The organism is Priestia sp. Y58 (assembly GCF_029522095.1).
GTDB classification, from domain to species: domain Bacteria; phylum Bacillota; class Bacilli; order Bacillales; family Bacillaceae_H; genus Priestia; species Priestia megaterium_E.
Window position 1 is genome coordinate 1 of the sequence record NZ_JAKWFL010000002.1, and the last position, 57,671, is coordinate 57,671.

At 35.8% G+C, this 57,671-nt stretch carries 42 protein-coding genes and 1 pseudogene (1 of these 43 running past the window's edge); 12 read left to right on the forward strand and 31 right to left on the reverse strand.

All coding sequences use genetic code 11. The annotated features are described in order from the left end of the window. A partial coding sequence (locus MMB68_RS05790; protein WP_251399788.1) for an IS3 family transposase occupies positions 1 to 95 on the forward strand: 95 nt, incomplete at its 5' end. A 76-nt stretch (positions 96 to 171) separates the two neighbouring features. On the opposite strand, the gene MMB68_RS05795 is transcribed toward MMB68_RS05790, so the two are convergent. Continuing rightward, positions 172 to 1,521 carry an FAD-binding oxidoreductase gene (locus MMB68_RS05795; protein ID WP_221813262.1) on the reverse strand — a complete coding sequence of 450 codons (1,350 nt, stop codon included), beginning with the start codon at positions 1,519 to 1,521 and terminating at the stop codon, positions 172 to 174. Between the two features lie 242 nt (positions 1,522 to 1,763). Between MMB68_RS05795 and MMB68_RS05800 the strand changes: the two genes are divergently transcribed. Next, on the forward strand, positions 1,764 to 2,723 hold the full coding sequence (locus tag MMB68_RS05800) for a patatin-like phospholipase family protein (RefSeq protein ID WP_221813260.1): 960 nt from the start codon (positions 1,764 to 1,766) through the stop codon (positions 2,721 to 2,723). Between the two features lie 246 nt (positions 2,724 to 2,969). Here the strand turns inward: MMB68_RS05800 and MMB68_RS05805 are convergent, their stop codons facing one another. The 3 genes from MMB68_RS05805 to MMB68_RS05815 form a co-directional block, all read right to left on the reverse strand. Further along, positions 2,970 to 3,851, reverse strand: a complete 882-nt coding sequence (locus tag MMB68_RS05805; RefSeq protein ID WP_221813259.1) for a phosphorothioated DNA-binding restriction endonuclease — start codon at positions 3,849 to 3,851, stop codon at positions 2,970 to 2,972. Between the two features lie 315 nt (positions 3,852 to 4,166). Continuing rightward, complete coding sequence (locus MMB68_RS05810; protein ID WP_221813256.1) at positions 4,167 to 5,879, reverse strand: DUF262 domain-containing protein; 1,713 nt, start codon at positions 5,877 to 5,879, stop codon at positions 4,167 to 4,169. A 111-nt stretch (positions 5,880 to 5,990) separates the two neighbouring features. Beyond that, positions 5,991 to 6,236 carry a hypothetical protein gene (locus MMB68_RS05815; RefSeq protein WP_221813254.1) on the reverse strand — a complete coding sequence of 82 codons (246 nt, stop codon included), beginning with the start codon at positions 6,234 to 6,236 and terminating at the stop codon, positions 5,991 to 5,993. Positions 6,237 to 7,064: 828 nt separating this feature from the next. Here MMB68_RS05815 and MMB68_RS05820 point away from each other — a divergent pair. Both MMB68_RS05820 and MMB68_RS05825 read left to right on the forward strand, forming a co-directional pair. Beyond that, positions 7,065 to 8,198, forward strand: a complete 1,134-nt coding sequence (locus tag MMB68_RS05820) for a DUF262 domain-containing protein (RefSeq protein ID WP_277548404.1) — start codon at positions 7,065 to 7,067, stop codon at positions 8,196 to 8,198. A 96-nt stretch (positions 8,199 to 8,294) separates the two neighbouring features. Further along, the gene (locus tag MMB68_RS05825) at positions 8,295 to 8,870 is read left to right on the forward strand and encodes a hypothetical protein (protein ID WP_277548408.1); all 576 of its coding nucleotides are present in this window, start codon (positions 8,295 to 8,297) and stop codon (positions 8,868 to 8,870) included. A gap of 818 nt (positions 8,871 to 9,688) precedes the next feature. On the opposite strand, the gene MMB68_RS05830 is transcribed toward MMB68_RS05825, so the two are convergent. Next, complete coding sequence (locus MMB68_RS05830; protein ID WP_277548410.1) at positions 9,689 to 10,873, reverse strand: site-specific integrase; 1,185 nt, start codon at positions 10,871 to 10,873, stop codon at positions 9,689 to 9,691. Beyond that, positions 10,874 to 11,824: a hypothetical protein gene (locus MMB68_RS05835; RefSeq protein ID WP_277548413.1), complete on the reverse strand. Its 951-nt coding sequence runs from the start codon at positions 11,822 to 11,824 to the stop codon at positions 10,874 to 10,876. Between the two features lie 132 nt (positions 11,825 to 11,956). Here MMB68_RS05835 and MMB68_RS05840 point away from each other — a divergent pair, with 132 nt between their 5' ends. The 4 genes from MMB68_RS05840 (at position 11,957) to MMB68_RS05855 (ending at position 13,800) form a co-directional block, all read left to right on the forward strand. Continuing rightward, a complete protein-coding gene (locus MMB68_RS05840; RefSeq protein ID WP_277548414.1) occupies positions 11,957 to 12,148 on the forward strand; it encodes a hypothetical protein in 192 nt (63 codons plus the stop codon). Positions 12,149 to 12,221: 73 nt separating this feature from the next. Continuing rightward, positions 12,222 to 12,422, forward strand: coding sequence for a helix-turn-helix domain-containing protein (locus MMB68_RS05845; protein ID WP_277447703.1), 201 nt, complete (start codon positions 12,222 to 12,224; stop codon positions 12,420 to 12,422). A 57-nt stretch (positions 12,423 to 12,479) separates the two neighbouring features. After that, entirely contained in the window at positions 12,480 to 12,980 is a 501-nt protein-coding gene (locus MMB68_RS05850) for a hypothetical protein (protein WP_277548416.1), read from the forward strand. Further along, positions 12,931 to 13,800, forward strand: coding sequence for an ATP-binding protein (locus MMB68_RS05855; protein ID WP_277548417.1), 870 nt, complete (start codon positions 12,931 to 12,933; stop codon positions 13,798 to 13,800). Before MMB68_RS05850 ends, MMB68_RS05855 begins: the two co-directional genes overlap by 50 nt. Positions 13,801 to 14,261: 461 nt before the next feature. On the opposite strand, the gene MMB68_RS05860 is transcribed toward MMB68_RS05855, so the two are convergent. Continuing rightward, entirely contained in the window at positions 14,262 to 15,017 is a 756-nt protein-coding gene (locus tag MMB68_RS05860; protein ID WP_277548419.1) for a hypothetical protein, read from the reverse strand. A gap of 464 nt (positions 15,018 to 15,481) precedes the next feature. Between MMB68_RS05860 and MMB68_RS05865 the strand changes: the two genes are divergently transcribed. Continuing rightward, a complete protein-coding gene (locus MMB68_RS05865) occupies positions 15,482 to 16,360 on the forward strand; it encodes a hypothetical protein (RefSeq protein ID WP_209366697.1) in 879 nt (292 codons plus the stop codon). A 451-nt stretch (positions 16,361 to 16,811) separates the two neighbouring features. Here the strand turns inward: MMB68_RS05865 and MMB68_RS05870 are convergent, their stop codons facing one another. From MMB68_RS05870 to MMB68_RS05935, 14 genes are all read right to left on the reverse strand, one after another. Further along, positions 16,812 to 21,281, reverse strand: a complete 4,470-nt coding sequence (locus MMB68_RS05870; protein WP_277548421.1) for a PGAP1-like alpha/beta domain-containing protein — start codon at positions 21,279 to 21,281, stop codon at positions 16,812 to 16,814. Between the two features lie 622 nt (positions 21,282 to 21,903). Then, positions 21,904 to 24,288 (reverse strand): zinc-ribbon domain-containing protein, encoded by a 2,385-nt coding sequence (locus tag MMB68_RS05875; RefSeq protein WP_277548422.1) that lies wholly within the window; start codon positions 24,286 to 24,288, stop codon positions 21,904 to 21,906. 107 nt (positions 24,289 to 24,395) lie between these two features. Then, positions 24,396 to 24,737, reverse strand: a complete 342-nt coding sequence (locus tag MMB68_RS05880; protein ID WP_277548424.1) for a zinc-ribbon domain-containing protein — start codon at positions 24,735 to 24,737, stop codon at positions 24,396 to 24,398. 584 nt (positions 24,738 to 25,321) lie between these two features. Further along, positions 25,322 to 25,888, reverse strand: a complete 567-nt coding sequence (locus tag MMB68_RS05885) for a hypothetical protein (RefSeq protein ID WP_277548426.1) — start codon at positions 25,886 to 25,888, stop codon at positions 25,322 to 25,324. Next, the gene (locus tag MMB68_RS05890) at positions 25,889 to 26,122 is read right to left on the reverse strand and encodes a hypothetical protein (protein ID WP_277548427.1); all 234 of its coding nucleotides are present in this window, start codon (positions 26,120 to 26,122) and stop codon (positions 25,889 to 25,891) included. It abuts the gene before it with no gap. 893 nt (positions 26,123 to 27,015) lie between these two features. Continuing rightward, on the reverse strand, positions 27,016 to 27,966 hold the full coding sequence (locus MMB68_RS05895; protein WP_277548429.1) for a sugar phosphate isomerase/epimerase family protein: 951 nt from the start codon (positions 27,964 to 27,966) through the stop codon (positions 27,016 to 27,018). Between the two features lie 311 nt (positions 27,967 to 28,277). Then, a complete protein-coding gene (locus tag MMB68_RS05900) occupies positions 28,278 to 29,255 on the reverse strand; it encodes a hypothetical protein (protein ID WP_277548431.1) in 978 nt (325 codons plus the stop codon). Between the two features lie 25 nt (positions 29,256 to 29,280). Beyond that, complete coding sequence (locus tag MMB68_RS05905; protein WP_277548433.1) at positions 29,281 to 33,300, reverse strand: hypothetical protein; 4,020 nt, start codon at positions 33,298 to 33,300, stop codon at positions 29,281 to 29,283. Beyond that, on the reverse strand, positions 33,301 to 35,553 hold the full coding sequence (locus tag MMB68_RS05910; RefSeq protein ID WP_277548434.1) for a hypothetical protein: 2,253 nt from the start codon (positions 35,551 to 35,553) through the stop codon (positions 33,301 to 33,303). 8 nt (positions 35,554 to 35,561) lie between these two features. After that, a complete protein-coding gene (locus MMB68_RS05915; protein ID WP_277548435.1) occupies positions 35,562 to 39,155 on the reverse strand; it encodes a DUF6603 domain-containing protein in 3,594 nt (1,197 codons plus the stop codon). Positions 39,156 to 40,061: 906 nt separating this feature from the next. After that, the gene (locus tag MMB68_RS05920; protein ID WP_221813236.1) at positions 40,062 to 41,774 is read right to left on the reverse strand and encodes a TcaA NTF2-like domain-containing protein; all 1,713 of its coding nucleotides are present in this window, start codon (positions 41,772 to 41,774) and stop codon (positions 40,062 to 40,064) included. 79 nt (positions 41,775 to 41,853) lie between these two features. After that, complete coding sequence (locus tag MMB68_RS05925) at positions 41,854 to 42,762, reverse strand: phosphotransferase (RefSeq protein WP_221813234.1); 909 nt, start codon at positions 42,760 to 42,762, stop codon at positions 41,854 to 41,856. A 180-nt stretch (positions 42,763 to 42,942) separates the two neighbouring features. Further along, a complete protein-coding gene (locus MMB68_RS05930; protein WP_221813298.1) occupies positions 42,943 to 43,449 on the reverse strand; it encodes a hypothetical protein in 507 nt (168 codons plus the stop codon). A 51-nt stretch (positions 43,450 to 43,500) separates the two neighbouring features. Continuing rightward, positions 43,501 to 44,430 (reverse strand): ADP-ribosylglycohydrolase family protein, encoded by a 930-nt coding sequence (locus MMB68_RS05935; protein ID WP_481861939.1) that lies wholly within the window; start codon positions 44,428 to 44,430, stop codon positions 43,501 to 43,503. Positions 44,431 to 44,631: 201 nt separating this feature from the next. Here MMB68_RS05935 and MMB68_RS05940 point away from each other — a divergent pair, with 201 nt between their 5' ends. Beyond that, on the forward strand, positions 44,632 to 45,120 hold the full coding sequence (locus tag MMB68_RS05940; protein WP_277548440.1) for a DinB family protein: 489 nt from the start codon (positions 44,632 to 44,634) through the stop codon (positions 45,118 to 45,120). A gap of 46 nt (positions 45,121 to 45,166) precedes the next feature. Further along, a complete protein-coding gene (locus MMB68_RS05945) occupies positions 45,167 to 45,706 on the forward strand; it encodes a DUF6434 domain-containing protein (protein ID WP_277548441.1) in 540 nt (179 codons plus the stop codon). A gap of 143 nt (positions 45,707 to 45,849) precedes the next feature. Here the strand turns inward: MMB68_RS05945 and MMB68_RS05950 are convergent, their stop codons facing one another. The 9 genes and pseudogenes from MMB68_RS05950 to MMB68_RS05990 all read right to left on the reverse strand — a co-directional run bounded on the left by MMB68_RS05950 (position 45,850) and on the right by MMB68_RS05990 (position 54,855). Next, positions 45,850 to 47,352, reverse strand: coding sequence for a malate:quinone oxidoreductase (locus MMB68_RS05950; protein WP_013083523.1), 1,503 nt, complete (start codon positions 47,350 to 47,352; stop codon positions 45,850 to 45,852). A 745-nt stretch (positions 47,353 to 48,097) separates the two neighbouring features. Next, entirely contained in the window at positions 48,098 to 48,694 is a 597-nt protein-coding gene (locus tag MMB68_RS05955) for a DUF4352 domain-containing protein (protein WP_277548443.1), read from the reverse strand. 231 nt (positions 48,695 to 48,925) lie between these two features. Then, positions 48,926 to 49,181: pseudogene (locus MMB68_RS05960) on the reverse strand (Imm3 family immunity protein); the annotation flags it as partial. Between the two features lie 508 nt (positions 49,182 to 49,689). Then, positions 49,690 to 50,079, reverse strand: coding sequence for a hypothetical protein (locus MMB68_RS05965; RefSeq protein ID WP_277447680.1), 390 nt, complete (start codon positions 50,077 to 50,079; stop codon positions 49,690 to 49,692). 31 nt (positions 50,080 to 50,110) lie between these two features. Next, positions 50,111 to 51,025 (reverse strand): EndoU domain-containing protein, encoded by a 915-nt coding sequence (locus MMB68_RS05970; RefSeq protein ID WP_346780474.1) that lies wholly within the window; start codon positions 51,023 to 51,025, stop codon positions 50,111 to 50,113. Positions 51,026 to 51,263: 238 nt separating this feature from the next. Then, a complete protein-coding gene (locus MMB68_RS05975) occupies positions 51,264 to 51,707 on the reverse strand; it encodes an SMI1/KNR4 family protein (protein WP_063247811.1) in 444 nt (147 codons plus the stop codon). Continuing rightward, positions 51,704 to 54,022, reverse strand: a complete 2,319-nt coding sequence (locus MMB68_RS05980) for a T7SS effector LXG polymorphic toxin (RefSeq protein ID WP_277548445.1) — start codon at positions 54,020 to 54,022, stop codon at positions 51,704 to 51,706. The genes MMB68_RS05975 and MMB68_RS05980 overlap by 4 nt, the downstream gene beginning before the upstream one ends. 200 nt (positions 54,023 to 54,222) lie before the next feature. Beyond that, positions 54,223 to 54,495 carry a DUF5344 family protein gene (locus MMB68_RS05985; protein ID WP_045292218.1) on the reverse strand — a complete coding sequence of 91 codons (273 nt, stop codon included), beginning with the start codon at positions 54,493 to 54,495 and terminating at the stop codon, positions 54,223 to 54,225. 6 nt (positions 54,496 to 54,501) lie between these two features. Then, positions 54,502 to 54,855, reverse strand: coding sequence for a YwqH-like family protein (locus MMB68_RS05990; RefSeq protein ID WP_277548446.1), 354 nt, complete (start codon positions 54,853 to 54,855; stop codon positions 54,502 to 54,504). 382 nt (positions 54,856 to 55,237) lie between these two features. On the opposite strand from MMB68_RS05990, the gene MMB68_RS05995 reads away from it, so the two are divergent. Further along, positions 55,238 to 57,370: a GDYXXLXY domain-containing protein gene (locus tag MMB68_RS05995; protein WP_277548447.1), complete on the forward strand. Its 2,133-nt coding sequence runs from the start codon at positions 55,238 to 55,240 to the stop codon at positions 57,368 to 57,370. A gap of 220 nt (positions 57,371 to 57,590) precedes the next feature. Here the strand turns inward: MMB68_RS05995 and abc-f are convergent, their stop codons facing one another. Then, positions 57,591 to 57,671, reverse strand: partial view of a ribosomal protection-like ABC-F family protein gene (gene abc-f / locus MMB68_RS06000; protein WP_221813227.1) — the 3' portion only. Its footprint extends 1,548 nt past the window's final position; 81 of the gene's 1,629 nt are visible here — the last part of the coding sequence; its start codon lies off the right edge, out of view — the gene reads right to left on this strand; the stop codon is at positions 57,591 to 57,593.

The window sequence follows — 57,671 nt, forward strand, 5'->3', positions numbered from 1 at the left end:
CCTATATCCTCTATTACAACCATCTGCGAATAAAAGAAAAATTAAAAGGATTGACCCCTGTAGAATACAGAATTCAATCCTCATTAGCTGCCTAAATAACGTGTCTAACTTTTTGGGTTCAGTTCAATTTAAGGTGGGTATTATTTGGCTCTCCGACTTGAAAGACGCTCTTTAAAACCAGTTAATAAACGGCGGGATGCTCTGAGGGAAATGAAATAGATTGCACGGATCATATGCCCGTTTCACTTCTCGAAGCTTTTTAAAATTTTCTCCATAATACGCCGTTGGCCAATCTCTGATGAGCCGGTCCGGCCAGTTCACATAATCTCCAGTTGTATATCTCGATAAAGCATTCCTTAAGTCTTCAATCCATCGAATGTTTGCTCGCTCTTCTGAAGGATGGCTCCATGTAGCAAGGTACTCCTGTGCGACAATAGCATCTCTATAATAAAAGGCCGTTTCATTTGAGGCAACTTCCTCTACTGCTCCCCCGAGAGATTGGTGCCAAATACTAGATTTTTCATTTGGAGCATTTTCTAAAAAATGCTTCATTGTTGAAATAGCGTCTTTTGGAAAAGGTTTATTAAGAAAAGAACCTGACCTTTTCCGAGGGGCGGGTTGGTTTCCGCTCGGATCGTCAAAAAATTGCACAGCTTCAATATATGAAACTTCCTTTATTACTACTTTTTTAGGACAACCAACATCTATTAAAGGCTGCAGAAGTTCCTTCAACTTGAATGATGAACCAACAAACTCACCTTGAGCGATAATCTGATTTGCTTCTTTCGATTTCAACTCAATCTCCGAAGTTAAGCGCTTATCGGTATTTGTGGCCCAGTGCTGCCATGCATCAAAAGCAGCTTCAAAATCTTCCCATTCCCATGTAATAGAGAAGATTGACACCTTTGAAATAGGCTGCACCTTGAATGTAAGAGACGTAACAATACCAAAGTTTCCGCCCCCGCCGCCACAACAAGCCCAAAAGAGATCACTGTTGTGATTTTTATTTGCCTTAATGAGTTCAACTGCTCTCTGTTCATTTACTATTGCCATTTCAACTTCAAGCAAATTATCACAGGTAAGCCCAAACAACCTTGATAACATCCCAATTCCTCCGCCAAGCACAAGGCCTACCAGACCAACACTGCTTTCCGTTCCTGCAGGGATAGTCGTTCCCTTTTTCCATAATTCATTATATACTTTCCCTAGATTAGCTCCTGCTTCTATTTTCGCTGTCATGTCTTTAGAGTTGAACGTGATTCTATCCATTTCACTGACATCAATCACTAATCCACCGTTTACTAGTGAAAAATTTTCATAGCTATGCCTGCCGCTCCTTATTCGAAACGGGACATGATTTTCCTTTACCCACTTCAATGCATTTACTACATCGTTTGTATTCTGACAAAATACAATTATTCTCGGGAATTTAGGCACACCTAAATTATTATTTGTTCTAGCCTGTTCATATTCCGCATCATCAGGTGTAACGATTCGTCCAGTAAGCTTTGTTTCCTCCACGATATAACCCCTTTCTTAATACAGATAAGATGCTATATCCTATGAATTTTCTTCAAAAAAGACACACAGTTTAAAGGGAGGAAACAGAGAATAGAAAACTTACTGGAGGGGTTCCTCGTATGCTTATCTGGATAACTTGAATCCTGAAGAATCCGCAAAAGAGATAATCATACCTCTACAACACATAAAATAAACATATACGGAATAATACTTGTGATCAGATTCGAAAGGAGAAATCACCTTTGACAAAATATCGGATTATGACCTTTGATGGTGGCGGTACTTTAGGTGCTTTAAGTTTACAGCTTTTGAATAGATTGGCTCATCAAAATCCAAAGTTAATTAGTGAAACCAATGTTTTTTCAGGAAATTCCATTGGTTCATTCACTGCTCTTGCAATAGCAAGCGGAAGATCACCAGAAGAGACGTTTCAGTTTTTCAAAGATCACATCTTACCGGCGTTCAGCGTTTCCCGACCGGGCGGACCTGTTTTTAACCAACAACTACCCTATTCTGGTTTTATTAAAGCCATACGAACGTTTTTCCCCCGAGACCTTCGCCTTAGAGACTTAAAGAAACGAATTGTTGTGCCTGCCTTTCACTTATTTGCACCGGAGCTGAACCGTTGGAATCCTGTGTTATTTCATAATTTCCCTGGCTCTCCCTATCTTAATGAAAAAGCAAGTGACGTAATACTTAGAAGCAGCGCTGCACCCGCAACGCAAAGAGCTTATCAAAACTATGTAGATGGATATACAGTAGCAACTAACACCAGTACAGCTAGTATCGCGTTTGCAGTTGGGAAAGCAAAGCAGCCGTTGGATCAAATTGCCGTATTATCCATCGGAACAGGTGAGCAGCCAACTCAATTAAGAAGAGATACAAAGGGATGGGGAATGGTAAGTGCCGATAACATACGTCCTGAAGATATGGAGGACCTGCCGCCAAATTGGGGAGTGCTTTTAGACCGATCCCCTAATGAGCCGTTACTGCCGTTTCTTCAGATTATCTCCGGTGGATCGAGCTACTATGAATCAATGGTCAGCTCTGAGCTTTTAGGCGATCAGTTTTTTCGGTTAAATCCGCGAATTCCTAATTTCTCTAAAACAGATCCTTCGGTGGTGCCCGCTCTTATTTCGATTGCTAATAAAACGAATTTACGGCCTGCGTTTCATTTCATTGAAAAAAACTGGAAGTGCTAATGTTTTTTGAGAAGAGTATTGAAATAGGGAATTTGTTGTTTTATGAACACAAATTCCTCTTCCAGATAACTCCTTAACCCCTTATACTCCAGCTCGTTTATTGTAATTCGTAAGTATCCGTTTGGCACCACTTTTTTGTAACATCGTTCTTCCTCCGTTTATATGTTCTTTACTGTATTTTAAATGAAACCACCATATGTAAATTTATTCCTTTTTATAAAAATATCAAACTATCATTTACAAAAATCAGTTTATATCACTTGCTTGATACCTAGGAGGCCCTCTAAACACTTCTCTAACATGCCACCCAAGAAAATCTTCACTCGGCTGATACGCCGGATGAATAGGATCTCTAAGCTTTTGTCCGTGAAATTTCATAAGCCACTCTTCAAATCCGTTTGTGCCGTGCGCTTGAGTTGCCACTAACAGCTCATTATGATCTGAAAAAGTAAAAACTCCTCTATCAAATAATTTATGATGCATTGAACATAAAGCGATTCCGTTACTTTCAATATCTGGTCCTCCCGCTTGATGCCACTTAATATGAGCAGCCTCCACGCCAACTAAATTATGCCCAAGACGAACGTTAAACCCACAAACAGCGCAGCTATATCCGTAAGCTTGAAGAATTTTCTCTCGAAACTTTGGATCTCTTCTTCTCTTTAACTGTGTTTCAAAATCTAAGCCTACGGCTCTTAATATATCTTCATGGATCGTATCCGGAAAATGCTCATTTAATAAAAATTGCGCTGTATCTTGAAGCAGCGTAGGATCATTATCAAAAAGGTTATAAACGTCCTGTCTAAAACCGCCTACTATATTTATACTCAGCAAATATTTATCGGTAAAACTACGCTTATCAATATCTTCACTTAGCTCCCATATTCCATCTCCTGTCAAACGAACAAAAGGATGCTCTGGATGATAGGAACTGCGAGAAGGTCCAAACTCCATAAGTAGCTCTTTTAGAGGGATTTTCACCTCGCTATACGGCAGGTACATTCGTTGCTTGGCCTGTAGCTGACCTAGGGCATACAGTATTAATAATGGTTTGTGCGGAGCTCTTTGATCTCTTTTTTTCCAGATGTTTAAGTTCTTTATTTTTTGAAGTACTTCTTCTCTGTTCATGTTTATTTTTAGCTCCTAACTCTATCATTTGAATGAAACAACTCCATCCGACACTACTTTTTGTAACACGTTAAATAATGCTATATTGCTAACTTCAATATAATATATAAATTGAATATATTAAACTTTTTAGAAGACCAGATGCGGTTTCCTCATGAAAACTTGAAATACATCTACCCTGCACTCTCTACTTAGTTTTATTTGTAGTAAACTCGACAAAGTAAAAACTTAGAGTTCTTTTTTACCTACTAACCTTTCAGTCAACGGTAAAAAAGACTCACAATCGTGAGCCTTTTCCGTTAAACATTTAGCTATTTATACAAAATAGATTTTTAATAATCGATTAACCAGTACCTCATGACGGTTCTCACACTCAGAAATAGTCCATTCTCGGATAGGTTTCAGCTCTTTAGTTAGTTCAAAGTCGGTGATACCATTTGAAAAATATTTATCCAACTTAAATTGAAAATCTTTGTTATTAGCAGATGAATTTTTCTTCCTACTTAATAAGACTAAGTTACCCAATTTATGAGTCCAATTTTTTCGATCTTCTTGAGCGAAAGCACCTTCCCAAGCGCTTTCTTTGGGAGGATTTTGAGGCAAGATATGTTCAACGCTAATTACTCCGCTATAAGCCTTTTTAATTGTAGCATTTTCACTTAAGCTCATATCTAAGCGTAATAATAAATATTTAGCAAACTTTTTCCGATAAAAATCTTGTACATTAATATTATATGTAAAATCAGAAAGACTGTTTTCTGTGTTAAAAATATCAGATGTTATAACTCCCTCTACTGATTGAGCCGTATCAATTGATTGAATCATCTTAACTGTTTCCGTAACACGTGCAGTAGGTGATAATCCTTTAACCCAGCTAGTCACAAATTTCTTTTCTAACAATTGTAGAAATGGATATACTTGCTCATTATCATTAAATTTTTGAACAAAATGAATGAATACAGGAATCCAATCAGATCCAGGAATGAAGTCTCGCATTAACGTTAGCAAACCATAATACTTTGCTTTTACATCTGTATCTCTACTAGCCAGCTCTGCATTTAATACTTTTTCACGATAAATCTCAGCAAATTCTTTTACATATTCAATAAAATTCTTTCCTTTAAAATCAGAATTCTGTTTGAATACTTTTTCATTATACTCTTCTTGAATCGTTTTCTTAGCTTTTTCTTTTACGTAAATTAGTCGAATAAAACCAAGAAGTTTCTCCAATTCTTCACGACCTAGTTCTTCCTCCATTGTTTCCCAAACATTTTGGTAGTAATGGCGCTCTGTATCATTTACCGCCTCCAAGTTCATGCTTTTCAATAAATCGGCATTACTTAACGGCATACCCCGATCATTTAATACAGAAAACAAGCGAAAAGCAGATGTAAACGTACCAGTTTTTACGTAGACAAACATACAATTATTTAAAACAAAAACAACCATTTTGTTTAATAACTCTTCATCCACTAAACCTGTAGCTTCATCTTTAAATTTATCTTTGAACCGCTGAATAGCCTTGCTCATTCTTTCTTGTGACTCTGTGACAAATGAGGATCCCGGCTGCGATGTGCCGCCTTCTTCTAGAATATGTTTTTTAAAATACGCAAAATCCCGGTCTCTTACTTTTAAACGAAAGGTTTCAGGTTTATCTTCAAAAATATCAGCTTCTTGATAAATTTTTGATTGAAGTGTAGTTTTAGCTTTTGGAGATGTAATTAAATCTCGCATTACAGCTAATAAAATTGTTAAGGTTGTTAAGCGCTGCTGTCCATCTACAACGTCATAAAGGCCGCTATCATCACTTTTTTGAGAGATTACTTGTAAAATTACACTCCCTAGAAAGTAACTATTTTCTCCGTCTTCCATTGCTTCTCGAATATCATCAAACAGCTGATCAAGCTGGTCTTTTTCCCATGAATATTGACGTTGATACCCTGGAATTTGAAAAGCAAACTTAGAACCAAATAAATCCTTAAATAAAATTTCTTTTGCTTCAATTTTTGTGTCAATTACTGTTGTCATGTTATCCTCCAAAATATTAATTATATAGAATGTCAATATACCTAAAATTATTATAATACAAATAAATTTAATCTAAGGGAATATTGACCAGAAGTAATAGCTTATAATGCCTTAGACTTCTAAATCTTTATCTCTTTCTTCATCTATTGTTTCAATACTGTCCCATTTACCTGCACGTTCAAGTTCACTTTTTAAAATATCAAATAATGTACGGTGATATCGTACACTATCAGGGTTATCACTTACACTTGTTAACCTAGCATCGGTAGAACCAACTCTCATGGTGATTTGACCTACTTTATTTTTAAAAATACGTAGTGGTACTTCAATGGTTTTAGTGGTTTTGCCTTCTTGCATTTAAATTCCTGCCTTCTGTTATTATTTTTTATAATATTACTGGAATGTTTGAGTTCATATATTTAATATTATTTTGATTATTATTAAGTTGAATCAGATGTGTCTCATCAGACTTTTTAGTTAACTTCATATTTTTTAGATTTTGATCAATAGCTATAGTTACAGATTTAGAAAAATCATCTTTAGAGATTACCTTCAAGTCCTTCTTATTAAATGTAGAATTTGTATCCCTATCTATTATAACTACGGGTTCTAAATTAGTTAATTTAATTCTCTCCATATTTTTAAAAGTTAGGGTTTTAGTCTGAAAAATTAAGGCAGATTTTGATTTAGTAGACATGCTCTGAATATTTAAGCAACTAGAATCAGTATAATATACAATAAATTCCTTTTTTCAAGGAGACAAAACTATATATTAACGAACCTACTATAATAAATATTATACCTGCCAATAAAAGTCTTAGAAGTTTTATAACTTGCTCCTATTTCTTAATCTATCGTTATTGTTATAAATGAATTAATCCTTATCTTATACATTTGTTGTTATTAATCGTTTTTATTTATCATAAAACACAATCCACCCTTGTACTTAAAGTATAATTTTACTATATAAGAATGTTTCTTTACATATTTAAATTAATATATAGCCTTCTATGTTTAGATTATTTAAGTAAGGGTTATGAAAAAAAGATGGTTAGATTGTTAAAAAAATTACATTATTCCCCTATATCCACAATGATGTTAACCATTGGTTATTTCATAAGAATTTTTATACAGGAAGTAATAGCAATCTAATTGAGAGAAATTATTGATGAAGGAGTGAATTTTGTGACAACAGCAATTAGTACGTTTGATTCTACAAAGAAGGGCCTTTTAGATTTACTTAAAGACATAAAGATAGGAAAAACACAGCTACCTGACTTTCAACGCGGTTGGGTATGGGATGACGACAGAATAAAAAACTTGTTAGCAAGCGTATCATTGGCTTTCCCAATTGGTTCCATACTTCTTCTAGAAACGGGAAACGATAGTACACGATTTAAACCAAGACCAGTAGAAGGCGTGACAGATGTCCCAACTGAACCTGAAAGGCTCATTTTAGATGGACAGCAACGTCTTACATCTTTATTTCAGTCTCTGCTTTCAGAAAAGCCCGTTTTAACCCATGACATTAGAAAGAAAGAGATTAAGCGTCATTACTTTATAAATGTATTTGAAGCAATAAAAAACGATTCAGACCGAGAGGATGCTATCATTTCCCTACCCGAGGATTTAAAATTACGTAATTTCAGGGGTGAAGTGACTGCCGATTATTCAACTCTAGAATTACAATGCAAAGCAGGTTTACTATATTTACCTTATATATTTAATAATGGTATCTGGGAATGGCAAAACACATTTATGACGCAAGACACTATATCTCAAGCTGAAAAATGGGATACATGGGGAAAGATAAACAGTGAAATCATTCAAAGGTTTCAACAATATCAGTTCCCTGTCATTACTTTAAAGAAGGAAACAAAAAAGGAAGCTGTATGTTTAGTGTTTGAAAAAGTAAACACAGGTGGTGTAACACTTACTGTTTTTGAACTACTAACTGCTACTTATGCTGCAGAGGACTTTGACCTAAGAAACGATTGGTTTTCTCAAAAAAGAAAGTTTAAAAATCACCCTCAGCTTGGTAATTTACAAAATGATGATTATTTAGCTGCGATCACACTACTCAGTACATATGAAGCACATAAACAAGATAACACAAAAGGCGTGAGCTGTAAGAGAAGGGATATTCTAAGACTATCTCTGTCTAATTATAAAAAATATGCCGAAATGATCTCAAACGGCTTCATTACCGCATCAAAGTTTTTAATGAGTCAAAATTTTTATAAGGCAAAAGATATTCCCTATAGAACTCAACTGATTCCACTTGCAGCAATATTTTCAGCTTTAGGAGATGAGGCTTAACAAGATACTATAAAACAATATATCTCACAATGGTACTGGTGCGGAGTACTTGGAGAACTGTACGGATCAGCTAACGAAACTAGGTTTGCTAAAGATTTGCCTGAAGTATTAAGTTGGATAGAGGGTAAAGATGAGCCGACTACAGTTAAAGACTGTAATTTTTCTCCTAACCGCCTCCATACTTTACGTACTAGAAATAGTGCAGCTTACAAAGGTGTTTACGCGCTTCTCATGCACGAAGGATGTATGGATTTTCGTACGGGGGATACTATTGGATTGTCGACTTTTTATGATGAAAATATAGATATTCATCATATCTTCCCAGTTAAATATTGCAATGACAATGAAATAGCTGAGAGTGATTACAATTCTATAATCAATAAATCACCCTTAAGTTATAAAACAAATCGAATTATTGGAGGCAATGCGCCTAGTATATACTTAGAAAAGCTCCAAAAAAGCACACGTATTACTGAAGACAGAATGAATAAAATCCTTCATTCACATTTAATAGATCCTGCTACCTTAAAAAGTAATGATTTCTCTTTATTCTTTAGTAAGAGAAAGGAGAGCTTACTTTCATTGATATCCAAGGCAATTGGAAAGAAAATAGAAAGTCTTCAGCTCAATAATGACCTTATTTTTACTAATCAAGATGGAGGGACAAATTAAATTTCTTATAATGAAACCCCTTTCCTTTACTCTAAGTATCCGTCAATAGTAGTTTGCACTCAATTATTTTATTGGGGACTATTATAGTCCCCAATTATCTATTATTTATCAATCAGAAACTGTAAAGAACCAATCAGTCTAGTGTTTCTCTGCTAATTTTTACTTTTTCATATATAGATACAGAGTCTTTTGACAGAAATTTTTCTATTTCTAACCTTCAAGTTAAGCCAATACTTGTTCAATTTCATTAAATTTTTTGTGTATAATAACTCTGCCTATGTTTAGAAAATTGCTTTACATAATAATGAACCCTGAGTAGTCTTATGCTGGAATCTATAATAATATCAAATACCTCACCACTTCTGCCTCGCATAGAAATAATAACTAGCAATGAACAATGCTCTTTATACCCTTTAATAGCTTCACTTCAAAATGATCCACATTGGCAAAATTTTGCGTTCATACGTTATTATTTAATAAATAGTCTGGATTCCATTGTTTATGTGAATATTTTTTATAATGTATTCCAATTTCCTTTAGTAATTCATCTAATATTTTTTCAAAAATTAACCCATAACGAGAGGATTGATACCTATCTTCTCTTATATTTTCATAATTAAACCCTGCTTTTATGACTACCTCTCTGGCAGCGTAGAAATCAGGGATTCAATTCCCCTATGTTTCTATAAACAGAGGCGGGGAGAACCTTGATAAATCAAGTCTTTTTCTATATAACAGATTATTTATTTTTTAGTGGTACAGATTATTTGGGGACACATTGGGGACAATTGGATTCAGAAAAGGATTTAGAAGTAATTTTATGCTTCTAGATCTCTTTTTTTATTATTAGTAAATAACTTATCGAAATGTTTCGTTGCTTCCCTGTCTGCTTCTTGCAAAGCATGGCCATATATGTTCATTGTAGTTCTAATATCCGCATGTCCTAAACGGGAACTTATTATCTTTGCATGGACACCGCTATTAATGAGTAAGGTAGCCGAAGTATGCCTTAGATCATGAAAGCGTATATATCTTAATTGATGCCTGCTTACAAACCTCCTCCACCACGTAGTAATACTTGAAGGGTGAAGCGGCTTTCCATGCCATGAGGTAAACAAAAATTGATATTGTCCTCCTTCCCATAAATTACTTGCTTTTAGTCTTTTTTTGTTCCAAGTTGATTTATACTTTTGTAATTCACCGACCAATACTTCTGGAAGAGTAACTGTTCTAATTGAATTTTTAGTTTTTGGCTCTCTAATAATATGTTTTTGATTGACATATGATAAAGCTTGCTTAACTTGAAGATTACCTTTTTCTAAGTCAACATGTTTCCATTCCAGTCCCAATAACTCTCCTCTTCTTAATCCAGTTGTAATAGCAATTTTAATCATAACACTCCACATTGTTTCTTCTTTTCGCAAACAACTCATTAATAATTCCGCTTCTACCCTGTCGTATACTGATGTTTCCTTTTGTATTCGCTTAGGCTTCTTAATATTCTCCATAGGATTTTTCTTAATGAGTTGCCATTCGACAGCTCGATTGAAAATATTTTTTAATATTCTGTGGTTGTATTCAATGGTAGAAGTAGATAAAGTCCCCTCCTTCCCATCTTTTCTAAGCCCCTCAGCTTCTAGAGATTTTAAAAAGTTTAAGATGTGCAAAGCTTTAATTTGATCTAATTTCATTTCGCCAAAATAAGGAATAATACGATTTTTCAAATGCAGCATATATGTGACTAATGTATTAGGACTTAGATGTGCTTCTGCGTATTTACTTTTCCACTCCTGAACAAAAGCTGAAAACAGCATTTTTTCGGGTGCTATATACTCTCCCGCTTCAATCTCTGTGATAAATTGTGCCAATAACTTTTGGGCCTCTCGTTTATTAACTCCCTTTACTGTTTTTGTTTTCTTCACCCTCTTTCCGTTTGCTCCAAATCCCATGCTGTAGACTAGACGCCACGAATCTTTTCCCCGCTTTTCAACACTTCCAGCCAATTACTTCTCCCCCTCTTGATCTTCCGTCCATGACATTACTCTACATGAAGTACCGCAAAATCTCTTTTTTCCAAACTTCTTGAATGGCCGACCACAATGGTCACAGAACTTGATTTCAACATCCTCATTGATAAGTTGCCACAAATCATAATAAATAGCTCCTAACAAATAATTAGTACTATAAACCTCTTTAATACGAAAACCCATTCTAGAATCCTTAGCCTCAACAACATCTGAAAAATCCACATTTATAGCATTTTTCAAACCATTTCTGACCAGTGTAGTAAAAATATTTACGCCAACTACTTGATCATAGTCTTCATAATCATCTAACTCTTCCTCATCATGAGAAAAAGGAATACTCCCACCATCATTCCATTTAAATATAGCGCTACCATCCTCCTTATTTTCTTTATAATCTATAAGTTCACCAATAATATCAATATCTTGATTTCTACGCTTTTTTTCCAACATTTTATATAACTTAAGTATCCGTTTAACTTCCTTGATATAAAATTTCCAAAAATAAAGTGGCTCAAATACTGTAACTCCATAATCTGTATTTTTAAAGGAGGGGGATAAAACGCCAAGTAATCCGTATTCTTTAGCAAAATTGATAATATCCTTATCTGTCTTTAATGAAGCAAATCTGGTTGCAATTCCTTTTGTCTCTTTTCTTACTGGAAGGGATTCTTGAGGAAGAAAAAAAAGACACGGTATATCTCCGTCAATTAACTGCTTAATAAAAAACTCATAGTTTTCAATAACCCCTCTTCCCTTGCTTAACTGGAAACCATAGAATTTTTTGAATTCTGAATTAAACAACTCACCTCTTATACCTTTTCTTTCATGATTACTAAGTATAGATTCTAAATTCATTTCGCTTAATATAGACGCCTTAGACAGTTTAATTTGCTCTGGTAGATGAATTGTATTAAATAATAAGTCCAAATTAATCACTCCCTTAAAAAATTTACGTTAATTTACGATACTTTCATTAAAATAACTTAAGTAACGTAAAATTCAATGTTATTGTAATTATAGAACAACAATATCATCAATTACAAGAGGAGGCATAAAAAAATGGAAAATAATAAAGATGTTAGAAATGCTATTAAAGAAGCTAAGCTCAAGCAATGGCAAGTTGCAGACATATATGGATTATCTGAAGGGAACTTTAGTCGAATGCTGCGTAAAGAATTGCCGAGAAAAAAGAAGGAAGAAATCTTTACAGCTATTGAGAAAGCTAAAAAAGAAATTAAGGAGGTTAATTAATATTATTAAAATGTAGACTCGTATGAACGTTAAGAGCTTAACTATTTAAAAATATTGTTAAGGAGGAATCTTCATGGACAAACAAACAATATCAGTTAAAGAAGCTGCAGATTATATGGGAGTTTCAAAAGATTTGGTTTATCAACTGGTTAGAGAGGGCAAAGTGCCTCATTTAAGATTGAGTCGCCGTATTCTGTTTAGGAAAGAAGCTCTTAATAAATGGTTAACAACTAAAGAAACCCTCTCGGTTCAACAAAATGATAAGAATTATTAAATTCGTATACAATTTTTGAACTTTAATATCATATTTCCATAAGAGTGAGGTAATTTAATGACACAAGCTGGATGGATAAGTATTCATCGAAAAATTCGCGAACATAGTTTTTTTAGGCAAAAACGAACCTTTTCCTATTTTGAAGCTTGGATAGACCTTTTATTGTCTGCTTCCCACAAAGATAACACAATTCTATTAAATGCTAATATAACTTCTGTAAAACGTGGAGAGCTTATTACTTCTAAAAAGACTCTAGGTGAACGTTGGGAATGGTCTAATAATAAGGTAAATAAATTTATGAGAATTCTTGAAGAAGATCATATGGCAATTGTCAAATGCACATCAAAGTATACACGGATAACCCTTGTAAACTATGATCTTTATCAGGTAACCCCCTTGAAAAAAGGAGATCAAAAGCACATCGAAAACACTTCGGATAGAAATCAAACACACACATTCAATAATGTTAATAATTCAAAAAATACTAATAATGGAGATGAAAACAATAATGCTGAACAAAAAAAAGAACCAAATTCCAATTACAGACTCTATTTCTGAAAAAAATAAACCTACACCCCTTACATGTGAATATTGTGGAAAGGAAAGACCACTATTATTTATCAGAGATATCGCTTTAATTGGTGATAAATGGGTAAATGCTGCTTGTTCGTGTATAGAAGTGCGTGAAAATGAGTTTTTGAAAAGACAAGTACAGAAAGAAACAAATCGAAAGACTCGTCAATTTCTACGCTTATCATCTAGTATTGAGGAACTTAGAGAATATAGCTTTAACAACTTAAAAGTCCGCTCTGGTATGGAGACAGCATTAAAAAAAGTACAGCAATTTGTAGAACACTTTGAAGACAATGGAAAACTGGGTCTCCTAATCTTCGGTGAAAGCGGAAATGGAAAAACACATCTTACAGCAAGCGGAGCAAACGAACTCCTAAAGCAAGGGTATAGTGTCATTTTCTTAACGGAAAAAGATTTGCTTTCTCGACTTAAAGAAACCAACAATTTTAATAATGAGGAACGCTTCTTCGAAATCATGAATGCTTGTGTACATGCTGATCTCCTTATTTGGGATGACTTTCTTTCTTCTCAGCGGCTCACTCAAAACGAAAAAGATTTAATTTTTCAAGTTGTTAATGGTCGAGAAAGAGCAAATAAACCAATTTGGTTTACCAGTAACCTAACGGAAGAAGAGTTTATTAAAGACAAATATGCGAAAGTCTTAGATGATAAAGGACGAACGTGGTCTCGTATTGTTGGAAACACAATTCCAATCATCAATAAAGCTGGCGATTACAGAAAATTAAGAGCTATCGCGCGGTTGAATAACCTATCTATAGAGGAAATCGAAAATGAAACGACCTAATAAAAGGGTGGTAATAAAATAGGAAAGGCTATAAAAAGTTACAAAAGAAAATAAGGATTAACTATTGAACAATTGAATGCTATTGATTTATTAGTAGGAGGAAAAACTAATTGAGAGGTTGCTAAGTGGTGAAACCATGATATATATTTTCAAACTCAACTGAATAAACCCTTCCTGACAGTTTAATAAAGGAAAACAATTTTTCAAAGAGTATCCCTGCTAAAGAACTAATGAATTAAATATCCATAAAAATGTTGATTGGAAAGACTCAATTATTGAAAGAGTGGTAAAAAATAAAATTGTCACCATAAAAGGAAATTCAGAATCACGCATCACAGAATAGAGTGAATATACAAAGTCATAGGAGCCATTGGGAAATAACAAATATATGAAACAAAAAAGTCTACCTGTAATTTAATTAAATTACAGGTAGACTTTTTTGTTCCCCTTCTAAATTAACTTCACACGTGCTGTTCTTCTTTTAATCTGTTTGGATATATCCAATTACTATTCTTCATGGGAAAACTAAATACTTCAACTGATTCTCCATCCTCATTCAGTACCCAATATCCCTCTTTTAAGTTAACTAGGTCATATTTATAATACATTTTTTCCCCTGCAATAGTAGAATAGGTGACCTCGACTAAATCCACCATTACTTCCTTTTGTTTTTCCAAATATAGAGGTATAAATACCTCTTCTTCCTTTTGTATGACTCCTATATTGCTTTTAATGACAGTAGATGTTTCCGAGGCTCCCCCTTTTAACTGGATTTTAACTTTACAGTTCAAAATCACTTCTGGTATTCCAAAATGATATATTCGGTAAAAAATCGTGGTTTCCTTCTGCAGAAATGCATTTGTCTTACCCTCAATATAGTTTTCATAATCCTCGGTTAGCATAATCCGACTCTTGAAGCTTGTTTGAATATTTGGAAGTCGAAACTGCCCCTTAAATTCTTGTACAGAGACATAGGAACGATCTGCTTCAATAGATTGCTGCCTATTAAACTCTAATTCTTGTTTGATTTGAGAATTGGCTATAATGTAAGCAACTATACCTCCAATGATTCCACCAGAATAGTTTGCTAAAAACCCCAGCCACGAATCTGCACTGCCATATACCTTCCAAGCTCCCCAAGTCATAAGTAAATAATTAATTAAAATAGGAATGATAAATACACCTATACAACTTATGATGATATATTTTCTATTCACTATGTAGCCCTCTTTCCTTTATCATTAATTTAATTTCCTGTATAGCGCAATATCCTAAACTTTTATTATTGGAAAAGCTATAAATTCTGCCTTGACACCTTTCTATATATTTGAAATAGAAAATAACAAATTTATGAAAGCCTATGACTTTAAACTCTTTGCTGTCAACCATTTTTAATCCTTTTCTTTTCTTTCTTTTGATACTGACTTTTAATTTAAAAATCCAACGCCTCCCTCACTTCACCAGTTCTTTCTCACTTTGTTCATTTGCTATCTCTTCTGATAAAAAATGATATTAGGTATGATTAACAGTTATTATTAAGGCTTGTTTTGTTACCAGGTATTGCTATAATAATATCTTATCAGGTATTTCCAATTAATGTTGAAAAATATAAATTTTTCTCATAAAAGGAAACGAAGAATTTTTTGAAACAAGAGATATAAAATCATTGGGGGGATCTGGCATGTTTAAAAAAAGGACTTTGTTAGGGCTAATTATGTTATTGCTTCTTTTATTAACTTCTTGTGAGGGAAATAATAAGGATTCAAAATCAACAGATGGTTCTAAGGGAAATTCAGGCTCAACGGCGAAAACCGGGAAGGTTTTAGAACCAACGGAGAAAAAAGAGAACTTTGCAAGACCGAAATTATCAAAAATGCTTGATATTATCTATGATTTTGAAGGTGGTTTATTAAAAGACAATGATGGAACCACAAATTATGGTGTGCTTGAAGAAAACTGGATAAAATATATTAAGGATAAACAGCTAGTATATAAAGACGTTCACACTATAACCAAAGAAGATGCAAGCGGTTATTATGAGTACTACTGGAAAGGCGAAGATTTATTCAAACGGAAGGATGATAAAAACCTTTATCCTTATATGACCTACCCTCTGGCACTTGTAGTGTTCGACACTAAAGTCTTAGATGGATATGGGAGCAAACTTGAAGAAAAAAATGGAGCGTTTGAGATGCTTCAAAAAGTGCTTAATGATGAAGGATATTCCAAAGACGTTCTAGGAAAACCACTGGATGAAGATGGGGATTTTCATAACGATTCTATGAAAGTGCTGAAATCGGTTCCTATCAAAGAGCACTTACATATTGCAAAAGAAATTCTAAATGAGAGAGACATATTCCATTGTGTACAAAGTAAAAGCAGTAAATATAATGATACGAATAACCCCATTGAAGGATGGTTAGAACGAGTTGAAACTTTGCGTAAATTAATTTCAGGTATCGATATACAAACTGGGAAGTTTACTTATGTGGGTAAGGAGGATAAATTTAAAAATTTACAACAAGCCAAAAGCTATTGTAAAGATTTATTAAAACAGTAATATTATCAATTCTTTTACTAACCTGCTCGTTAACACAAGAAGCAGTTCTCTTATTAATTTAATGATGAATACAATAAAGGCCTTACTCGATCAGAGAGGGCCTTTATTCTAAACTAATCTTTATATCATGTTTTTGCTTATTCTATAATCGCATTTGCACAAACTTTCAGCTATTCCATATTAATTTTTTTGTTCAAAAGTAACCATACTAGTAAACAATTGTTTTATCCTTTTGTGAAAAATTAACAAACGTACATCAATTCCAACGATTCCCCGCTTCCCAAGCAACAGATTCGTCTTAAATAATTTAATGTAAATGTATAAATGTCTAATCCTCAATTAGTTTGCATCCCTCAGTTACTTAGAAACTTCATAATTAAAGCCACCTTTTATCCTTATTATATTAATATGTCTTTATGAATAACTATGTTTTTCTCTTTAAATTTTCAGCTTACTCATTAGAAGGTAAACGTTGTATTACTTCAGAAATATCTTTACTACTTTGAAGCATAATATAATACTTAGATTCTAAATCTTCAACGAACAAATGTAAAAAATTTATAAATTTAAGGTGTTTGTTATCTCTGATGAAAACTTCTAATACTGTTTGGACTTCATTGAAATATTGCTTTGATTTCAATGAAATATTTGTTAGTGCATTTTTAATTTGAACATCTAGAGGGTTAAATTCATCTTGTTCAAAGCCCTCGGTATAACTTAAAGCAAGTAAATCCATTAAGTAAGGTAACGCTTCAATTACTTGCACATTAGCTAAACTCACGGGGTCTTTTATTAAGTTTCTACGTTCAACTTGTCTCTCTATCCAACCAACATAAAATTTCAAAGCCTCAATATTTTGCAGCTTAATAAGGAAACTTATCGATTTTAATTGTTCTTCTTCTAAGTCTGACTCTCTCATTACAGAAAGTAAATATGTTTCACATTTGACGCCTATATCATTATCAAATATCTTTTTTATAACCTCCCATTTAAAATCATCATTAATATTTGTTAATTTACTAATTAGAACCTCTCTATCCTGAGATAATTCCAGATATGTTTCTAAAGCAGTAGTTCTAGTTGTAAAACTTCTAGTCGAATCAGAAATCGCCTCTAAAGCATAGGGTATTACATCATAGATAGAATGTCTCTTACAAAAATCCAAATGATTATTTAATATATCGTCCAATTCAATCCCATTTTGTAAATTCACCCAAACTTTTTCAGACATTTCCTCAATATCAAGATATTGTTCTAGGTATTTTATTCCTAATAATTGACTATCTTCTATCCAATCAAAAGAAATCATATCAAACATTATCTTTTTTGGATAAGTTAAATTATATTTCCTTAAGAAGTACCAAAAAATTATTGCTTCAACGCTTGTAGTAATTCCTCCATTTTCCGCTTGTCGGCAAGCCGTGTTAAAATCGACAGACTCTACATTTTTAATACACCAGTCTGAAACCCACTGAACTTGATCGTCAGTAAGCTTAACTTCTGACGAGGAAGACATTATTTCGTATATCTTAATTATAGTGAAGGTATTCCAATCAAAATTCTCAATAATTTCAATTACCTTCTCATACAATGCAGGTTCACTTTCTGCTATGTGATATATTTGATCAATAACAATGGTAGAATAATTATTCCTTTTTCGTCCTCCTAGCCTTATGTCTACTAGCTCGTCTTGGGTAAAACTTTCTTTCCCTTCATTCTCGTATATAACCTGAACTTCTTTAAGGAATGTCTCTTTATTAAATAACAAAGCAATGTCATGTTTCAAACTTTCTCTACGTTCCTGTTCATAGTCTCTAGTCGGAGGAAGGATAAATTTATTACCTGAAATTTCATTCATACATTTATTAAATGTCTTATAAAGGTATTCAGTATATATTCCTTGCTGTATTGTCCAAATATCCTTATCGGATAGTTCATGTTCCAAATATTTTTGTGACACAAAATCAATAGAGTGTGTATCAATTAAAAAGCCTAGTGTTCTTAAGCTATCTTGATCTACACGTTGCTCAAAAAGCAATTCTATAGCTTTATGCCTTGTCTGACTTTCATCGAAGAAAACAGAAAATTCCTTTGCCTCTTTAGTCCAATATTTTTTGTGGAGAGTTTTAAATAGGGTGAAGGCTAAATCAAAAATTTCAATATCATTTTTGTAAGCTATCGAAGAATTAATGCCGATAATTTCAAATATATCCCCTGATAAATCTTGGATTTTTTCGGTATTTTGATTAAAAAACTGCAAAATTTTAATCATACTTGAAGGGGATTTTGCTGTTTTAAGTCCTTTTTCTAGCTCTACCTTTTCATCAATTAACCTTGACTCTGACCTACTAAAATTAAATTTAACATATTTTATTCCTTCCAAGAAAACGTCAATATTCTCCTCAATATGATTATGTTCAGCTAAATATCTGTATAAATAAGTACGTAACATATCATCCGATGATTCTCTTATTTTGGATACTATCTTTTCAACTTGCTCAGAAGATCCCCACTTATACTTTGTCAGTACTCTTAAAGCTGTACTTCTGACCGCTCGATGCTCTTTGTGATTAACTACTATGTCAGTCAATCTAATACTCAGAATAGACTTCTTGGAAATAGGAATCTTCATAAATTCCAATAACCTTAATGCATTTATGCGCGATGTATAGTGACCTTTTAGAATTTTGTCCATTAAGAACTCTACATTAGGAAGAGTATTTCCGAAATTAGATAAACCTTTTAAATCAAATTTACCTCTATTGATCCAGATTTCTTTCTTTTCGTAATAATTAAAAATGTGCTGAAATATTTGGTTTCTTAGTGATTCATCAATTTTATCTAATTCAAACTGAATGACCATCTCAGGATCATTTTCACTAAGCCATTCTAATAATTCAATAAACCTTTTATCTTTGCAGTCCATGATGCTCACTAAAAAAGATAAGGTATTTACCCAACTTGGGATCACTTTCCTATGCTCGGGTGAGAACGAAAGAAAATCCTTAATTGTTTCAAATTCCTGTCTTGATAAAATCCTAGCCGCCAGAAATTCCTGAAAATTATTGTGCTCAAATTGCCATCTAATTTCACCGTTTTCTTCACTCTTTTTCCATAAAGTACAATGTGTTAATAATTCTTTAGTTTTCTCATCTATAACTAAAGTGAATTCCTGATCTGTTAAATAATTTCTACCCAAATCTTCCATACTAAGTGCTACAGTTTCTAAAGAAACCATTAACCTTTGTTCCTCTTTACTCAGATCAATTGCGTTCTTAAAATGTTCTATATCATTATATAGACTTTCTTTTATTAAATCTTGATAAAGACCAGCCTTATTCTTCGGTAATATGCCAGACTTAAAATACCTATCGAGAATTCTTACTAGATAAAAAGGAATGCTTATGAGGCTTTTCATATTAGTATTCCCAATAAGCATATTAAATTTTTGTGCTTTTGTCCTTCCTAAAAATGAATCAATATATGAATCTACATTTTGTTGATTTAAATTGTAAAGTAAAAATGTATCAAAACCTTGTAATGTACCAGAAAAATGTTCATTCTCTGCTTGATAAAAGTTTTGCCTACACGAAACTATAATTTGCGCTTCTGGATGCTGTTCACTGAACAGCTCTATGTACTTTATTGCATCTTTTTTATAATGACTTTCAACTTCATCTAAACCATCAAGAATTATCAACAATCTATTGTCCGAAACTAAATTCCATTCAGCCCAAAACTCACTTATTACTTCATTTAAGCTACGGGGCACATACTTATTTAGTTTTATCAATATAGGTATAAATAAAGAAGACTCTTGTGAGCAAATAGCAGCAATGTGTCTCATTTCCACAGATTTCCCAGTACCCGCTCCACCTAAGAGAACTACATGTTTATTTTCCTTTACTACATCTAGCAGATCTTTAAAATCTTCGTTATTAATTAATAAAGAATTAGTATTATATTTTTCAAATTGTATTACTTTTCTTGGTATATGCCCTTCTACCATAGGGTAACTAAATGAAGGAGATAACCTAGAAGCTTGTGTATTATCATTTTCACTGCTTGAAACTTCTGATTGTCGAGATTCTAGAGAAAAACCAGGATTTCCATCTCCTTTTAAGGCAGCTTCTTCAAGAGCTACTTTGTCCTCCTCAATAAAGTTTATTAGTTTATTTTTAACCGTAGTATAAACAATTGAATCTTTACTCTCCGGCTTTGAAATTGTATAATGATCGTCCTGTTCACATAAAATACTTACTACCTCTCCGTTTTGCATCCCTATTGCGCTGGTAGGTGATACAATTCTATCGGCACCCCCATAGAAATATACTGTATAAGGTATTCCGGAGTACTGTCTAATCCACCTTCGAGTCATGTCCGTTAAGACTGTACTATTGTTTGATAAACCTATTAATTGATCATTTCTTTTATATAACATCTTTCCAATAGTCGCTAATTCAGCTCCATTATGTGGAACAGCTAAAGAAAAGAAAATCTTGACCCTTTCAGAGCCAGAAGCTAATTCATTAAGCAAATATGCCTTTGCAATAATTCCTCCCATGCTATGAGCGACAATAAAAATATTTTCATATGCAGAGCAATATTGATCAATAATAGATTTTAAAGAAACGCTAAGTTCATTTATTCCTAAGTTTTTGTGAGCTACTGAAGAAGGAGCTTGAAATATTCTTTTTATACCGTTATATACGTTTTTAAACTTTTCGAAACTCACAAATTTTGTATAGTAGTTGATGATAGCAATATCAAAATTAACCGCAATTTCCTTTTCATCACGAAGCATTTGAGGAAAAGAAGGCATATTTTTTCGATTCCAAGTTTCTTGTCCTCCCATAAACCCGTGAATAAATAATATAATATTTCTATTCTTAGCTGAATGAATAAAATCTATTTGTTTCATATACGTATGTTCCCCTTTTCATATTTCCATATGGATACTCACTATCCAATAACCAAAGAAGATAGTCACTTTAATCAATAGATTAAAGGTTATACAAGGTTGCTAATGGTTATCTTAACAATTTGCTTATTTCCAAAAAAACATTAAATTAACTTAAATTTACATGATAAGAAAAATAAAACTCAACAGAGCCATTTTATTATAACAAAGAGTTAGACAATAATAGTATAAGATTAAGTTATTTAATTAACCTTCCCTATTTCTGTGAGCATTTTTACCCTGAAGCTTGGTTAATTGCTTTCTTATGCTTTTAGCATTATTTTTTAATAAAGCTACTTGGTTACAATATCTTAATTTTCAAAACGTATTATCCCGTTCTTTTATGTGTGCATACAAATTATGAAGAAATAAAAATTAAAAGGCTCCTGATTTCATTTAAGTTTTATCCTTTTTTTATTAATCATAAAAGTAAAATAATATACCATTATATGTATCGTGATCAAAATGTATCCTGACTATAGAGAGGTGGTATTTGGTCTAAAGCTTATACCACCTTTCTTCATATCCCTATTAACAGATAGGTCAGTTATAAAGCAAATCAAGGTACTTCTACAACTTTTCTTTATCGTTTTTCTTTGGCACAACGAGGGCAACCTTGACCCTTGTTACGATTTTTAATTATAGCTTGCCAATGATGCCTACATTTTTTACACTTCCACCATACTTTTTTATGAGAATTTGGGGTAACTTTGGATGGTTCCAAGGTATTATTGTCATAATCCCATTCTTCTGTCAAAACTGCATTCTGACTTGCCAAATCATTGTATCCAGCTAATACCCTTTTACTTGCACAATATGGACAGCCATTTCCTTTATGGTATCTGTCACTAATTTTTGCATCCCATTCGTGTCCACAACTACTTTTCCACCAAACCTTTTTTGATGAACTATAGACAACATCGGTTGATTTAAGGTTAATGTTTTTTGTTGGATGCCACTCTTTAGCTATGTCCGGGCATTTAAATGCCAAATCATTAAATCCAATTTCAACCCGTTTGTTTGCGCATACCGGACAACCATTCCCTTTACTTCTGCTCCAAATGGAGGCTTGCCATTCATGACTTAGCTCGCATCTCCACCAAACTTTTTTACTTGAACCATTAGATACCATTTCGGGTGTTAACCCATCATTCTTATTGTAATTCCATTCAGCAGCTAAGGCAGGTTTCTTTGTTGCCAAATCATTGTATCCAGATAAAACACGTTGTCCCGAACAAATGGAACAGCCATTTCCAGCAACACGACTTGAAACAACAGCTTGCCACTCATGCCCTAGCTTACATTTCCACCAGACTGTCTCTCCAGAACCAGCAGATATAGAATCGGGTAATATATTAATGTTCCTTTCGTAATTCCATTCTGTAATAAGTAGTGGATGTGTAGCTGATAAATCATTATATCCCTTTAATACGGATTGTCCGGTACAAATTGGACAACCACTCCCAACTACCCTACTACTAATCACAGCTTGCCATTCATGACCTAACTCACATTGCCACCAAACTTTTTTATCTGAACCACATTTAAAATATGAAGGTTTTAAAACTCCATTTTTTGTGAGATGCCATTCTTCGGACAATTCTGGATACTTTAAGTGTAAGGAATTAGCTTTTTCATGCATATCTATAGACTCATATATGGCTGTCCTATCTGATTCTATGCTTATGGCAGTAGAAGCCACCCGCATATGCTTATGCAATGCAATCCACTGTATAATATGTTTTATACTCTCTTCGAGTTCTTGTTCGGATAAATTCTTAAGATAGTAGTAATATGTATTTACAAGATGTTCAATAGGCATAGGGCAGTTAGGCTCCCGAACTCTAATAAGAGTAATTCCGTTTTCTTGGCATAACTGATCTTTACGTCTATCTTTTAAAATATCTTTATGCCAATAATGTCCATCATACTCGATTCCTATATTCAGAGACGGAATGAAAATATCAATTTCCATCTTACCAATAAAATCGAATTTTTGGTTTTCTTGTGCATCTTCAAATAGTTGTTTGATATAGAAGAATATACATTTCTCTGGGAAAGAGGTTTGTCTCTCCTTTACACAACGAGGACATCCACCTCCTTTAGTTCGTCCGTGAATGACAGCTTTCCACTCGTGTCCACATTTGCTACACCGCCACCAAACTTTCTTGTTTGAATTCGCTGTTATTTCATAAGGAGTAGGAGTATAGTCTGTATTTTTTTCATAGTCCCATTCTAATAGTAGGTCTTCATGTTTATCACCCAAAGACCCTCTATTTTGTAGCAACCTTTTATATCGATTTTCTTTTGCCTTTGCCTTTCCACAAATGGGGCAGCCGCTTCCTTTACTTCTGTTTGATATTGCTGCCGACCAGTCATTTCCACATCTTTTACACTTCCACCAAACAACTTGTCCCGATGAACTTGTCATGTCGTCCGGAGTTAATTCACCATTTTTTCCGTAATTCCATTCAGAAGCAACTTCTGGAAAATGTTCAGCAAAAGATCCCCTTTTATTTAAATATCCTTTTCGTACATTTTTACCTCTATTAAGTTGGGCACATTGTGGGCAACCTCGACCTAAATGATTTCTATTACTTATTAAGGCCTCCCACTCATGTCCATTTTTACATACCCACCAAACCTTTTTCTGTGAGTTTGCAGTAACCATTGTCGGTAATAAAGTGCCATTTTTAGTTAAGTGCCATTCCTTTGCTAAATCCGTATTTTGTGATTCTAAATCGTTAAATCCTACCATTACTCTTTTGTTCGAGCAATATGGGCAACCCTCACCATTTGCTCTTTTATAAATTGCTGTTTCCCATTTATGTCCTTTTTCACACTTCCACCAAACTTTATTGCTTGATTTTCCAGCAATTTTATAAGGATTGACATCTATATTTCTCTCATAATCCCACTCAGTCAATAATTCTGAATGTTTATCGCCAAACGCCCCTCTTTCTTTCAACAATTTTTCATAGCGATTATCTCTTGCTTTTTTTCTTCCGCAAATCGGACACCCTTTTCCTTTGCTTCTGTTCCATATTGATGCTTCCCATTCATGTCCATATTTATCTATCCACCAGACTTTTTTCCGCTACTTCTTGTGTAATCTTCTGGTTGCAATTCACCGTTCTTTGTTGGGTGCCACTCCTCTATAAAATCAGGACAGAGTGTCACTAAATCAGTTTCTCCTTTTATAGCACGTTTCTCCGCACAATAAGGACATACACTTCCACTTACTCTGCGGTCTATTCTAGATAGATATTCGTGCCCATTTAAACATTTCCACCAAACCTTTATTTTACTTCCACAGGTCAAAGCGGTCGGGTCAAGATCTATATTCTTTTCAAAGTTCCATTCTGTCATAAGATAAGCATTATCACGCAAATATTTCTTTTCTTTTTTTTCTGCCATAATTCTCTCCTCGTATTATGGTGACATGATTAAATACCGATTTTATCCTTTTGTAACTAATCTGACCTTATCATACCCCAGATAAGATCAGTTGACTCTATCTCTATACTACCAACCAATTTAAGTTTTATAACAATTAACAACATTAAATAAATTGATTAGCACCATTTTTTTCTTTATAAAACTACACAGATAACGGAAATCAGAACTCTTAAATCATCAATACGTTTTTAATTCCTTTCTCTAAAGTATCAAAGCACAACAACAAATCCTTCTCCTAAATTGTAATTAGTTCTGGTAACGTGGAGAAAAAACAATCTACAGTATGATTAATTATACCTTTATTACCAGTGAATTTAGCACATAAAAAGGCTTGGATTACTCCAAGCCTTTTTGACTATAATTAACTTTTATAATTTTTTAAACAGGGTTTTATTTACATTAATTTATTTTAATTTTTATTCATTGAAAATCACAAACATAATATTAGTTTAAGATCGAATCTTAGCAGATGTTCTTTGGTGGATGAATTCTTAATATTTTCTATAATCTTACAAAAAAGAACCTTAAAGACTATTATTTTATTACAGATGCATTTCCAACCTATCAGCCCAGCAATTAATAAAGATTTTTTCTAACCAAATATCTTTTAACGTTTTATCGAGCTCAACTTGGTAAAAATCTAGATATTCTTTTATTTTGTTAATCTTTTTAATGTATCTTTCATCATACCCGTACCAAGCTTGAATCATCTCATTCGAATCAATACCTAAATGTTCCTCACAAAAAGCCTCAAACGCTAATAGAAAAGCCTGGACTTCACTAATTACTTTCATCTCATCATTAATCCCTTGTACCTTACCATTAAATCCTTTAAGAATCTTCATAATAGATATTACTTTGTCATATTCTAAAAGTTGAATTATAAATACCGTTACAATGTCTCGAGAAGTCTCTATTCTTTCTATATAAGCGTGATCTGATTCATAATAGGTGAACTTTGGACAGGAATTTACTAACTTTTCACGTTGCCCCTCATCACCGTTTACAAATGTCTTGATAACCATTTTAAAACGTTCTTCAGCACCTAATTTTGAGTACATTCTTTCGTTCATTTTTTTTAAAATATTAATATTATTTTTAATACTCATTTATTTGTCACTCCCTTCTAATCTTCGTACCACTTGCTTAAGTTGTTCCAGTTCTTCTTGCAACTCCCCCATTTCCATACTTTTTAGAGTTGTGTTTGACAGAGAATTTATAGCTTTTGCCTTCTCGTTGGTCATTTCTCCGCTAGTTAATAAATGATTAATCACTCTTGATAACATTCTTCTAACGTCTTGGGGCTTATTCAACCTTAGTTCATTTTTATACAGCGGAGCCATTTTTTCACTCCTCCTAAAAAAAGCTTTAACTCAACTACTCTAGCTATAATTAAAGTACATTTTTTAGCAGACTTTATTACATCAGTTACTTTTTACTACATAATAAATCTACCTACACACAACCAAAAATGTATTAATTTTCAATTTATATCCTATTTGTATGAATATATATTTTACTTTGAAGAGAACAAAATCAAATATGCTGCCAATAGCTATTGTATTGTTACGGATAATAAGTTTCTCTCCCCGTTTCCAATCCTACTTTTTTTTCCCTTTCAAAAACAACTAATATCTCCTGCTTATAATCTCCTATACTAGCTTCAATTAAATAAGAGAGATACTTTTCTTCTTTATTTTTATAACACTCTTAAATTGGAATTAAACATATTTTATTAAGAAATAAAGATTACTTTACCAAGATAAGCTTCTAATTAGTTTTATATTACCAAGTTTGTACATAAAGCAATCTTAATTCTCATAAATCTAATATTACTCATTTAACATGTTCAATTTAAAATTGGGGACATAAATAAATACACTGTCTCCAATTAACTCATCCTAAATCTGATCTACTAAAAGGCCAGGCCCGTTATATCAAGAGTTTCGAACTCAATCTGTTATAATCTGAATTAATGTTTGTCTCTGGCAGTGTTGTATACTACGTAAACTGGAGTGTTTTTATTTCTAGTTAATTTATTTAAGTGCGCTATATCACAAATTATTTTTCACTACATTTGAATATTATGAAATTCATATTCTTAGAATGAATAGTTCTTCGCCTTCCTAAGAATGAAGCTTCTTAACAATATCTACCTAAATAAAAAAACATTGGCTAAGGCTTAACCGATGTTTTTTTATTTGTTGGGTTCTTTAATTTATCTAAAAATTTGATATTACATTATTTGCTTGAGGTTATGTACTGCTTTATTGAAACCTGCTTCATTTGAAATTAAGGCATCTTGGTATCCTATACTGATTACATGATCATATTTATATAATCGCAACATACTAATCATATCTTTCCAATCTTTCAAGTCATGACCAAAACCTATAGTACTGAACCGCCAGGCTCGGTCAACCTCCTGGGAGAATGGCTGTGTGTCATTAATCCCCCAGCGATCAATATTGTTTTGATCCATCGAAATGTCCCTACCATGAAAATGGTAGATTGCACCAACGGAACCTAAGATACGAACCGCTTGAACTGGATCAATACCTTGCCACCACAAATGAGCCGGGTTGAAATTGGCTCCAATAACTTCACTCTTTACTACATCGTTTACTCTTTCACGCAATTTGAGCAAGCTGCCTGGTGAATGAACAGAGAATCCACCACACATCTCAATAGCAATCTTTATTCCATGACTAAATGCTATTTTACCCATTTCAATCCAGTAAGGAATTACTTTCTCTTCCCATTGCCATTCTAAAATTTCTTCGAAATCACTTGGCCATGGAGTAACTGGCCAGTTTGGATATTTTGCGTTTTCAGAGTCGCCTGGGCAGCCCGAGAAGGTATTTACATATGAAACTCCTAATTTTTGTGCAAGCTGGATTGTCTTATAAAATGTATCATAAAACTCTTTCATAATATCTGATTGTGGATGTAAGGCGTTTCCATAGCAATTAAGTGCACTAATTGTTAATCCTCTGGTTTCCACAGCTTCTTTGAAAACTTTCAACTTTTCTTGATCTTTAAGAAGTTCATCAGGATTACAATGCTTATTCCCAGACCATCCACCTGTACTGATCTCAACTGCTTGGATACCATTTAATACAGCATAATCCAATGTCTCTTCAAACGTTTTTTCTGAAAATAATTCGGTAAATAAACCAAGTTTCATCAAAGTTACCTCCGTTTTTATTTTGTAAGACGTTCTGGTTAATGTCCTTTTATCATTCTACTCATTTGTAGTTCTTAAATTTTATAGATCAAAGAAAGGTTATTAGAGAGAAAAGAACAAAAGGGTATTGTCAGCTGTTACGGATGTAAAAATCATTGTATACCTCTAAAACCTTCAAAGTAACTTTCTGCTATCTTGAAAAGAGATCATTTCTAAAAGTTGAAATATTTACCAAAACAAAGCCTATTCGTTAGTATTTAGCTCCTATCAGTACTAAAGTGTTTCTGATATGTTAGTTACAAATGTAAGCCTTATTTATATACTTTCTCTACACTCAGTGAAAAATTCCCTTTCTTATACCCTGGTACATCAGAATAAGTCACGTTTACTGAAGCAATTCCGGGCGAAAATGTGGTAAATATGTGTTCAAAAACAAACTCAACAATTGCATCCGGCCCCGCTCCAATAATTGGGCTCCCTTTGGGCGGCTTAAGAAGCCATGATGGAGCCTGCATACTAGTGTTAGGAATAATGGTCCAATCCCTTGCATTCTTGCCTCGGCGTAGTGTTATATACTCGGTATGCTGTGGGGTCATTAGAGCTCCTCCACCTGGCATTTCATAATCATATGAAAAAGAAACCACAAAAGATGTCGTTGCGAGAGCACGGATGCGCCGCGGAATCGAGCCCGGACGAAAATAAAATGTTAGACTTCCTTCCCCTTCTTGGTCTTTTCCTTCCTCAAGGTTTATCAGTAGAACATCTGTACAATCAACTGACAGAGCTAATTTTAAATCCTCATCTTCTTGTCTAGGGTCATGTTCCAAAAATATAGGAAAGGTGTAGGTAATACCAGTGTTACCTTGTGTAATCCCATCAACATAATAGTATTTAATCACAAGTTCTACTTCTGAAACTTGAGGTGGATTAGACATTTTTAGGTTAAGCATTTCTAAGTCTTCCAATAATACTTCGGGCTCTAGGTCTATATCCTCTCGCGGAGTAAGGATAAACTTGTGATCTCTTTCACTTTTTTCAAACCACCACAAAAATTGATTTGATCTAATACCTAGATTGTCAAATTCAATATCTGTCATTTGAAACCCACTAACGTCCAAAATTATTTTTGATTTATTTCTTATAAAATGGGTGTTTTTTTTGTTAGTACTTATAGACAAAGTTAAATCGATATGTCTACCCCTACTTGGAATGTAGATTGTATCAGGTGGTATATCAGGTATATGATTGTCATGCCACAAATGAAAGGTAAGTTGCGGTTTCTCTAGCATTTCCCTTCTCCATTTCTGATTAAATTTAAATAGGCTGGTCTTTTAGTCTAATAATTTCTTGGTAGACGCCATTGCTGGTACCTTCAATATTATAATAGTCAAAGTAAAGGTGAACCATCTCCTTATTAGATGTTACCTTTACATCCGAAATCTGGATCATAAGAGACTCTCCTGGAGAAAGTTCAAATCTTTCAGTAGGCGTTGCAACCCAGTAATTTCCGTATTTGCCTGTAGTCTTTAAACATTTAAATTTCCATAATACAGGACTGTTTGTATCGTTAATATGCTTTAATTTTAGACGGGGAATATCCTTCTGCGAAAGGAGCATGCCCAAGTGCATGTAAAAAACAGATCCTGTATTAACTTGACCTTCCCCGATTAATTCCCCAGGAAGAAAGGTAACTGGCCGCTGTTTCATATTCGTTATCTTCAAAAATAATTTACCATCATCTATTCTTGGCACAAAGGCTTGGGACTCGTTATTTGTCATTTTGAACTCTAAAAGCTTCGGAGTAAGCCTCAGCCATCCCTCAGTAATTTGCTGAGGGGTATAGGCTGCATATATCTTATTTTCTAATGGAACAAGACTAGGATAATATGACCAATTTACATTTTTTCCATTTTTTTCTTTTTCCCACCAGGACCATTGGTACCCAGTTAAGGAATTAAGCGGAATGTCTAATTCTTGGCATCCTTTCAATACCGGAGTAGTCATAAAAGAAAACTCCATGATACTTAATGCTTCCTCATAATGTTTGGTCGGCACAGAAATATTCTTCACAGGCAAAATTCCTGTCGAAGCATAAATGGGAGCACGCGGCTCGATTAATAGAAGTACCTTTTGTGTATCATTTTCCAAATTCGATGAAGTTGGAAGCTTAGGTGAAGCTTCCAAAGTAAGAGTCGAATCTGAAGGTATTGAAATATCTGAAGATCCTGTTTCTTCTGCTGCATATGAATAAAAGGTGCTCCAATCGTATCCCTCTTGATCTGTTGCTTGCTTATAAAAGCCGACCAAACCATCCTTCATCTGCATATGTTTCCCTAAGACAACAGGAAATTGAACCTGTGTAAAATCATTATCTGTCTCTAGAAAACCGTTTTCCGTAAAGCATTTCCAACTCAAATTGGTCGCTGAACGCCCATCAAGTTCCAAACGAAGGGAAGCTTGAGCAATAGCCGTTGGTTTCCCTACAAATACTTCCATACCATCCATTTTATCACTTGGTAATATATTCTCATGAGCTCTATCAATGGTTAGCCAAAACCGTTTAAAATGATTGGCACCTTTTGCATACAATTCAAGTGCAAATTGTTGAAGAACCGGATTTTCGTTTTGAAGTGCCTCGTGAATAGTAGTATTGATCTTAAGATCATCCCCTGGGGCAGACTCCCATGTCATGATACTTTGATCTCCACGTAGAAACATGGTTCCAAGCGCTTTTCCTTTTTGATTAAATAAAAACAAACCTGGTACCAAATGCGTACTAATAATCCAACCACAAATTGGGGAAGTAGCAGGATGGGAATTCATTTCCTCCACATTATTGCTGTTTGCAGAGATCCAGCGAAACAACAGTCGACTTGCTTGTGTGATGCGCGGCGGAACAAAAATCACATTTGGGGGCACAGGCTGCTGTGGCTGAAGTGATTCTGAACACGAAAAATTACTAATTTTCACATCTCTACGTTGTCCAAACGTATCGACTAGTTTTAAAGACAGTTGGAGAAAGCCCGAACGAATGGGCTGAAAGCTGCCATTTAGCTGAGGCATCATATACATGTTATCTTCCAACACTCTTTCTATTTCACGGCTTAACCTCTGATTTGGACTACCATTAATACCATTGACGGCAATTTGCTTATGATGTTTCTTCATCAAAAGAGCATCGTTAAATCCTTTTAAACTCTGAATTGCTAATCCGATTCCTTTATTTTTTTTGTCAACTAAGTAGGAAATTTCCTTATTTTCACCCATAGATTGAAGTTTGTGAACCATACGCTCTATGTAGTCTTCTTTGATATCTTCGCCTAGTAACGTCCATCCTCGAAATCGTTGGGGAAATTGAGTAACCTCAACGGGTTTTTGAGTATCATAACGAATTTGACCAGTTTCTGTATCTATACGAAATTGTTCTAGAAAAAACCGTTCATTATAAGAAGTGATAAATCTTCCATCTTCTGTAGGATGTATCGGCAAATAGTGAGCCTCCCACTCAAGATAGAGTGGTAACCATGGATTGGTTTGCCACCATTGTACACCTATATTAGATGGAAATTCTCCTTCTTTACTCTCGACTTCTTTCTGATTAATTTTCATCCAGAGTTCAGCTTTTAAAAATTCTTTGTTTTTCTGAGTTTGCATTACCCAAAAATTTATATTTAACAGACAAGCTTCAATAAATAACTGCTTCATCACAAGGCCGTGCTCTTCTTTCCGCTGGGGTACTCCGATATTCTCATACATTGATGATTGTAGTGTTGTGCTAGAAAGAGTAACTTGGTTAAGCACTTGATTGGTTAAACGACATTTCAAAAAAGCACTTTGGGATTTTCTTGATCCCCCACTATTCCTTAAAGGAGGAACAGTTTGATCACCTTCAAGAACAATAGAAAAATCTTTAGCCTGCCAATACCTAGGTGCTGAATCTTCCAGTAAGTTCAGCTCAGGGCCCAACAACATACGAAAGTTAGTAACTTCCTCTTGAAGCTGATTTTCCATAGTCTGGTTATGGATCTTAAGGTTCTTAAGTAAATACAACCGATCCCCCGCTTTCTCGTACGCCAAGTTCCGTGTAACAGAATCCTTAGCAGTCAAAAGCTGATACCAGTCCGCGAACAATTGCTCACCAAGCTTATGTATATAGAAGCGATTAAAATCGTATCGCTGTCTCATTAAATTTAGATTGCTTAATCGTTCGGCTAAATGGGGTGGTAGTTCAACATTCTCAATTTCACTACTTAACTTTACTTTTCTTGACCCTTCTTTTTGTTTTTTTTGAACTACATAGATTGAACCTGCATCTTTCGCTTGAAATTGCCGGTTTTCAAGATCTGTATGGAGATTAGCAAACTGATCAACATGGAATTGCTCTAGTTTATCCAACATATCGAGCTGAAATGCAGAAAATAATGTTTGGTAATAGGCGGGTTTTTGCCCTTGACGAAAACGCATGTGCGCTGCCATTGCTTCTTCTTTATAATTTCCGATTGCCACATCCCCCTGAATTGGCTCCTGCAACGGTGATTCATGTATATACACATGAGTCGGATTCCAGTTAACGTTTTGTATACTACCATTGCAAATCATATACGATGGGAATGCCTCTTCACCTTCAAAGGTCCATCCAAAATTAGTTTCTAAATCCTCTCTGCTATATGAAGTTGATAGAGGATCAGAGTCATCAGTATAATACCAACCAACCACAGAGTACATTAAGCTTACCGCTTCTCTATTTTGAATTGTTATGTCCTCAAGTTCATCGTGAAAGCCGAACATATTGCGACAATTCGGATAATAGGAGGTATATGTCAAATCACTGAATACAGCTGGGTCTAGGTCCTGTCCAAACAAAGAGAATAATGATTGGGATGGTTCTGTAATATCTCTATCTGAACTTAGCGATTCACATGAACCTATCTGATACTCGCCATTCGGTAATGGAGTAATAGCATCACTAGAAATCTTCCACACTTTCACTTTTGGTTTATTCTCTTCTAGCCAATATCGACATATAAGCCATTGGTTCGGTAACGCAGGAAACTCCAACTCACCTTCTTGATTAACCTTTCCATTTAACAACGCTTTAGGAAATGCCCAATGCAAATGAACACCTTTCTCTAATTGTTTAGCCGGGGGGTCAAATAATTCACGGGCATGAAAACCACCTACAAAAGCTTCTGTTTCTTGGTTTAATTGATCACTGAAGCCTAATGTAGCTCCTGCGAACTGACCTGTAGCTAGCAATTCATCGGTCTCTCCTACACAAAGAGCAGTAAGATTTACTGGAACGATGAGCCCTAGCGAATTTTCTTTAATTTTCATTCATACACCCCCATTACATTCATTTATAGACTCATTATTATAAACACCCTTTACTGCCCCTTCGGTAAGTTCAATAAAGAAATGTGCAGAAGTAAATTCAAAATCAGGTGGAACATGGTTGAGTCGCTGTAATTCCTGCAAAATTATATCAGCAGTCTCCTTGACGCGGATAGTTTGGTTATCGTCTCGCATGGAAACCACAACTTCTTTGTCTAACAAACTTGTACCGGGTTCTAAGCATCCTACAGGACATGGATCATGACAAGACACTCGAGGTTTATCATAACCCAAACATATTGACCCGTCAGGATGGCTACAATATAACCTACGAAGAGTTGTTGTATAAGCCTTTAGATCTGTATTATAGTCTATACCACAGTGCAGTTCACTTCCCGATTCTTGGATAACGATTCGACTTACATCACCATCAAACAAACAAAGCATAAAATCATCATCGTATGAGACGTTAAATCTCAAAATCGGAACTTCCTGATTCTCTGTAAAATCTTCATAACCAAAAGCTTTTAAGTTCTTCCATCCAGATACGGCTTGTGAACGTAGAAGAAACCCTGTTATTCTTCCAGAAATATTAAAATGTTTAGTTAAGGGCTTCTCATTTTTTCGTACGTTCTTACAGCCATTCTCTATAGTATCCAATAAAGATTGAAAGAAACCCTGAGAGCGATCTTCTTCTGCAGAATTTACGCGCCCTAAACTCACAGCCCCATCAATCAATGCATAAACCCAATTAGAATCCAGGTAAAACACTCGCATGGACTCTTCAGGTAGCATACGCTCATCTGGTACTAAATAATGAAAAGGCACATGATGCAAAAGCCTTAATTCACAAAGCCACTGTATAACCTCCTCAGAAAGTGATTTTTCCAATTTAGCAGCAGCGTAAAATCGCTTCATAAACAAATTCGAAGCAAAACTGATCCCCAGCATGTTATCGTTAAACTTGTTTTGTTCCCTTGTTAGGGCAGCATTACGCTTAATATTACGCCTCCACGTATAAATAGCTTTTGCTATAGAATTATTGCACCGAGACATCAATTGACCAAGTTGCCAAGCTAACCCATAAGAAACATCGAACATCCCAGTCCGTGGATCATATTGTACTGCAACATCAGAATCTGAAAAAGGAAGTACTGATGTTACATCTTGATTAATGGAATAGGGAACTAGTGGAGATCTACACCAGGAGACCGTGTTACCACCCGATCGTAAATGATGATTCATAGGAATATAACCCATATTCAAAGCGTTCCGAGTAAGAATATCAGCGTCCTGATCTGTAGATTGCCCTTGCTGCTGGCGTTCAATGGCCTTCTCAACATCTTCTGGTTTTGGACTCTGAAAATTTCCTGGCATTTGCAGAGGTCCAACGTCGAGGTTTTTTAAGATTTTACCCAAAACATTTTCCTTACCATTTATTGAAAAAGACCAATGGCATAGCGTTACTAGTCGAACATGTGTAGTCTCAGTAGGAAAAGGGGCACTTCCATTATTATCTGGTAGAAATGCTCCCATGTTTTCAAGCATTACCAAATGACAGTGTGTCAAAGTTTGTATTTTGGGAATTCGTTGCCCTTGTATAACACTACACGTATAACAATCTTTTTGTTGATCCTGACAATTAGTAGTCCTCTCATCCTTTACTACTCCTAAAAATGGCAAATCATCTGCTTTGGGTGCAATTCTTAAGAATATATCTTTAGGTATGTCTATAACACAACACGGAGTATCCGGCCTCTCATTGGCCTCTAAAACTAAATCAGGGTAGGAGAAATAATTCAAAGGTCTTGTTCCAGGTACCCTTTCCCCTTCAAAGACTATGTCCGTACCACTCTCAACAAGATCATGAAACTTAACATGCTGGATTTCCGGAGCTTCGTCATTGTTAAAAGTTAAAACCGCTAGCCACGGGGCTTTTTCATGATTAGGGTGTGTTGCTGGTAATGATGTTCGCTCCCATGGTAACGTTGCACTATTCAATAACACGTGTGGTAACGCGCCTTCAAATTCACCATTAGGCAAAGGTGGAAAGACGGAGTGAATAGAATCAGGATTAAGAGATAGACGTTCACCTACCACAGTTAAGTTAAATGTTTGGCTGTACCCTTCTTGTTCTCCTTGTGTTTCTATAGCTTGATTTAATGTTAAATTATAACTTCCGGAACGAAGCGAGGGGTGCGAAAAATCACTAATGGTCACGCAAGTATCCTTAACTGAACTCATTTTATTAATCATAACCTCCTTTAATTACTCAGTACACAAGGTACCGTCCACAGTTTTTGTTCACCTAGATGATGGAGTTGCGGTTGATTCATAAGATCATTTGAAGATGGATTAGCGAGATCGCTTACATCTATTTCATTTTTTACCGAAAATCCATAATTGTTGATTGCAGCTAATATCTTTGGTCGATTTTGTAGTACCACATCACTCAAAATTGAATTTTCAACTGTATCTATCTTGCAATCAAACGGGTTGTCTCTCATATAATGAGGGACATTCCATTTCCAACATTTCACTATACTGTCCACCAATAAATACTTCAGCTTCATCGAATCCAGCTGTACACTTTTTTCACCAGAAGAAGGCACAAGTCGAAAACCAGTTAGTACATTTTTAATAGTTGCAGAACCTTTACTAATGTCAGGTATTTTGCCGGAATATGAACGATATTCCCACAGTCCCTTAGGTACAGAACTTAAAATTGGACTGGCAATAAAACTGATACAAGGATCTCCATTGAGTCGATTCAGCGTAACAGTTAAATGAGATTTAAAGTGGTCATTACTCGTGCCTGTAGGACCCACCCCAAAATCACGATTAAAATCGGATTGTGAATTAGAATGCTCAACTATCTCGTCACAAATTAAGTATTCTTTTATGGGGATAGCAGTTCGTACTGCTAATTCCACATCATTCTTGTTGATTAACCAATCCTGATTTAGTTTGCTGACTAAGCCTTTTAGTATATCTAGACGAAGAATATCTGGCTCTTGTAATGGGATGGTAAGATTACCTTCTTCCTTCTTAGGGAGCAACTCAGTTACAAATTCCCCCCAAAGTATAAATTTATTTCCACCCGGACGAGCACTTCCATATTCGATATCAATACTAAACAACCAGTTCTCTACCCGAGCATATAAGGAGAAACTTGGTCCCCAGATTTCCAAATCAGCACCTATATGAAAACTTTTCTCTACTTTTTTCTTTCTAAATATTTTAAATTTTCCTTTGATATCGAAAGATACACGACTAGAAAAATAATAACGATAAGGGGCATATACCATTAAAAAATCAGCATTTACAGAAAACCCTGCTGAAATACCCGATGTGCCCCAACTAGCGTCAAAATTTAAACCGCCCATTATTGCGTTGGAGTCCATGGCAAAGTAAGAATCACCCTTAATGTGAAAAAAGTTTGTGATTGCCCAATTCATATTTAACCGATCTAAATCAGGATAGTGAGCTAGTTTATAATTGGGATGAAAACCCCCAAGTGAAACCAAAAAGTCTCCAGCATTTTCCCCATCAAACCAATAAGAATATGCAAAGTCCCCCTCCAAACTACAATCTTTTGAAAACACATATGCGTGATCAAGATTTCCTAACACTTCAACGAAACCTTGCTTCTGTGAAAATTTTGCCTTCAATTCAAACTCCGCTTCGGCAAATGCAGTAGATCCACTTCTAGGAAATTTAAGTGTGGAATAACCCAGCATATCAATTTCATTTTCGGGAAATGACATAGTCAATAGTGCAAACGACTTAATAAATTCAAATGAAGTAAACCTTATACCGAATGCAAGCCAGTGTTTCCCAAGCATTGGTTCAACGATGCCTTCATGTGTTAATCGATTCAAAGTGTCCGTAACTCGTTCAGATATTTCTCCACCCATTTCTGGTGGGGGATTCTTAGGATTAGCACTAACCCATTGAACGAAAGGGAATTCAGACACCCCTTCTACATTTTCAGGAATTTGAAGTGATCTGTTAAAACCAAAGCCAGCAGCGAGTCCCGTGACAAAGAAAAAGACGGGTCCTCCTAGGGGTTTGTTTAGAACAGCATATACAAATAGAGAAGGATTTTTATCAATTTCTGTATATCCACCTAATGCATAAATCGAAAACTCCGAAGTAGAAATCACCAAACTTCCTGTAAAATTGACCGGTTCCAACGTACCGAGTAGTGTTCCACTGATCTTAAGTGGGCCACTCTCAAAAGATACTCCTAACCCTTCCAGCGACATCCCTAATTCGCCTTGCTCTAATGAAAAGCCTACAGTAAATCCTTTCAAGCTTAAAACTAAACTTGAGGCTGTTAAGGAAACTTCAAACAAAAACTGTAGTTCTCCATCACGGTATGCTACACCAGCTTTATGGATTTTAACTGGACCAATATTACCTGGACTCGGTATAGGTACAATAATGGAGGTTCCATTGCGATGCAATGGTAAATCAGTCTGGTTCTCTTTCTTTACGTTGATTCCCTTATTTAGATCGGTATTATACAGACATGAAGTCTCTTCAATCAATAATGATTTTCCTTTCATACCAGCCATCCCAATGTCCATGGTAAGTATAGAGCCTTCTTTGATTGTAGAATCATCTTTAATTTTTAAATCCTGATCAATTACTATTAATTGATTTATTTGCAGTGCAAGGTCACTGCCTCCTATCAAGTCATCACTTGCCATCACAAACATAATTTTACTAGTCGATAAAAAAGATCCTATTTCACCAATTATAGGTAAATCATTAATTTGAAAAGACCTTTCAAATTTTGTCGCAAAGTAAAACTTCCAATCCCTCTCAAATTCTAATCCAACAAGTATTGCTTTTTCATCTCCGTACCGTTTTGACCTACCCTGCAAGACCATTTGCCTTTTAATCAAGTCATAATTAAAATGTGCATCACCAAGAATCATATTAAGACCTTTGGGGATATATAACTCTGGGATTAGGGCCTCCAATAAATCGGACAGGTTTAATTCCTCTGGATGATCGGGTGTTTCCCACGTATATGAAATTAAAAAAATTGGTTTTCCAATTTCAGTTAACTCTACAACCATACTTGTTGTAAGACTACTCCCTATACGCAAATTCATACCAAAAGAAACTTTTGTTTTATCAACAGTTCCATTTGAATTGATACGAATCAATGGATTAGACCATTCACCAATGATTGTCGGTTCAATCTTTTTCTCAAGCTGACATTTCCAATCGAGTCGAGGGACAATGTTTGAACTATTGTCTAGCTCTGAGCAATCAAAGGAACCATAAATAGGAAATTTTCCCGATCTCTTTATACCGCCTGCGAATAATTCAGAAATTTTGTTTGCCCAAAAGCCCATTATTAAATGGGCGACCAGACTAAGCCCTTGCTGTAAAGTGATATTTTTGCCAGCATACTGATAATTCTCCTCCAGCATTGTTGTAAAACAAAAGCGTTGCTGGTCAAGCTCAATGTTAGAAAAAGGGAACATGTCCAATTCAGGAAAACTCTTCTGTATACTCCATCCATCTGTAATAAATTCAATAAAAAGTTCGACTTTTAAGTCAGTATGAACCGTGAAGATAAGATGTGCATCAACCGATGAGGATAAATTAAGAAATTTGATTTTCCCATCTAAAAATAGTTGTTCATTATTACTTCCACTAGGGAAAGAAGGTTCACTAACTATAAATTCACCTTGTAATAACAAGTGCTTTGTTATAAGTTCATCAAAGTTGTCTATAGGCTGGAGCGAGGCCTTTTTAAGTACATCTGCTTTTATACTAACAACTTGATTACTTTGAATTTGCTTTTCAAATTCAAGTTTTAATTCATTTAAACCCATTGGCCGTCTCCTTTATAGAAATATGTCCATCTTTAGTAATTCTCTATGTTATATATTTACTTACCTCATTATCAGCCAGAAATTAGAACACTAAGATAAGAAATATATGTGATACCTTACTTTCAATAAAACTACACTAAATAATTTTTTCCTCAATTCAAAAGAAATATTCGATAAAAAAATTATTTTAAAGAATAAACAGTTAAATTTCGGCAAATAAAAACCTCCTTTATAGTTCCCATATAATTTTCAAAATATAGATCTAAAATAATTTAATGTCTGTTTTTGGAATGATATTAAAGTGTCTTATTTAATTTAAACAAAGCGTGAGAATAGTAAGATATGACGTCATGTAAGAAATAAATAATTCAGATGAAATCCCAAATGAAAGCAGTTGTCAACAAGAACACCTTTGTAAGCTTTTAAACGAACATTAGATATCATTACTTAAAGGATGAACCTACACTAACTTAGAAGAAGCTAAGAGCCTCAAGACAGAAACTTTTCCTCTAAAAAAACCCCTCTATAATCTTGCCAGAACTCAAAATTTGTTAAGAGTGCAATAATTACTTTTTCTGGCTCGTAATAAAAGGAGTACTGAGTTGACCTTATGTAATATAAAAGTGCTTAGGTCCCCTCTCTAATCTTTTTTCTACTAATTATACATTGGGGACAACTGGGGGACACAAATAAACAAACTGTCTCCAATCATCTTCTATTTAATCCGATATACTAAAAAATCAAGCCTGTTATATCAACATTCTCAAACTCAATCTGTTATAATCCGAAACAATGTCTATCTCTGGCAGCGTAGCAGTCACTCAAAACACTTCCCTCTCCCCCAACCACAATAACCGCTAGCCCTCAAAAGGAACTAGCGGTTATTCATAATCTCTCAGAAACCATTCACTCCTCCACCGGCTTCTGCTCATCTGTTAACGTATCAATTTTAGTAATTTGAAGTTTGTCTTTGCCAGCGACTTTAACATGATAAATTCGTTCTTTTTTAAACTGCGTGCTCGCGTCATATGAGTCAGTAAATGTGTACACTTCGCTTGTATAAATGTCGTAGGTTCCGTCATCATGTGATTCTGTTTTTGTCACAAGAAACTGATCGTTAGCAAACGATACGTTTTTGCCGGCGAGTGATGTGATGTAGCTTTTCAGCTGTTTATACACTGGCTGATTCGAGTCGATATAGGGTGCCATCCCACTAAAGTCTCCACTGTTTAAACTTGAAAAGTAAGCAGCTTTATAGGAGATAAAAAAGTTTTCAAGCTCTGTTTTGCTTACGTCAGCTGGCTTAGGTTCTTCATTTTTTAACGGCTTGGTTTTGGTCGTGGCTTTTATGTCTGCGCTTGTTTCTGCCGTTTGATTGTCACGATTCATGTATACAATCGTAAGTAACAAGAGAAGTCCAATAATGATTCCTATTATAATAGGAAAAGTGCGTCGTGATGATTGCTGCTTTTTGAGCACGGGAAAGTCTGCGTAGGCTGGCAGCGTAACAGGGTTTATATCTAGCTTTAACCGAGCTAATGACCCTGGTATTTCTGTACTTTTTGCACTGGCAAGCGGCTGAAGTGCTAAAAATTCTTCGTAGGTAACAATAAACTCGTTTACTGCTATTCCTTTATACATGCCGTAAATTCTATTCCATAGCTCTCGACACCGAGTATCCTTTATATCTTCACTTAGTTCGTTAAAAAACGGTCGTGATTTTTTAATAAAAGCCGCTAACCACGTTTGATGAGCGTCGACTTTGTGGACTGCATTTAGGTCCGTAAGTGATTGCTTTAACTTGGCGTGTTCATTGGCATCATGTTGGCTAATGACTTCTATACCGTGTTCCGTTTCTTTCAGTACAGTAAAAAGACTCTCACTCATTTTTTCTTGTAGCACATCAAACTGACTGCGAACATCAGGCCAGTGAAGTTCGAGTAACTGTTTTTGTGCAGTCGTGGCTTTTCGAATACTTTCATTTAGCTCATGCTGCTTTGTGCGAAAGGCGGTCGCTTTTTGTTTGGTCACTACTTTGTTTTTGCTTAGCTGATGCCATTCTTGCTTCAAGCTCTTGTCTTCTTCGAGTACTGTGGCTATCGCTTGTTTTGTATGTTTATGCTTTTTTTGAAAGTCAACGAACGCGGGCAAATAAGCATTCCAGCTTTCCTTGATTTCTTTTAGCAATGACGTGTTAGCGTGTTTTTCTGTTAGTTGAAAAAAGTCGTTTCTAAACGCTACCATATCCGCTTCGGAAGAAAGTTTTTTTCCGAAAAGCTCTGTAACACTTCTATGTATGCTTGTTAACTGTTGGAGCTGTTTCATATTGCTTTGACGCTTTTTTATGTACTCCGGATAATGGCTTGAAAGAAATGTCACCATTGTATATTCAATGTTGTTCATATTAGACTCTGTACGTTCTTTTTCTAGTTCTTCATACACTTTTTGCAGATGACGTTCTACTATTGAGAGAAACTTTTCTTTGTCCATCCCGTCTACTTCTTCTTTTAGCATGTTTAAAGATTCCTTTTCTCCAATAAGAGATTCCTTTTCTTTATATAGCTGTATCCATGTTTCTAGCAGCTGTGCTGCTGATTCATTCCAGTGGCTTGTATTCATCGTTTGCTTCACCTGTTGTTTTTATTTTTATCCTTTTTTAACTATACAGGAATTTAACAGAAATTCTATTACAGTTTTATTACTCTTGAAAGATAAGGTTCAAGCTTTCTAGAGCCGCTGCTAACGTTTGTTTATCTCCTTGATCGTAGCTATGTGCCACAAGCACTACGGTTGTAAATACGGCTTTCCATTTTGCCAGTCTGTGCGTTTCTTCATCTACTTCTCCGTATTCTTTGAAAAAACGTGCTCTTCCTTTAGGAGGTAAAAAGCTGTAGGCAATCGCTAGGTCAACTGCCGGATGACCAATATGAACGTCTCCCCAATCAATAATGCCTGAAACCATATTGTTTTGATCAACAATCATGTTTTTAATATGAAGATCTCCGTGAACTAGTACATGTTTTTCTTGATACTTAATTTCTTGTACGTCATTTACATAGTCTTCAAGAACCCCTTGGTTAGAATAAAGGTTACGCTCTTTCATTTGCTTGACATACTTCTCTAGCGCAGGCTTTCGCTTCATCATATCAAGCCGATTTAGCTCATCAAACAGCACGCCAAGCTCTTGCGCTTTTAAATGAGGATAGTGATGTAGCGTACGAAGAAACCTTGCCAGTACAGAAGCTGATTGTATGCGTTCTTCTTCTGTTAATCTTGCAGGCGAAGTTCCTTGCACGTAGTGATAGCCCGTAAAAGGCCAAGGATAGCCTGCATTCGGCTTACCGAAAAAAATGGGCTCTGCAATCGATAGAGGCAATTGAGAAGCAAGACTTGGTAAAAGCTGATTTTCTGTTTTTAATAGTCCTACTGCGAGTTCTCTTCTTGGAAACCGAAACACAAAGCGGTCGTTTACTTGATAAACCGTATTGTCAAAGCCGTAGCCAAGCAGCGAAATTGTAGCGGGCGCAAGTTCTGGAAACTGCGTCTCGATTAGCGTTTTGGCAAGCGGTACTGATACAATTTGTTCTGCATCCCATGCATTTGGCACTGTGATCACCTTTCTTTAACATGAAGTTTGTATGTTATGTAAAAGTATATTATAAATGATTTTGACCATAAAAACCCTCTGGCGCAAAGCCAGAGGGTTTCAGTGAATATATAAATAAAATAGATTCCTCAGACCAGTACACCCCGCCTCTAAGTTAGTAGCCTATGGTACGTTTACTACTTAATACGTACACCAAAATACCTTATCGACTGTTTCTTCAACATGCTCCATCTTAATAAAGTTCAATAAAAGATCCGTTTGGTCATTTCCTGTATACTCATCTTGGTCAACATTATAAAATTGAATAAGCTCGAGCTTGTACATACCGTTTTTAATATCAATTCTATACTTGGAGCAGTTTTTATCAGGCACTAACTGATCTTCAAACTGGGCGGCCATCGTAAGGCAGTCATAATCTACGAGATAAAGCTGATGATTGGTTACATTTATATAACCTGTTGCTTTCCTAAAGTATGTATCTATATCCGACTCTGTTCCAATATTCACTTCTACGTTCCAAGAATGTTCAATTCCTTCTTCTGTCATTTGACATACTAGGATATTTCTCTTTTTCATTTCACTGCCGAAGTGGTTCAGAAGCTGGTCTAGCTCCCAATCCTCATCCACAAATGATTGGTACTCTTTTACGTTTGCCACTCCGATAAAATTGGTATCGCCAAAATCCATAGAAAATTTCATTTTATCTCCTCTCCTCTTTAAAGTAATTTTTATTATCCATTAACATATATCCGCAAACTTCTTACACGCTTTCTCTAACTCTTCTTTTTTAGCAAGCTGACAAACCCACTCTTCAGGAAGGCCATCCAGCTGGTAATATGCTCCTGCCATAGTACCTGTAATAAAGCCTATTGTATCTGTGTCTTCTCCTAAATTCACAGCAGTAAGTACAGATTCTTTGTAGTCATCACTTTGCAGAAAAGACCAAAGAGATGCTTCTAGCGAGCTGACGACGTATCCGGTTGACCCGATTTCATTTCTTGCTGCGTGCGGCAAGCTTAGGTTTAACACTCGTTCATACGCAGAAAACTCTGCTTCATACTCCGTATCTGTTAACTGCTTTTGACAGAGATTTACCGCGTTTTCATATGCTTTAAAAGGCTCGTCCCCGTCAAGAAGACAAATAAGCAGCTCCACGTATATAATGCAGCCAAGCGTAGAGCGCATATGACGGTGCGTAACGTGCGCAATTCTTTCTATTTCTTCTTTTCTTTTTATAAAGCTAGGTTCCTGACGTAGTGTAAACGCAAGCGGGGCAATACGCATAAGCGCTCCGTTTCCGTTGTCGTACTCAGCGCTTCCTCCCCACTCTTCTTTAGGAAACCCGCTTTTATAGCGGCGAATCGCTTCGCTTGTGGCAATGCCAATATCAAACATTTCTCCGTACGGTGTCCAGTAGCCATTCGCCCAATAGCTCTCAAACTTTTGCATTAAATCATATTCATCTTGTTTTTCTAGTAGATTATCAATCAAGCACATCGTTAAAGACGTATCATCTGACCACGTTCCTTCAGGTTGGTTATATGTACCGTAGCCGATCATAGCCGTAATCCGAAATGAATCGCGTTTTTTAAACTCAACTGGAACGCCTAAAGCGTCTCCGACAGCTCCTCCTAGAATCGTAGAAAGTACTTTTTTATGTAGCGTCATGTGATCAACTCCTCCTAGAATCGTAGAAAGTACTTTTTTATGTAGCGTCATGTGATCAACTCCTTTCTATTATTGTAATTGTTTGATTTTGGAATTTGCAAGAGACACCCTGCCTAGACGCTTTTTCTTCTTTATAAAAAGGAATTTACCAGCGTTCATCTAATTTAAATAAGAGGTAAAAAAACATGTGAGGTGCGGTAGATGATTCATTTTTTTGAATATAATTGGCAAGTGAGAGACGAATGGTTTAGCTGGTGTTATCAACTTTCAAGAGAAGAACTGTTGAAGAAGCGGACTGGAGGAATGAGTAGCATTTCACAAACTTTTTTTCATATTATTGATGTGGAATACAGCTGGATACGCGCCATCCAAGGTAAACAAGATATCGTTCTTTCTTTTGAAGAACACGATACGCTTGAAAAGCTTCAAGCGCTCTCTTCTGCACATAGACCTGACATTGCCGACTTTCTAAGCCATTTGAATTTTCCCAACAAAAGGTACGTAACAGTCCCTTGGGATTCTACTTCTTACACAGAAGCTGACATCTTACATCACATCATCATTCATGAAATCCATCACATCGGCCAGCTTTCTATTTGGGCAAGAGAGGTGAATAAACAGCCTATTTCTTCTCACTATGTAGGAAGAAACATAAAAGACATTCCTTCGTACTTCTCTAAAAACAATTAACCAACAAGAACAAACGTTCTATAGTAAATATATGGAGGTGAAAACGATGCGACCTGAACTTACAAAAGATTTACTTATCAAAGACTTTACCGATTTTTACTGGCTCAAAACCGAGCTGCAGCAATTTTGCCGTGAAAACAACATGAGCCCGTCTGGATCTAAAATGGAACTTTCAAAAAGAATTGAAGTGTTTTTAACAACCGGTGACACTCAACAATCAAAATCACCTTCTAAAAAACGCTCGTCCTCTAAAACGAAAGCTCCGCTGACATTAGATAGCGTCATTGGAGAAAATCACCGCTGCAGTCAAGAAGTACGGGCTTTTTTTAAGAAAGCTATTCATCCTACATTTCATTTTTCGACTTATATTCAAAACTACTTTAAAGAAAATGTAGGGAAGACCTATCGAGATGTGGTAAAAGCGTGGCATGAAGAAGAAAAACGAAAAAAGCAACCTTCTTATCAAAAAGAGATTGCGCCTCAGTTTGAGTACAACCGCTTTATTTGTGATTTTTTTAACGATCCGAAAAACAAAGGAAAAAGCCGCGATGATGCGATTGCGGCGTGGAAGCATTTAAAACTTTAGCCTGGAAGCAATCAATACCGCTCTTAAATCAAACTCTACATAAATAAAGATCATCAAAACACCACCTCAAGAAAAGGTGGTGTTTGTGCACGCCTGTAGATTTCTTCACATACACATGTGCTGTTTGTTACGGCGTAAAATCTTTAGCTATAAACAGACTCTTTTTTAATTAAACCAAGCGTCTGTGAAGTAGACGCATGAATTTCGTTAAAGAAGTCTGGATGATCAACTAACGACATGCCATAGGAAGGAATCATTTCTTTTATTTTCGGCTCCCACTTGTTCATGTTTTCTGGGAAGCATTTTTCCAATACTTCAAGCATAACGTGAACCGCCGTTGATGCACCAGGCGAAGCGCCAAGAAGTGCAGCAACAGAACCATCAGCGGCACTTACAACTTCTGTACCAAACTGAAGCGTTCCTTTTCCGCCAGCTTCCGTGTCTTTGATTACCTGCACACGCTGGCCTGCTACAACAATATCCCAGTCTTCGCTTTTAGCGTTCGGGATAAACTCACGCAGTTCTTCTACACGTTTTTCATTTGATAACAGCACCTGCTGAATTAAATATTTTGTTAACGCCATTTCTTTGACGCCTGCTGCTAGCATGGTTAAAATATTATTCGGCTTTACGGAACTGATTAAATCCAGGTTCGAACCTGTTTTTAAGAATTTCGGTGAAAAGCCGGCAAATGGACCAAACAACAGCGTCTTTTTGTTGTCAATATAGCGTGTATCAAGGTGCGGAACTGACATTGGCGGAGCTCCGACTTTGGCTTTTCCGTATACTTTTCCGTGATGCTGCGCAATGACTTCAGGGTTATTGCATACCATAAATAATCCGCTTACCGGAAATCCTCCAATATGCTTGGATTCAGGAATACCTGTTTTTTGAAGTAAAGGCAAGCTTCCGCCTCCACCTCCGATAAAGATGAACTTTGCCGTGTGGTACTCAACTTTGCCGCTGTCTACATCTGCGACTTTTACTTCCCACATACCGTCACTTTTACGTTTAATATCTTTTACACTTCGTTTGTAATGAACGTGAACCCCTTTATTCTTCAGATGGTCAAACAACATGCGTGTTAAAGCACCGAAGTTTACGTCTGTCCCCGAATCAATTTTAGTTGCGGCAATTGGTTCATTTGACGTGCGCCCCTTCATGATTAGCGGAATCCATTCTTTTAGTTTGTCAGGACTGTCGGAATACTCCATTCCTTGAAACAACGGATTGTTTGACAGCGCTTCAAAACGCTTTTTCAGAAACGATACATTTTTTTCCCCTTGTACCAAACTCATATGCGGAATTGGCATGATAAAATCTTGCGGATTGCGAATCAACTTGCTGCTTACCAGATAAGACCAAAACTGCCTTGACAGCTGAAACTGCTCGTTAATTCGGATCGCTTTTGTTATATCTATAGATCCATCAGCTTTTTCTGATGTATAGTTTAGTTCGCACAGCGCAGAATGGCCCGTCCCTGCATTATTCCATTCGTTCGAGCTTTCTTCCCCTGCGTCTGCGAGTTTTTCAAATACTTTAATGTCCCATTCAGGTGCTAACTCTTTGAGTAATGATCCCAAAGTTGCGCTCATGACTCCGGCACCAATTAAGATAACGTCTGTTTTTTTCTGTACGTTGCTCATTATAACCTTCCTCATCCCCTATATTTGTAAAAAGATGTAGGCGCTCCTGCTTACGTAGTAAAAAAATTCAGGTGCGACCTAAGAACACACCTTTTTCTGTCTCACTTATAACTATATCACAGTATAATTGTCTGATGATTATAAACTATTCAAAAGTGATAAAAAAGTGAGAAAATCGCCCACAAATTCCAAAAAACTTATTAAATTCCGTCTGCATTTTCTTTTATTAGTAAACTTTTATACCTACTTCTAAGTGGCAAAGCATCGATTAATAAAATAACAAACTATTCCAAAAATTCAGCTTAAAAACCAAAATAACTGTCTTGAAAATTTCACCTACTATAACTATACTCAGCCCAAAGAACAATCAGCACTATAAATAGAAAAGCCTTCATTCTTTTTGACTAGTTATACGTAGATGTATATATATGTATAGAACACCAACTTGTCCAGAGGTGCATATCTAGAAAAATAAGTATATATTACAACAGCTAATTCTCAACAGATATTGCAAGTTACAACATCTATGTCATATAACATACCATGAAATAAGTGAATAAGTAAATGATTATTCAGAAATTTATGTTATAAAACCTAACATGTATATTGACTTTTACATAGGACATACTTAACAGTACTTTACATGCTCCTTTCATTTTAAATTTGTTTAATTAATTTATGGGCCATGGTTGTTGCTGAGTTCAATCAAAACAAGCCACGATTAGCACGTGACTTGTTTTGTTTCTTATTGAGCTGGTTGAATATCATCTTGTGTAAACGTCCAAATACCACGATTTTTACTAAAACCGCTAAATTCAAACTTAAAATCGCCTTCTTTTGGTATATCAAACGTTGCAATACCGCTTTGTTTTTCTCCTGGTGAAATGTTTCCGTTCAAATGATTCTCTGTGGCACCAGAAACAACCGTAGCAAAGTATTGAGTGTCTCCTTTTTGAATATCAAAATGAAGTAGCTCACTTATTTTATGATTTTTCTTTCCTTTATTCTCAATCGTAATATTCATTTTGATAAACTGTCCGTTTTTATTTTTAGATAAATCATCATCCGGTACGACTTGTGGAGAGTCTACTGTAATCGTAAAATCATCAACATTAGCAGTTTCACCTAATTTTTTGGTAACCGTATTGTAGAATTTATCCGTTTTTTCTTTATCAAACTTCGCATCAGCATTTAGCTCTTTACCGTCTGATTTCTTTTCTGATGACTCAGCTGAGTGTTTCTCATTTCCACTAGCTTTTTCTGATTCTCCGCTCGAACAAGCCGCAAGCCCTAATACTAGGAAGCATGTAGTTGCTCCTATTAACCATTTTTTCTTACTCATTACGGGTTCTTCCTTCTTTCGATTAGTATTTTATGTATAAAGAGTTAAATATACGTAACTCTTAATCCAAAAATAGGATATACCAAATACTAACAGTCTGTCAAAAGTAAATATATTACAACTGTTCTATATATTAAATAAAGACCTTCTGCTCAAAACTCATTCATTAGACAATAGCGTTACTCATAGACCTTAGCAAATTTCCACTCATCACGTATTTAAGTAATGTTACTATTCCACTGAAGGGTTATGATCAGCTTTTACATACTTTAGTCCTTCTATTACTTTATTCATTCGTGTCAATAAATCTTTTATTTCGTCTAATGTTAGCTCGTCTTCCGCTTCTTTTGGGTTAAATTTCCCTAACCTCCCTGTTATACCTCTAATGTGCCCAACGAAAACTTGCCCATGGGTAATTGCAATTTCTCCAATAGCAGTATGTATCCACCATAAAATCTTCTCCCTTGCCTAAATTATCAAATTCGTCCGTGAAACAATTAGCTCTGCCCATTTTTGCTCGATTCTTAGATCATTATCATCTAGTAATACTCGTGCACCTAAGACTGCTCTAACTTTTTCCTCAAACATTGTGAACATCTCCATTTTAATTTTGCACCTTGCACTGCTTCGTCTCACTCAAATATCAGCTGATTCGATATAATTTAAAGTAAAAAACCTCGAAAGGCATTTAGCCAATCAAGGTTATAAACTTACTCTATTCTACTCATATGCTCAGAAGTAGGCTTTGTACGAACATTTTGTGCGAACATGATGAATTTTTAATATCTATATATCTACTAATATCCTCATTCAATATAGAGATTATCTCTTAGTTACATAAAGCCTTTGTTTGATGTCCTTGAGATCGGTACCAGTTTATACAACACAGCTAGATTTTTGTCAGTAATTTGAAACTTTATAGGGAGGTCATAAAGCTATGTGACTTAGTTACCCATTAAAATAATGGAGTGCCTTTTTTAGTTAATTATTAAAAATTATACACATAAACTGCGTTTCACTTCTGCCAATAAACCTGTCAGCTCAGTTTTCTCTGGTTTATTTTCTACTTCTTTCTTTACATTTTTATCCAAATAATCATAGAATGTTTTAAAATCTAAAAAAGCTATTTGTTCAATTTCAACAGCTGGGTAACCTAGCTCTATCAAAACATGTTTTTCATCTAAAGGTCTAGGTAATTGTGCCATGTCATATTCATCTAAATCAGACTGAAAAAAGGCAAATACTATCTCCTGTCCATAACCTTCTCTTTCGGCAAAGCTTTTTAATGCTTTTTCTAGATATTTTCCATTTATAAAATTAAAATATGTTAACATTAATTTATCAATATCTTCTTTACTTTCATTTACTTGATATTCTCCACTCATTTTTCGTCCTCCAATAACATCGTATTTTTAGTTAATCAACAATAGGGAAAAAGTTTGTTATTTCACCAGCCTCATTTAAATACCCTCTAAATTTTAAACCATTTGAAGCAGTTCCTTCGACAAGTCTCCCATTTACTTTTCCGTTCTGCATTGCTTCCTGTCCCAATCGATAAATTTTGTCGTCACTAATCTTAGATGGGTCATAAACTGTTTTAGGTTCCTTGATATTTTTATATGATACTGGGTCTGCAACATTACCAGCCATATCTTTTCTAGGTATTTTATACTCTACTTCATAAATTCCTTCAATCGATTGATGTGATTTTTTAGACACAATTAAATCATCCGGATTGAAGCCTTGACTTTTCAACGCTTTATTGAATTCATCCATATTGTGACCACCAACAATACCTTTTTTAGTATTAACATTTTCGACATTTATTAGGTGATTTTTTGCATTTTCAACAAAATTAAATTTATTAGCCCTAACAGCATTTTTACCCGTACCCTTATTCTCAATACTTCTATCTTGTTCTTTACCTTTCCCTTCGACCTTCTCCACAGCTTTTGACTCGCCCTTAGAAACATCTTTAACCTTATGCTTGGTTACGGTCTTTTCTGCTTTGTTTACGCGAAGTACGTATTCTGCTCCTTCGCTTCCGTATTTCACCACTTTCCCTGGCACTCTCGCAAAGCCGCCAAAGACAATTCCTGCTCCAGAAACAGAACGGTCAAAACTAGATAGTTCATTCCCAGTAATAGGGTCGTATCCTACACTTACTTCCCATCCACCTTTTACATTGGAAACCACAGGCACCATATCCGCTACAAAAGAAACAGCTGCTAGACCATCTTGTTGTTGCTTTTTGGCTTCCTCCTCATATACACTTCTTGCAATTTCAGGCTTTTTATAATTTTGCTTTAGAGTGAGAAAGTGCCGTAAGATCTTGCTGAGCCTTTGGACTGTTTTCTAGTTCAATTGCTTACTCTTAAGGTGACAGTGCGGCTAATACTATTTGTATGGTATAGCCATTCATGAGTTATGAACTTCATACAGTCAATTTTTATATTTTCCAAAGGGGTAATTTCTCACAAAAAAGCACTTGTTGCCTAAAATACAATCAAGTGCTTACAGTTAATTTTCGTTTTTTTGTTTTATCTTATTACAATTAATATCTTGAATATTAAAAATGTATATTTAATTCTTCACGGATTGCTTTTTCTAAATATTCCTCAAAACTCTCTGCTATGATTTCTTTCCCACCGAAATTAAAGTCAAATGTAATAATTTCTATATTCGGGGAATTAAAGCCTACTGGATTTCCTGCACCGTCTATACCAATAGCAGTAAAATTCTCATACTCTTTAGGGAGTACCTTTCTAAAATGCAGAGATTTCTCAACAAATGATGGTGTCGCAACAAACTCTGCCTCTTTCAATCCCAAAATAATAGCCTCACCAACTGCTCCAGAACCATATCTCAAAAGAAATTCTTTAAAATCCTCTGGCAATTTTACTTTTAGTTCATCTTCTGCTTGGTTTACTTCCTCGATATTAAGAGGTCCTCCAAAGGCTTCTGGGCACATTTCGAACTCTTCATCGATAGCATTTAATATTTCTATCTTCATTCAATGATCCCCCTTTTAATCATTTCATTGGCATATCTTGCCTTCCAATATTCTTTACGCCACTTATTAAATTCTATCCTAGCTTCTCCACTTCCAACTCCACCTGAATTTCCAAATGGATGTTGTCTTTTATTACCTAAATCATGGTATCTGTTAGGCATCTCAATTATTGGGCCCTCAACTTTTTGTTCATGATGATGGAGTATAATTGTATCATTTGCTCCATCTTTTGGTGAGTAACCTTTTTTAAATGAATATATTAATTGTTTATCAGACATATGGGATAATGAACGCTGTGCTTTTACTTCAAATCCTCTAAAATTCGCAGCGAATTTATGAGTTTGATCATAGCCTTCTAGTGCTTGGTGAACATCTTTAGGTAATACTTTATAAATATCTTTTTTTGAATTTAATCTACCCGTACCCTTAACCACTGCCCCCTGATCATTTATCCTCTCAGCATTTGCCTTGCCACCAGGCTTTTCGACTTTCTCCACCGCTTTCGACTGACCTTTCGAAACATTCCCTATCTTATACGCCGTTAACCCATTTAACGCTTCACCAACGGTCTTTCCAGGCAAAGCCTCTCCTATCCCTACCAGTTGAGGTTGAGGACGTAAAGTCGGTATCTCAGCATCTAATAAAGGTTGAAGCTTCTTCTGAACAGGTTCATATACCTTCTTCGACCAATTGCTTGCTGCTTTTGGACTGACGACATTTCGCATATCGCTTAATGTTTTGGTCGCTTTATGGGCAGGTACACGCGGAACGTTTGTTATTTTTGGAACGGATTTTACGGCTCCTGCGGGTTTCGCTCCTCCAATGACGCTCGCAAACAGAAACATGCTGCTTTCCCAGTGCTCTTTTGAAAGAGGTTTGTCAGGATTAAGTGCCTGCTGCCCTACATCTAAGAGTCCCATCGTTGCGTGATTGACAAAGTCATACGGTGAATCAAACGATTTTTCTCCTCGCTCAATTAAGCCTTCTTTGAAGGCAACAGCGCCATCAAATCCACCCATCGTTACAAAGTTTCCAAAATCATATAAGGAGTTAAACTGTTTATCTCCTCTCTCCCCCATACCGGCCCAAACGTCTTGTGCTACTCCTTTAGTACCCGTAACTGTGCCTTTTGCTAAAGTTATAGCACCTTCTCCTACGTCCTTGACTACAGCTTTTATACCGGTTTCTTCTTTTTTAGCTTTAGGATTTTCACAGATTTCTGTAAAGTCAAAGGATTCAGCTGTTTTTTTAGTCCCAACACTCCTAACCTGACCCTGACGCATCACTGACTGCATAAGCATTCCCTCAACGCCCGTAGCGTTTTGAAGAATCTGTTGAGACATTAGCATGCCTACAGTTGAAGAATCGTTGAGCGCCTGCAGATATGGGCTTTTTTCTAGTTCCACTGCTTGCTCTGCAGGTGACAGTTCCGCTAGTTTTTTCATGTTAGCAGGTGCTGTATCCTGCTGAATTTGCGTTAGCACTTCTCTTATGTAAGGCGAGGTTTTTTCAAGCTTGTGAATTTCTTTTAACTGCTCAGCAGGCGTCATTTCCTGAAGCTGAATTAGTTTTTTAAGGCCTACTTCCTTTATCACTTTCTCTTGTTTTTCTGTTCTTGTCAAGGTTGTTGGAATGCCTTTTTCAAAAACCGAGACGCCTCCTGAATCGGTCATCGCTTTTTTCGCCAACGCGCTCAGCTCACTTACATTGCCTGGCTGAATGGAACCATTTTGAAACCCGGCTTTTACTTTAGAAAGCAGCGAGTTTAAAGACGTCAGCTGATCTTGAATGGCTGAAAGGCTTTGCGTTTGCTGTTCGTCAAAACGGACTAAATCGTTCATCGTTTTGTCCGCTTTGTTTTTTGCTTGTTCTACTTCTGTTAAAAAACCTTGATCGTTAAGCGCTGAAACAGAAGCAAGATGACTGACTTTTTGAATTGCCGCATTCGCTTGGTCGACAAGCGAAACGGTTGTATTTCTTGTTTGATTTAAATGCGCGGGAATAGTGTCTTGCAGAAACGGCTGGGTGATGTAGCCGTCTTCGCTCGGTTCGAATGAGCGCAGCGCATGTGTGATTTGAGTTAGTCGAGCTTCATAGGAAGTGAGTAGTGAATGATACAGCGTTAAAAAAGAAGCATGTCCCGTTTCGTAAAAAGACCGAATCGCTTCTCCTCCTTTTCCTTTAAACGCATCATCTAAGCTTGAAAATGCCTGAACCTGTGAAATCAGGACTTGAATTTGTTCTTTTTGACTTTTAATAGAGTCTAAGATAGCTTGAATATTTTCGTGAAAAGCATCGACATCAAGTGTTTTCAATAACCTGTAACCTCCTAGCTGTATCGATGTAGAAAAACAACAAACGATTAACGAACAATCGCCCGTTATTTTTCTAAACCTAAGCGGACGCTCCTCTTTACAAGGCTTGCATCATCCGCTAGATAAAACCTTTTTATTTGAATGCCACATCTATGCTGGTTGAAAGGTTGTTTTTGATAGCTTTATATAAAATATGAACATTATTTAGCGGCGTTTGCAGCTTTTTCATCTGCTTCTTTTATGGACTGCACGGATTTTTTGGTGGCGTTCAAATCATCGAGGAGCGTTTGCTTGTAGTCCACAATTAACGTTTGCAGCTGCTGGTTCAGCTGGTTTAATTCATCGAGCACCGCTAGATCTTGTCCGCTTCCTACGTGAAACGGAAAAAGCGGCTGAAACTGCTGCGCAGCAGCGCTTAGGTCACTAAGTGTTCTATTAATTTCACCATCTATTACTTTAATTTCGTCTGCCATATTGCATCACACCTTATCTTTTGCTTCGTCTTCTTGCATTTTAATGGCGCGTTCCATCCCTTGTATATCCGATTGAAGCGCCGTAATTTTTGCTTCAATTGTCGTAAGGGCATCCGTCAGCTGACGGGTCATCAAATCATCGTATTCATCTAACATAGCGGTGCGGATGTCTTCAAACCCAACAGCAAGGCTGCCTGACCAAGTGGCGGAAGTGAGCTCTGGTTCTTTTACCTTTTCCTTTGCACGTTCAAGCTCGCCTTTGACTTCCGTTAACGTGTTTTTACTAGCGGTAAGCTGCTGGATATCTTCATGTGCCTGCTTCACTTGGGTATACAGATGAGCAACAAACATCTCATTCATATGATGACACTTCCTTTATATCTATCTCTTGGATCTTCTAACAGTAATTCCCTTTTATAGCTTATCAAATAAAGAAAGAGAGCACATCGGCACGTTTTCTTATATTTTTTGGGAATAATGTAGGTTTTTAGTTCAATACCCACTCTTCAGGATAAAATAACCAAAAATATCTTACCATTGACAATTTATCAAGATTTTTGGACTACTTCGCTTGTTATTTCCGCTGACAATTTATCAAGATTTTTGGACTACTTCGCTTGTTATTTCCGCGCCACTAAAAGGCCTTTTTACACAATTTTTTTGTTAAAACGCATTCATTCTTTCTATTTCCAAATATTTAAACATGCGCTAGTATATACATAATATAAAGAGGAGGTTGAGTATGAGAGAAAAGCTCGTAAGACTCGGTTATTTACTGGGGTTGGCTCTTGTTTTGTCCGGCATTTTATATTTCTTTGCATCGAACTGGCAAGGCTTTGACCGCTACACTAAAATTGCGCTGAGCGTGGGGCTGATGCTGCTGTTTTACGGAAGTGCGTTTGTAGTGCGAAAGCTGCTTCCTCAGCAGGTGTTTTTAAGTCACTGGACTCTTTTGGCCGGCGCTCTTTCATTTGGATTAAGCATCGCGCTTCTTTCTCAAATTTACAACACGCACGCTGAATCGTACTGGCTGTTTTTAATTTGGCTTGTGCCGGTTATTTTGTTTAGCCTTTTTACAAAGTATCAGCCGTTTTACGTGTTATCGTTTGTTTTATTTCAATTCACCATGGCTTTTTTCATTTCACCAACTGGCGCAGTTTCACAGCGAGGCGAACACGAGGTGCTTTTACTTTACGCAGGAATGGCGTTTGTGAACTTGATTATTTTTTGGATCATAAAAAAGAAACGGCGCTCGTCTCCTGTGATCATGTATGCGGCGTTTTGTTTGTTTCACTACATTTTTTTAACTGTTTCCCTGCCGGATTTCACAGGGAGCTCTAGCTTACGGATTGGTCTTATTATTTTTTATTTGCTGTTTTTACTAAGCTCCTTTTTTTATTTTTCAAAAGTGGAGCCGCAAAAGTCATTTTTAGGGATTTCCATCGTGGCATTTGCTTTATTTGTTATTGAACAGTTTTTCTCTTTTATTTTTAAACACTACGCTGAATGGTCACTTTTTTTAACCTTAGGATTCGTGATTTTGTTTATTGGTGCAAGCGTATGGTTTGTCAAATGGCTCACTGCTAACACGTCAGCACAAAAAACCTCGCTCCGCGTAATCAAACGAATAGCGGTGATTGGGATTACGGCCATTGCATCGGTAATCGGCAGCAGCTCTTTAGGAGGACTTGTCACACTTATTACAGGAACGTACCCAACAAACGGAATGCTTGTGATTGGCGTTTTGCTGATTGTGGCATGTTATTTAATTAAAGCAGATATTCCAACCGTGAAATATACGCTTTTAATGATGGGCGTATTAATTAGCGGCGGCGCTTCTTTTTTTGTGAACGACATTCTGTTTTTTATCTACGTCATCGCACTTGTAGCGCTTTTAGTATTCACAAAGCATACGCCCGTTCGCCTGTTGCTTTTTGTGCTAGTGCAAGGGCTCCTGTTAATAAAGGTTCCGACTGCTTACTATGACACTATCAAAATAGATTATGTGCTGCTCGCTTTGTTTCTATTAAATGCCGCTGTGTACGCGATAAACGTACACCACGCGTTTAAAAAAGCAGCGCTGCTTCTGGCTTTTATCCTTTTACTGTCGCTGACTGAATTAAGCGAACCTTCTTTTTTAAATATTATTTACTGCACGGTGTTTTTTGTAATTTCGACCGTCTTTTTATTTGTGACGGTACGAAAAGAGCCAAAATATGATTTTATTGTTGGCATGATTTTCTGGTTTGTTTTTTTAGCGATGAAATATTACGACTTTGTGTGGGATTTATTTAATAAATCACTTGTGCTCGTTATTTTAGGTCTGATCTTTCTTTTTCTAAGCAGGAAATGGGACCTGTCAACGCCTGATCAGCCGCAGCCGTCGTTTCTTGACCGCAGCCGAACCGCTGTATGGATCATCATTCTTGTTCAGCTTATTATTCTGGGCAGCATTTTCACTAAAAACGAAGTGCTTCTTCAAAACGGAAAAGAAATTAAGCTCGCTTTACAGCCGATCGATCCACGCTCGCTGCTGCAAGGCGATTACGTTGAGCTGAATTACGACATTGCGCACGTTACCTTACCTCATGTGAAAGACGGTGAAAAAGTGAAGCTCGTTCTTCGCCCTAACAAACAAGGCGTGTATGAATACGCAAAAATCTACCAAGCGGATGATGAGTGGAATAAGCCGTATACTTCTAAAAAGAAAGACGTTGTCATTACGGGGAAGTATCACGACTGGGGAATTCAGTACGGCATTGAGCATTATTTTATTCTAGAAGGAACCGGCAGCAAAGTAGAAAGCGAAGCTCGTTTTGCTACTGTACGAGTTGGAAAAAATGGAGATGCGATCGTTACAAAAGTAGGCAAGTAAAAAGCAGCCGCTTCAACATTGAAGCGGCTGCTTTTTGTTTTAATTGATAAATACGCCGATAGTCATCGTTAAAATAAGGATCACAAAGAAAATAATGATTCCATAGCCAATCCATTTTATTCTTTTGGGCGTTCCTTTTACATTCATATCCGTTAGTTTTCCTTCAATACGCTTTTGATGTTCAGTAACATCATTGTATTCATTGTTAGGCGAAGTGATATTATCCTTCCTTTCTATTTAATCGTTTTCTTTCTTCTAACAGCTCTTCATATCTTTTTTCAAGCCGCTGCTTGTCTTTTCC

Bases quoted from the DNA above. Each gene is read 5' to 3' on its own strand.
- MMB68_RS05805 (WP_221813259.1), bottom strand. From the start codon at position 3,851: ATGAACAGAGAAGAAGTACTTCAAAAAATAAAGAACTTAAACATCTGG.
- MMB68_RS05810 (WP_221813256.1), bottom strand. From the start codon at position 5,879: ATGACAACAGTAATTGACACAAAAATTGAAGCAAAAGAAATTTTATTT.
- MMB68_RS05815 (WP_221813254.1), bottom strand. From the start codon at position 6,236: ATGCAAGAAGGCAAAACCACTAAAACCATTGAAGTACCACTACGTATT.
- MMB68_RS05840 (WP_277548414.1), top strand. From the start codon at position 11,957: ATGGAAAATAATAAAGATGTTAGAAATGCTATTAAAGAAGCTAAGCTC.
- MMB68_RS05845 (WP_277447703.1), top strand. From the start codon at position 12,222: ATGGACAAACAAACAATATCAGTTAAAGAAGCTGCAGATTATATGGGA.
- MMB68_RS05850 (WP_277548416.1), top strand. From the start codon at position 12,480: ATGACACAAGCTGGATGGATAAGTATTCATCGAAAAATTCGCGAACAT.
- MMB68_RS05855 (WP_277548417.1), top strand. From the start codon at position 12,931: ATGCTGAACAAAAAAAAGAACCAAATTCCAATTACAGACTCTATTTCT.
- MMB68_RS05865 (WP_209366697.1), top strand. From the start codon at position 15,482: ATGTTTAAAAAAAGGACTTTGTTAGGGCTAATTATGTTATTGCTTCTT.
- MMB68_RS05870 (WP_277548421.1), bottom strand. From the start codon at position 21,281: ATGAAACAAATAGATTTTATTCATTCAGCTAAGAATAGAAATATTATA.
- MMB68_RS05880 (WP_277548424.1), bottom strand. From the start codon at position 24,737: ATGGCAGAAAAAAAAGAAAAGAAATATTTGCGTGATAATGCTTATCTT.
- MMB68_RS05885 (WP_277548426.1), bottom strand. From the start codon at position 25,888: ATGAGTATTAAAAATAATATTAATATTTTAAAAAAAATGAACGAAAGA.
- MMB68_RS05890 (WP_277548427.1), bottom strand. From the start codon at position 26,122: ATGGCTCCGCTGTATAAAAATGAACTAAGGTTGAATAAGCCCCAAGAC.
- MMB68_RS05895 (WP_277548429.1), bottom strand. From the start codon at position 27,966: ATGAAACTTGGTTTATTTACCGAATTATTTTCAGAAAAAACGTTTGAA.
- MMB68_RS05900 (WP_277548431.1), bottom strand. From the start codon at position 29,255: ATGCTAGAGAAACCGCAACTTACCTTTCATTTGTGGCATGACAATCAT.
- MMB68_RS05905 (WP_277548433.1), bottom strand. From the start codon at position 33,300: ATGAAAATTAAAGAAAATTCGCTAGGGCTCATCGTTCCAGTAAATCTT.
- MMB68_RS05910 (WP_277548434.1), bottom strand. From the start codon at position 35,553: ATGATTAATAAAATGAGTTCAGTTAAGGATACTTGCGTGACCATTAGT.
- MMB68_RS05915 (WP_277548435.1), bottom strand. From the start codon at position 39,155: ATGGGTTTAAATGAATTAAAACTTGAATTTGAAAAGCAAATTCAAAGT.
- MMB68_RS05920 (WP_221813236.1), bottom strand. From the start codon at position 41,774: ATGAATACAAGCCACTGGAATGAATCAGCAGCACAGCTGCTAGAAACA.
- MMB68_RS05930 (WP_221813298.1), bottom strand. From the start codon at position 43,449: ATGGATTTTGGCGATACCAATTTTATCGGAGTGGCAAACGTAAAAGAG.
- MMB68_RS05935 (WP_481861939.1), bottom strand. From the start codon at position 44,430: ATGACGCTACATAAAAAAGTACTTTCTACGATTCTAGGAGGAGCTGTC.
- MMB68_RS05940 (WP_277548440.1), top strand. From the start codon at position 44,632: ATGATTCATTTTTTTGAATATAATTGGCAAGTGAGAGACGAATGGTTT.
- MMB68_RS05945 (WP_277548441.1), top strand. From the start codon at position 45,167: ATGCGACCTGAACTTACAAAAGATTTACTTATCAAAGACTTTACCGAT.
- MMB68_RS05950 (WP_013083523.1), bottom strand. From the start codon at position 47,352: ATGAGCAACGTACAGAAAAAAACAGACGTTATCTTAATTGGTGCCGGA.
- MMB68_RS05955 (WP_277548443.1), bottom strand. From the start codon at position 48,694: ATGAGTAAGAAAAAATGGTTAATAGGAGCAACTACATGCTTCCTAGTA.
- MMB68_RS05965 (WP_277447680.1), bottom strand. From the start codon at position 50,079: ATGAGTGGAGAATATCAAGTAAATGAAAGTAAAGAAGATATTGATAAA.
- MMB68_RS05975 (WP_063247811.1), bottom strand. From the start codon at position 51,707: ATGAAGATAGAAATATTAAATGCTATCGATGAAGAGTTCGAAATGTGC.
- MMB68_RS05985 (WP_045292218.1), bottom strand. From the start codon at position 54,495: ATGGCAGACGAAATTAAAGTAATAGATGGTGAAATTAATAGAACACTT.
- MMB68_RS05990 (WP_277548446.1), bottom strand. From the start codon at position 54,855: ATGAATGAGATGTTTGTTGCTCATCTGTATACCCAAGTGAAGCAGGCA.
- MMB68_RS05995 (WP_277548447.1), top strand. From the start codon at position 55,238: ATGAGAGAAAAGCTCGTAAGACTCGGTTATTTACTGGGGTTGGCTCTT.